Below are 57,144 nucleotides of genomic sequence, written 5' to 3' on the forward strand. Positions count from 1 at the left end.
GACTAACCATCACACATCACTAGAGTCTGGCGGGGCGGACAGGCTGCCGCTAGGGTCCTGCGCATGCGTGTCGCCCGCCCGCCGCTCCGCGCTCGATCGATCATGTTGGGCGCGATGCTCTGCGTGTCGCTGCCCGTGCATGCGCAGCCCACCCCGGCAGGGCCCGAGCCCGCAGAGCTGCCCGATCTGGACCCGTCGAGCGATATGGCGCCGCTGCCCGGTATGGAGGTCGACTGGCCCGAACCGGCTGACGGCAGCGATACCCCGCCCGCGGCCGCTGCCGGCGGGAACGGCACCGCCGCGCCCGGCGTCAGGCCGGCCGAGGCCGACGCCGCCGAGAGCCACAGCGATCGCCGCTATACCGTCGGCATCGAGGGCCTGTCCGGCGAGGAGGGGATACCGCTGGAGGTCGAGGTTGCGCTTCGGGCCAGGTTCAAGATGCTGTCGGCGCTCGAGGAAGGGAAGGGCGTCGGCAACACTGCCCAGATCGATCGTCGCGCGCGGCAGGACGAGGCGCTGCTGAAGCAATTGCTGCGCGCTGCCGGCTATTTCGATTCGGACGTGACCACCCGCATCGAGGATGAGCGTACCCAGCGGCTCGCGGTGACGCTCGTCGTGGCGCCGGGCGTCCTCTATACGCTTTCGTCGGTCCAGCTTGCGGGGATCGACGAGGCCGGCGACAGCAGCGGCGAGTTGCGCCGCGCGCTCGGGATCGAGGAGGGCCAGCCCGCGAGCGCCGACCGGATCGAGGCAGGCTTGATCGCGCTCAAGGCCGAGCTGGGACGCGAGGGCTTCGTCTTCGCCAAGGTCGGCGAGCCGAAATTGACCGTCGATCATGAGGAGCACAACGTCCAGCTCCTGCTCGATGTCGATCCCGGCCATGTCCAGCGGATCGGACGCGTCGTCATCGACGGCAAGCGGCTGTTCAGCGCCAAGCATCTTGGCCGTATCGCGCGCTTCCGGCCGGGCGACATCTATGACGCTGCCAAGATGGAGGATTTCCGCCGTGCGCTGATCCAGACCAGCCTTGTCTCGGCGGTGACGATCAAGCCCGTTCCCACCGCCGATCCTGCCGTGGTGGACATCGCGGTGAAGCTGGAGCCGGCGCCGCCTCGCACCGTTTCCGGCGCGGTCGGCTATGGTACGGGCGAGGGCTATCGGGTCGAGGCCAGCTGGCAGCACCGCAACCTTATCCGGCCAGAGGGCGCGGTGACCTTCCGCGGCGTGCTCGGTACCCAGGAACAGTCGCTCGGCGCGGTCCTGCGGCGCAACAACTACAAGGCGCGCGACCGGGTGCTGACCGGGCAGGTGTCGGTCAGCCATCTCGACGAGAATGCCTATGAGGCGCGCAAGATCACCCTGGCGGCGGGGCTGGAGCGGCAGACCAACATCATCTGGCAGAAGAAGTGGACATGGTCCTACGGCGTCGAACTGACTGCGTCGAAGGAGGACGACACCGTGAAGGCGACGGGTGTGCCCCGGCGGCGCCAATATCTGACCGGGGCGCTGCCCTCCAGCCTGTCCTATGACGGATCGGACGACCTGCTGAACCCGACCCGGGGCTACAGGCTGGCCGCCCGCGTCTCGCCCGAACTGTCGCTGCAGGGCAGTGCCTTCGGCTATGTGAAGGCGCAGATCGACGGCAGCACCTATCTGCCGATCGGCGGGCGCACGGTGATCGCCGGACGGGCCCGGCTCGGCTCCATCATCGGCGCGGCGGCCGAGCGGATCGCGCCGACCCGCCGCTTCTATGCGGGCGGCGGCGGATCGGTGCGCGGCTATGGCTATCAGAAGATCGGACCGGTCGACATCAATGGCGATCCGGCGGGCGGCCGCAGCCTTGCGGAATTCTCGATCGAGGCGCGGGTGCGCTTCGGCGATTTCGGGGTGGTGCCGTTCCTCGACGGCGGCAATCTCTATGCGGCGCGGCTGCCCACCTTCCGCAACATGCGCTACGGCGCGGGCCTCGGCGTGCGCTATTACACCAGCTTCGGTCCGATCCGCGTCGATGTCGGCACCCCGCTGAACCGGCGCAGGGGCGACAGCCGGATCGCGGTCTATGTTTCCCTGGGGCAGGCCTTCTGATGGCGATCGACCGCGCCGATGTGGAGGAGAGGGTCCATCGCTGGGGCGTGCGCAATCCGGTGCTGCGCATCGTCGCGATCGGGCTGTTGTCGATCCTGCTGTTGCTGTCTGTCGGCATCTGGATGCTCGACAGTGGCCCCGGCCACCGCCTGATCGTTGACCGCATCGGCGCGCTGCGGCCAAGCTCCGGCCTGCGCATCCGCATCGGCCGGATCGACGGATCGATCTGGAGCCGCGCCACGCTGCGCGACCTTCGCCTTTACGATACCAAGGGCCTGTTCCTGGAAGCGCCGGAGATCGAGCTCGACTGGCGGCCGGCGGCCTGGGTCGCCAACAAATTGTGGATCAGGAGCGCCGATACCGAACTGCTGATCCTCCACCGGCTGCCGGCGCTCAAGCCCTCGCCGAAGAAGGGGCCGCTGCTGCCCGGCTTCGACATCCATGTCGGTCGCCTCCATATCGGGCGGCTGCGGCTGGAACCGCCGGTCAGCGGAAAGAGGCAGGCGGCGCGGGTCGACGCCAGCGCCGATATCCATGACGGCCGCGTGCTGCTCAAGCTCGACGCGTCATCCTCCGCGCGCGACCGGCTCGCCCTCCAGCTCGATTCCGAACCGGATCGCGACCGCTTCGATATCGATGCCAAGATGACCGGCCCGGCCGATGGCGTGATCGCAGGCGTCACCGGCTGGAAAAAGCCGGTCGATGGCGTGATCTCGGGTACCGGCCGATGGACGCGCTGGAAGGGCAGGGCGACGCTCGACGTCGGCGATACGAGGCTGGTCGAACTGGCGTTGACCGCCGATAGCGGCAAATATGCGCTGGACGGCTTCCTCGCGCCCACGAGTTTCCTGAAGGGCAAGCTGCAGCGGCTGTCGGCGCCCATCATCCGGATCGACGGCGCGGCGACCCTTGTCGACCGGCGGCTGGGCGGCACGCTGGCACTCCGGACCGAAGCGATCGAGATTGCGACCGCGGGGACGCTCGATCTCGCCAACAGTGCATTCGAGGAGGTCATTGTCGATGCGCGGCTGCTCAGGCCGCCGGCCTTCTTCCCGAACATGACCGGGCGCAATATCCGGCTCCACGCCAGCTTCGACGGGCCGTTCGGTAGAGCCGACTATGGCTATGCGCTCACCGCGGATCACGTCGCCTTCGACCAGACGGGTTTCGACGTCGTCCGCGCCGAAGGGCGCGGCAAGCTGTCCGATCCGCCGGTCAAGCTGCCGGTGCGGCTGTCGGCGCGGCGGGTGACCGGGGTGGGCGATGTCGCCGGCGGCATCCTCGGCAATCTCAAGGTCGACGGCGTGCTGCTCGTGACCGCACAGAAGGTGACGGGCAACAAGCTCAAGCTCAGTTCGGACAAGCTGAGCGGCGATCTGTCACTGAGCCTCGATCTCAGGACCGGGGCCTATGATGTCGCGTTGAGCGGAAAACTGCTGCGCTACTTCATTCCCGGTATCGGCATCGTCGACGTCAATTCGGAGCTGAAGGTCGTGCCGGGTACCGCCGGCCGTGGCACGATGGTGGCGGGCCGTGGACGCGCCTGGGTACGGCGCTTCGACAACGCCTTCCTCCGTTCGCTGGCGGGGGGCCTGCCGTCGATCGACACGCGGCTGCGGCGCGGGCCCGACGGCATCCTCCATTTCGACCGGCTCATCCTCACCGGGCCCGATGTCCGCATCGGCGGCACCGGCTATCGCCGCCGCGACGGGACCTTCTATTTCAAGGGCAGCGGCCATCAGGACCGCTATGGCCCGCTCCAGATAACCCTCGACGGCAATATCAGCCGGCCCAGGATCGATTTGCTGCTAGCCAGCCCGCTCCCCGCGCTTGGCCTCTCCAATGTGACGGTGAAGCTCGATCCGACCGCGCAGGGCTTCGCCTACAGCGCCAGCGGCGGATCGCGGCTCGGCCCCTGGGGCAGCCGGGGCGCGATCCTGCTTCCCGCCGGCCAGCCCGCGACGATCGCGGTCGAGGCGGTGGCGGTGAGCGGTGCCAGGGGCAGCGGCAGCCTGCGCTCCGATCCGGGCGGCTTCACAGGGCGTATCGATCTCGCCGACGGCACGATCACCGGACCGATGCTGTTTTCGGTTGAGCGCGGCATGCAGAAGATCGAGGCGCATCTGCGCGCGCGCCGGGCGACGCTGGGCACCCCGCTCCCGGTCACGATCGGCCGGGGCCGGCTCGACGGGACGCTGCTGCTCGATCCTGCCGGGGTGGAGGCGAACGGCACCGTCGCGCTGTTCGGCACGACCATGAAGGGAGTGACCCTTGGGCGCGGCCGGGCGACGATCGCGCTCAAGGGCGGCAGCGGCTCGATCACCGCCAATCTGGCTGGGTCGCGCGGGCGCGGCTTCCAGCTCACCACCGTCGCGCGGATAACCCCGGACAGCTATGTGTTGACCGCCGAGGGCGCGATCGACCGCCGCCCGATCCGCATCGAAACTCCGGCGGTGCTCACCCGTGATGGCGACAGCTGGCGGCTCGACCCGACCACCCTGGCCTTCGTGGGGGGCAGGGCGACGCTCGCCGGGCGCTTCGGTGGCGCTGCGAACGAGATCAAGGCCGGCGTGCAGTCGATGCCATTGTCGGTGCTGGACATCTTCTATCCGGAACTCGGCCTTTCGGGGATCGCGACCGGCGACGTCGATTACCGGCTCCAGCGGGGCGCCCGCATCCCGACGGGGCGCGCCAACCTGAAGATCAGGGGGCTGTCGCGCTCCGGGCTGGTGCTCACCTCGCGCCCCGCCGATGTCGCGCTTGCGGCGGTCCTGACGGACAATGTCGCGGCCGGCCGTGCGATCGTGTCGAGCGGCGGCAAGGTGATCGGGCGAGCCCAGGCGCGCATCGCCAACCTGCCCGCGTCCGGGGACCTGCCCGACCGGCTGCTCGCCGGCAACCTGTTCGCCCAGCTTCGCTACGGCGGCCCGGCCGATACGCTGTGGCGGCTGTTCGGGATCGAGACCATCGACATCTCCGGACCGGTTTCGATCGGCGCCGACATCAGCGGGACCGGCGCCAACCCCATCATCCGGGGCTCGCTGCGCTCGACCCAGGCGCGGCTGGAGAGCGCGGTGACGGGCACGGTGATCAACAATATCGCCGCATCGGGCCGGTTCAACGGCTCGCGCCTCGTGATCGACAAGCTCAGCGGGCAGACGCGGGGCGGGGGAACGCTCAGCGGCCGTGCCGCCTTCGACTTCGCGGCCGAACAGGGGCTGGGCATGGATGTAGCCATCGATGCGCAGAACGCGCAGCTGCTCAGCCGCGACGATATCGGCGCCACCGTGACCGGCCCGCTGACGATCAAGTCGAACGGCAATGGCGGCACCATCGCCGGCGACGTGCGGTTGGCGCGGGGACGCTTCCAGCTTGGCCGGGCGGCAGCGGTGGCGGCGATCCCGCAGTTCGACACGGTCGAGTTGAACCGACCCGACGATGTCGATGAACCGCTCCGTCGCGCGCCCTGGCGGCTCGATATCAAGGTGGATTCGCGTAACCAGCTGATGGTGACGGGCCTTGGCCTCGACAGCGAATGGCGCGGCCGGCTGGACCTTGGTGGCACGATCGAGAATCCGGCGATCACGGGCCGGGTCGATCTGGTGCGCGGAGGCTATGAATTCGCTGGCCGCCGCTTCGACCTCGATCGTGGCTCGATCCGTTTCCTTGGCGAGACACCGCCCGACCCGTTGCTCGACATCACCGCGAAGGCCAATCTCAACGGGGTCAGCGCGACGATCGCGGTGGGCGGGACGGGACTGCGGCCCGAAATCCACTTCACCAGCATTCCCGCACTGCCCGAGGACGAACTGCTGTCGCGTCTGCTGTTCGGGACCTCGATCACCAACCTCTCGGCCCCCGAAGCGCTCCAGCTCGCCGCGGCGGTCGGATCGCTGCGCGGAGGCGGCGGCGGGCTCAACCCGATCAACGCGGTGCGCCGCGCTGCCGGGCTCGATCGGCTGCGCATCCTGCCGGCGGACCCGACGATCGGCACCGGCACCTCGATCGCGGCAGGCAAATATATCGGCCGGCGAACCTATGTGGAGGTAATCAGCGACGGCCAGGGCTATTCGGCGACGCGGATCGAGTTTCAGATCACCCGCTGGCTGTCGCTGCTCTCCAGCATCTCGACGATCGGACGACAGAGCGCGAGCGTCAGGGTATCGAAGGATTATTAGACCCGATCCGGTTCAGGACCGGATCGATTTCCTCAGTTTGCCGTGATTTCCGAGTCGTCAGTTGTTTTCACCCGACTGGAAACCAATCTAGCCGAAGCTGTGCTTCACCTTGATCGACGGCAGCACATGCCGGTTGCGGTGGCGCAGTTCCTGCTGATTGGGGGCCGGGTTGGTCCGGTCTGGCGCGTAGAAGGTGCGAAGGCGGCTGATCCGGGCCTGGAGGATGTTGTCGACCGCTACGCTCAGCGTCGTCCGTGCGCTGGGCCGATATTCGGCGAAGATGTCCAGGGTCGGATGTTCGGAGAAGCGATCGGTTTCGTTACGCCGAAAGTTGGTGGCGTGGGTGACGCCCTCGACGTCGAGCCCCCAGGCGAACTTGCCGAGATCCTGGCGGAAATTGGCTTCGTAAGCGAAGGCGCGGTTGTTCGAGAACGGGCGGCTGCGGAGCGTGTAGGGATCGACGACGCTGGTTCCCACATAGGAACCGTACAGCGTCAGCCGCCCGCCCTTGATGCCCAGGCCGCGCAGCGGCGCGTCGAGCTTGGCGCGCGCGATCCATTCCTTGCCGCTGCCGAGATTGCCCGGCGCGTCGAAACCCTCGGGGGTGGGGATACGATCCTGGACCTGGGAGATGCGGTTGTGGCCCAGTTCGAGCTTGATCAGCCCATCGCCCAGGATCGGGCGCTCGATCGTCGCCAGCAGTTCCCAGGCGCGCTGGGGCACCAGATTGGCGTTGCCGCCTTCCACCTGCTCGCTCGATAGGGTGACGCTGCTTATGAAATCCTCGAACTGCAGTTGGGCGACGGTACGGCTCAGCGACAGCTGCGCGTGCCAGCCGCCCTTGGGGCGCCAGTCGATGATCGTCTTGGGCTTGATGAAGCTCAGCGAGCGCTGCGCCTGCGCGTCGCCGCGCACGATCAGACGCGACGTCTCATAGTTCAGGCCGAGGTCGAGCCGCAGGCTTGAGCTCAGCGGCCGTCCGGCGTTGACGAAGGCTTCGGCGCGCTTCTCGCGGACCACCGCCTCATCGATCGGAAGCGGAATGCGGCTGCGCGTTCCATCCGGCGCGACGCTGAACACGCCGACATCGCTTTCCAGTCGGTTGAGCACGGCCTCTCCGCCGATCTCCACGGTCCAGCCGGCCAGATTGCTCCGGTTCCAGACGAGACGGGCCAGGCTCTCGGCCTTGCGATCGTCGAGGGTCTGTTCGGACCCGCCCAGGCTGGGCGCACCGATCGGACGTAGCAGCACCACGTCCCTGTTGTCGCGGGTCCGCCGCGTGATCAGGCCAATCAGCTTGATGCCGCCGCCAGCGAGGGGTCGGGTGACATCGCCGCCAATCTCGAAATCATGGCGGTGATTGCGCTGGAGCAGCCGGTCGTCTCGGGCCCCCGCGCCCACCGGAAACACATGGTTGGTTTGGGTCAGCGAGAAATCGAAGCGCGAATAGCGGCCGTTGACATGGGCGGTGCGGTTGGCACCGGCATCATAAGCCCAGGAGGCCGAGGCGGTGGCGAAGGGGGCCGTGGTCTTGTTCACCTTCTCGCGCCGCTCGCGCAGCGCTCCGCCGGGCAGGGCGGTGATCAGGTCGATGCCCTCATCGGTGCTCTGTTCATTGGTAAGCGACACCGCCAGATTGAAAGTCGATGGGCCGCGCTTCAGTAGCGCCGATGCGCTGCCGGTCGGAAAGACATGGCCGGTAAACTCGCGCTGCGCGCTAGCTTCCAGCGTGCCGGCGATCCCGCCGCTGTCACTCAGGATCAGGTTGAGCACCTGCGCCTTGGCCGAATAGTCGGAACCGAAGCGGTCACCCGAGCTGACCTCGACCCGCAGCACCCGATTGGCCGGAATGCGCGACAGGATCACATCGATCGTATCGGACTTGGAGCTTGGCCGCTGGCCGTTGATCACGACATTACCCGCCGCCTGGGCGAAGCCGCGTATCTCCTCGTCGACCTCCTCCAGCACGAAGCCGGGGACGCGCTTGACAATCTCCAGCGCATTGGCGGGGGAGAAGGTGGTGAAGAAGGCGGCCGGATAGACCAGCTGACTCTGGGTTTCGGCGGTCTGGGCGATGGCTGGCGCCCCCGCCGAGGCGAGCATCCCCGCCATCGCGAGGAGCGGTAGCCTGATCCTTATTATTGTCCGTGGCACCGCACCGTTTCTACGGCACATCCGACCGCGACAGCAGGGCGTTGGTCGACGGCTCAGGTCGTTCGTCGATCAGCGTCCGGAGGGCATCTCCAGGCCTGTCCACTTCGCCGCGAAGGCCCACATGTCGGCATATTCCTCGATCAGCTTGTCGGTGGGCTTGCCCGATCCGTGGCCGGCGCGGGTCTCGATCCGGGCGAGGTGCGGCCGGTCGCCGATATCGGCGGCCTGAAGGGCGGCGACATATTTGAAGCTGTGGCCGGGCACCACCCGATCGTCGGTGTCGGCCGTGGTGGTCAGGATCGCCGGATAGCGCCGGCCGCTGTCGATGTTGTGGTAGGGCGAATAGGCGCGCAGCACGCGGAAATCGGCTTCCTTCGCCGGATAACCATAGTCGTCGACCCAATAGCGCCCGGCGGTGAAGCGGTCGAAGCGGAGCATGTCCATCACCCCCACCTGAGGCAGTGCGGCGGCGAACAGATCGGGCCGCTGGTTGACGACCGCGCCGATCAGCAGGCCGCCATTGGAGCGCCCCTGAATCGCCAACTTGTCGCTGGTCGTGATCCCCTGCGCGATCAGATATTCGCCGGCGGCGATGAAGTCATCGAACACATTCTGCTTGGCCGCGAGGCGCCCGCCATCGTGCCAGGCCTCGCCATATTCGCTGCCGCCCCGGATATTGGCGAGTGCATAGACGCCGCCCATCTCCATCCAGGCGAGGTTCGCGGGGTTGAAGCCCGGCCGCTGGGCGAGGTTGAAGCCCCCGTAGGCATAGAGCAGGGTCGGCGCGCCGCCGCGATGATCGAGGCCCTTCTTGTGGACCACGAACATCGGCACGCGGGTGCCGTCCTTCGACGCGTAGAAGCGTTGCTCGACGACATAATCGCCGGGATCGAACGCCACCTTGGGCAGCGCGAAGGGCGTCACCTTTCCGCTGTCCGTATCGTAGCGATAGATCGAGTTCGGCAGATTGAAGCTGGCGAAGGAGAAGAAGGTCTCGGGATCGCCGGCCTCGCCCTCGAAGCCCTGCGCGGTGCCGATGCCGGGGAGGGGAACCTTGCCCCGTGCCGTGCCGTCCAGGCCGAAGCGGCGCACCTCGCTCTTGGCATCGACTAGATAGGCGACAAGGATCGAATCTCCGACCATGGTGGCGCCGTCGATCATCGAGGTCGACTGGGGCACGATATCGCGCATCGTCGCCGCGGCTTTGGGCGGATCCGCCATGTCGAAGGCCACCAGTTTCTGAAGCGGCGCATCCTTGTTGGTGATGAAGGTCAGCCGGTCGCCCTGCGATCCGACCGGCACCCAATTGTGGTCGAGCCCGCGTACCAGGACGAAGGGCTTCGCGTCGGGCTTGCGCAGGTCGAGCAGCACCAGCTCATAGCGTTCGTCCGTGCCCTCGGACGACCGGATCACCAGCCAGCCGCCGTCGTCGCTGACGGTGGCATCATGGTTCAGCTTGGGGCGGTCGGGGGTGGCGTAGACCAGCCGGTCGGCGCTCTGCGGGGTGCCGATCCTGTGGAAATAGACCTGCTGGTTCTCGTTGAGCGCCTGATAGACCTCCCCCGCGCGCGGCTCGGAGAAGCGGGAGTAGAAGATGCCCGATCCGTCATGCGCCCAGGAAATGGCGGTGAACTTGGCCCATTTGATCTCGTCTGGGAGCGGCTCACCCGTGGCGACATCGAGGATGCGGATCGTCCGCCAGTCGGTGCCGCCGTCCTGAACCGCATAGGCCAGCCGCTTGCCGTCCTTCGCGGGTACCCATTCGGCGAGCGCCGTCGCACCGTCCTTCGCCCAGAGATTGGGATCGATCAGCTGGCGCGGCGTGCCGTCCAGCCCTTTGCGCACGAACAGCACCGACTGATTCTGCAGGCCGCTGTTGCGCGTGTAGAAGTAATTCCCGCCCGCCTTTTCGGGGATGCCGAAGCGCTCATAATTCCAGAGCTGCGACAGGCGCGCCTTGATCCCGGCGCGGCCGGGCAGGGTATCGAGATAGGTGTTGGTCGCTTCGTTCTGCGCGGTCACCCAGGCGCGCACCCTGGGATCGACGCGGACGTCATTCTCCAGCCAGCGATAGGGGTCGGCGATCGTTTCGCCGAACTGCTGCTCGGCGACATCGGTCCGCTCGGTGGCGGGATAGGCGAGGGGGGCCGCCAGCGTGACAGTGGACGTGGCGACGCTCATGCCGAGGGCGAGGAGCATGGGGGAGCAGGCGAACAGGGGGCGCGGCATGGCCATATCCTCTCCGGAAACAAGGGTGATTCTCTCCAGCTTAGCGAATTTCCCGTCTGACGGAATCCGGGTGCTTGCCGGTTCAGGGCAGCGGCTGGACCGACGGGGCGTTGTGCGGCCGGAACAGCCGCCCGCGTTCCACAATCAGGACGATCGCCAGCGAAACGATCGTGCAGAGCAGGAAGCCCAGGGTGAGCGGGAGGGTGGAGCCCGCGAAGGATTGCCCGATCAACAATCCCACGGCGGTTCCCACGCCGTTGGAGAGGAAACCCTGTATCGACGAGGCTGTGCCGGCGATCCTGTCCATCGGCTCCATCGCCATGGCGCCGAAATTGGATCCGGTGAGGCCGAACAGGAACATGGTCAGCCCGTGCAGCGAGATGAAGACCCACAGTGTTTCGTGCCCCGACAGCAGGACGACAAGGCGAACCAGGCTCAGCACGATCATTCCCAGCAATGCTCCGTGCGAAACCGCCCTCATCCCCAGCCGTTCGACGATATGCGAATTGAGCAGGGCGGCGACCGCCATCGCTCCCGCCACCAGCGCGAAGCCGAGCGCGAAGAATTGCGGTGCGCCGAAGCTGTGGTCGAATATCTGCCGGCTGCTGGTGAGGAAGCCCATCATAGAGCCGTAGAGCAGGCCGCCGGCAAGCGTGTAGCCGAGCGAATAGCGGTCGGTCAGTGTCGAGGTCGCCGCACTGCCGATGTTGCGGGGGTGGATCGACTGCCGGCGGTCGGGAGGCAATGTCTCCGGAAGGCGCAGCCAGGCCCACAGTCCCACGAGCAGGCTGAAGGCGCCGAGCGCGTAGAATATCCAGTGCCATGGCGCGACCAGCAGCACCAGCTGGCCCAGGCTCGGCGCCGCCACCGGCACGATCAGGAAGGCCATGAAGGCCAGCGACATCACCCGCGCCATGCGTCGCCCCGAATAGCAGTCCCGGATGATCGAGATGCTGAGCACCCGGCTGGACGCCGCGGAGAAGCCCTGGCAGGCGCGCGCGGCCAGCAGCAGATCGAAGCTGGCGGCATGGGCCGCGATGAACGACATGATCGCGTAGATCGCCATGGCGGCGAGCAGCACCGGCCGTCGGCCGTACCGGTCCGCCAGCGGGCCGTAGAAGAGCTGGCCGATCCCGAAGCAGCCCACATAGGCGACGATGACGAGCTGCTGATGATTTTCGACCGACACGCCCAGATCGTTCCCGATCCGGCCAAGCGCGGGCAGCATGACGTCTATGCCGAGCGCGTTCACCGCCATCAGCGAGGCCATCAGCGCCACGAATTCGTGGAACGGCAGGCCATGCCCTCCGCGATCGGAAACTCTGGTGTCGGGCGCGTTCATCGCAGGTCCTGAAAAGGTCTCGGGCGGGGGCCGGCCCCGGAATCTTGCAACATGGCCGAACGCCCGCGGCTGTCGCCCCGGGCGGTGGATGGCGGATAGGCCGCGAGCGGCGGGCTGGCAACCAAAAGAGAAGGGCTCCGGAGCTTGCGCCCCGGAGCCCTTCTTCGAACCTCTGGCCCTGGGATCAGGACGAGAAGTACATGTCGAACTCGACGGGGCTCGGGGTCATCTCCCAGCGGGCGACTTCCGGCCACTTGAGCTCGATGTACGACTCGATCTGGTCGTCGGTGAACACGCCGCCCTTGGTCAGGAAGGCGTGATCGGCCTGGAGCGAGTTCAGCGCTTCGCGCAGCGAACCGCAGACGGTCGGAACCTCGGCCAGCTCTTCCGGGGGAAGGTCATAGAGGTTCTTGTCCATCGCCTCTCCCGGATGGATCTTGTTCTCGATCCCGTCGAGGCCGGCCATCAGCAGCGCCGCATAGCAGAGATACGGATTGGCCATCGCGTCGGGGAAGCGGAACTCGACGCGCTTCGCCTTCGCGCCCGTGCCGTACGGAATGCGGCACGAGGCCGAGCGGTTGCGTGCCGAATAGGCGAGCAGCACCGGCGCCTCATAGCCCGGCACCAGACGCTTGTAGCTGTTGGTGGTCGGGTTGGTGAAGGCGTTCAGCGCCTTGGCATGCTTGATCACGCCGCCGATGAAATACAGGCAGGTGTCCGACAGGCCCGCATAGCCGTTGCCCGCGAACAGCGGCTTGCCGCCGTCCCAGATCGACATGTGGGTGTGCATGCCCGAGCCGTTATCTTCCTTGATCGGCTTCGGCATGAAGGTAACGGTCTTGCCGTAGGCCTGAGCGACCTGCCAGCAGACATACTTATAGATCTGCATGCGGTCGGCGGTGGTGACCAGCGTGCCGAAGGTCAGGCCCAGCTCGTGCTGCGCGGCGGCCACCTCATGGTGGTGCTTGTCGCAGGGGAGGCCCATCTCCAGCATGGTCGAGACCATCTCGGCGCGGATGTCGACCGCGCTGTCGACCGGAGCGACCGGGAAATAGCCGCCCTTGGCGCGCGGACGGTGGCCGAGGTTGCCGCCCTCGAGCGGACGGCCGGTGTTGGTCGGCAGTTCGACGTCGTCGAGCTTGTAATAGCTCGAATTATAGGTGGTATCGAACTGGACGTCGTCGAACATGAAGAACTCGGCCTCGGGGCCGACATAGACGGTGTCGCCGATACCGATCGACTTCACATAGGCCTCGGCGCGCTTCGCGGTCGAGCGCGGATCGCGCGAGTAGAGCTCGCCGGTCGACGGCTCGACGATGTCGCAGACCAGGATCAGCATCGGGGTGGCCGAGAAGGGGTCGACCCAGATGGCGTCGAGATCCGGCTTCAGGATCATGTCGGACTCGTTGATGGCCTTCCAGCCCTCGATCGACGAACCGTCGAACATGAAGCCGTCGGTCAGTTCATCCTCGCCGACGACGCCGGCACACATCGTCAGATGCTGCCACTTGCCCTTCGGGTCGGTGAAACGAAGATCGACCCACTCGATCTCCTTGTCCTTGATAACCTTCAGAACGTCAGCGGGCTTGTTAGCCATGTCCTTGCCTTCCCCGTGAGAAAATACGTGAATGTTCGGGCGTCGTTACGCCCAGCGTTTTGGTGCGCCGCGCGATCAGATCGCGTCCGCGTCCCTCTCTCCTGTCCGGATGCGGACCGCACCCTCGACCGGCAGGATGAAGATCTTGCCGTCGCCGATACGACCCGTCTGCGCTGCGGAAGCGATCGCCTCGACCACCCGGTCGGCAAGGCTGTCCTCGACCACGACCTCAAGCTTCACCTTGGGCAGGAAATCGACGACATATTCCGCGCCGCGGTACAGCTCGGTATGACCCTTCTGACGGCCGAAACCCTTGGCTTCGGTCACCGTGATACCGGAAACGCCCACTTCGTGGAGGGCTTCCTTGACCTCATCCAGCTTGAACGGCTTGATGATCGCTTCGATTTTTTTCACCTGTGCCCTCCCCGGCCAGCGCGTTGCGGGCCTTCAATAAGCGTGCCAAAGCGCGAGTCGCAAGGACGCTGGGGAGCTTCTAGGCGATAATCTGCCGCAATGCCGCAAAAGAGGGCATCTATTGGCGAATTGCCTGAAAAATGGGCAATGCGTGCCCTGCAATTGATCGGGGCGAAATGCGGCGGCCCCGTAATGGCTTCACCCTCTCACATATAGGGGGGCTTGTGGAGCCCCTTCGGACTGGCGGTGAAGATCTCGCTGCCATCCTCGGTGATACCGATCGAATGCTCGAACTGGGCCGATAGCGAACGGTCGCGCGTTACCGCCGTCCAGCCGTCGTCGAGCAGCTTCACGTCGGGCCGGCCGATGTTGATCATCGGTTCGATCGTGAAGAACATGCCCGGCCGCAGTTCCGGACCGGTGCCGGGGCGGCCGACATGGACGACCTCCGGTGCGTCGTGGAACACCCGGCCCAGGCCATGGCCGCAGAAATCGCGCACCACCCCGTAGCGGTGCTTTTCCGCGTGGCGCTGGATGGCGAAGCCGATGTCGCCCAGCCGGTTGCCAGGTTTTGCCTGCTCGATCCCCAGCATCAGACATTCATAGGTGACCTCGACCAGGCGCCGCGCCTTGATGCCGACGTCGCCGACCAGGAACATGCGGCTGCTGTCGCCGTGCCAGCCGTCCAACAGCGGGGTAACGTCGATATTGACGATGTCACCATCCTTCAGCGTGCGATCACCCGGTATGCCGTGGCAGACGACATGGTTGATGCTGATGCAGCTGCTGTGGGTATAGCCGCGATAGTTCATCGTCGCCGGGACCGCGCCGCCGGCGATCGTCATGTCATAGACGATCCGGTCCAGTTCCTGGGTCTCCACGCCGGGCACCACATGTGGCGCCAGCGCGTCTAGGATCTCGGCGGCCAGACGGCCAGCTGCGCGCATCCCGGCAAAACCCTCGGAATCGTGGAGCTTGATCGCGCCGGTGCGCGGGTGGGAGGCGGTGGTGGCGTCGGCTTGGATATAGGTCGTCATGCGCTCCATATAGGAGAAAGCACCGGATTTTGCGAGCCCGCTTCCACCCCGCGCGATCACGCATTATGGACTCGGGCATGACCGCGCCCGAACGAGACGAAAAGATCTGGACCGCCGCACTGCTGATCATCGGCGACGAGATTCTTTCCGGCCGTACCCAGGACAAGAATATCGCGCAGGTGGCGCTCTGGCTGAATCTTCAGGGAATCAGACTGGGCGAGGTGCGGGTGGTTCCAGACAAGCTCGAATTGATCGGCGAGGCCGTGCTCCAGCTCAAGGCGCGCAACGACTATCTGTTCACCACGGGCGGGATCGGCCCGACCCATGACGACATCACCGTTGATGCGATCGCGGCGGCGCTGGGCGTGGACGTCGTCATCCATCCGCGGGCGCGCGCGGTTCTGGAGGAATATTATGTGACGCGCGGCGGGCTGACCGACGCGCGGCTGCGCATGGCGCGCGTGCCCGATGGCGCCGAACTGATCGAGAACCGCATGTCGGGCGCGCCCGGCATCCGCATGGGCAACATCTTCATCCTGGCCGGCGTGCCGCACATCGCGGGAATGATGCTGGAGGCGCTGACCAACCAGCTGGAGGGCGGGCTGCCGATGCTGTCGCGCACCTTGGGCTGCTGGGTGCCGGAGAGCGAGGTGGCCGATCTGCTGCGCGAGACCGAGAAGGCCCATGCCGGGTCGCAGATCGGCAGCTATCCCTTCTTCCGCGAAGGCAAGGTCGGCGCCAATTTCGTAGTGCGATCGACCGATCCCGACACGGTTGACCGTTGCATCGCTGCGATCGGCAGCGGGCTGGTCTCGCTGGGCTATGCGCCCGTCGCTGACGGAATCTGAGCAGACTTGCTTCCGTCATGCTGAACTTGGGCGTGTCATCAATTGATCCATTGCCGTCATTCCCGCGAAAGCGGGAATCCATGGACGGCGGTCCGCAGGAGGCTCCTGTCCCTCCTGACCGTGGATTCCCGCTTTCGCGGGAATGACGTGCCTGATTCAGGGCGCGCTCGCCTTTTAATCCCTTGCAACTGATGACACGCCCAAGTTCGGCATGATGAGGCGTTTCAGGCGGCGGCTCCCACATCCCGGATGCGCCGGGTAAGCGCCAGCGACAGGAACGCCGCGAAGGCGAAGGCCGAAGCGATCACGAAGGCGGCGCCCGGGAAGTGCACCGGCGCATTCGGCCCGGTGAAATAAGACAGCGTCGGGTTCAGCAGCAACGGCCCCGCGATCGCGCCGATCGCATTGAGGCTGCCGATGAAGCCCTGCATCTCGCCCTGCGCATCGGCGGGCGCGCGCTGGGACATCAGCGCGGTCAATGACGGCTGGATCAGCGCCTGGAGCGCTGTGACGACGATCATCGTCAGCCCGAACCAGGCATGGGGCACCAGCGCATAGCCGAGATAGCCCGCCGCCGCGACCGCGGTGCCGATCATCGCGGTGCGGCGTTCGCGCAATTTCCTGACGACCCGGCCCAGCACTGCGCCCTGGACCACCAGCATCGATCCGCCTGCCAGCGCCAGCGAAAGGCCGATCATCTGGTTCGACCATCCATATTGCGCGATGGAGAAGAAAGCCCAGGTCGCCGGATAGACCATTGAGGCGATGTTCCAGAGCAGCAGGATTCCGGCGAGGCCGAGGACGCCCTTCAGCTTGCGGGCGCTCAGCAGCGCGCCGATCGGGTTGGCGCGGGAAAGGCTGAACGGGCGGCGGCGTTCGGGCGGCAGCGTCTCGGGAAAGAAAAGCAGGCCGAACAGGAGATTGATCGCGCACAAGATGGCGGCTGCATAGAAAGGCACGCGGTGTCCGAACTCGCCAAGCAGGCCGCCGACCGCGGGGCCGATGATGAAACCAAGGCCGAAGGCGGCCCCGACGAGGCCGAAGCGCTTGGCGCGGTCCTCCGGCGCGGTGATGTCGGCAAGCGCGGCGGTGGCGGGGCTGAATGAGGCGCCGAACACCCCCGCGATCAGCCGCCCGGCGAACAGCCAGGCGAGGGTGGGGGCGAAGCCCATCAGCACATAGTCGATGCCGAGCCCGGCCAGAGCCAGCAGCAGCACCGGCCGCCGTCCGAAGCGATCGCCGAGATTGCCGGCAAGCGGGCCGCACAGGAACTGCATCAGCGCATAGGCGGTGGCGATCCAGCCGCCCATCCGCGTCGCCTCGGCCAGGTCGAGGCGGCCGACCTCCATCACCAGGCGCGGCAGCACCGGGATGATGATGCCGAAGCCGATCGCGTCGATCAGGATCGTCGCGACGATGAAGATGGTCGCGTTGCCCCGGCCCCGCTCTGAAACCGCCATATAGTCCGACTCTGGCCCCGAATCCGGAGCCCGATCGGCGCCGTGCCCGCTTCATCGTCGCTCAGGCTCCAAAAGACAAGGATGACGGCGGCGCCGGCTTCGTTCATGAAGAAGCCTGCCAAGCGGCCGAAGAGGGGGAGCCTGCATGACCCGGATCATCATCGCCTATGTCTCGACTTTGCTGGTGTTCGCCGCCGTTGATGCGGTGTGGCTGACCAACTCGGCCGACCTGCTCTATCGGCCGATTCTCGGTCCGATCCTGATCCCCGAGTTCCGGTTGGCGCCGGCGATCATCTTCTATCTGCTCTATATCGCGGGGCTGCTCTATTTCGCCGTGATGCCCGGCCTTGCCGACGGCCGATGGAAGACCGCGCTGGTCAAGGGCGGCCTGTTCGGCTTCTTCGCCTATGCGACCTACGACCTGACCAACCAGGCCACCCTGTTGCTCTGGTCCACGAAGATCACGGTCGCCGACATGATCTGGGGCACCTTCGTTTCCGGAGTGAGCTCGGCCGGCGGCTGCCTGATCACCGCCAGGCTCAGCAAGGGCGCCCAGGAGAAGATTGGCGCGTGAAGATAGAAGGCGGCTGCCATTGCGGGCTGGTACGGTTCGAGGCCGAGGTCGGCGACGAGCCGCTGGAGATACTCGACTGCAACTGCTCGATCTGTTCGATGACCGGCTATCTGCACCTGATCGTGCCCGATACGCGCTTCCGCCTGATCGACGGGCAGAAGGACACCACCACCTATCGCTTCGGCAGCGGCAAGGCGCGGCACATCTTCTGCTCGCAATGCGGGATCAAGAGCTTTTACCGGCCGCGCTCGCATCCGGACGGGATCAGCATCTCGCTGCGCTGTGTGGACGACTGGCAGGAGCTGGACGTGAAGATCGTGCCGTTCGAGGGGCGCGACTGGGGCAAGGGCGAGAATGTGCCGGGGGATTGAACCGTCGCCCCGGCGGAGGTGTATAGGCCGGGGAGACGATGCGCTTCAGACCCGTTCGAACGCCACCGTCCGGCGCACCACGTCCACCGCCGTCAGCCGCAGCTGTAGCGCCGCGCCCGGCTCGATGCCGCTCCCCGTCACCCGCGCAACCACCGCCATGTCGCATAGTTGCACCTTGGCGCCCTTGCCGTCGGCCTCGGTCGCGACGGCGTGGAAGGTCTGGCCGATCCGCTCCGACAGCAGCACGGCCTCGGCAAGGTCGACCACAGCGCGCTCGATCCGGCCGGCCAATGTATCGGCGCGCGCCATCACCGCCGGCAGCTTCTCGAATGCCTCGCCGACCGCGAGCGGCACCGGGTGGCCATTGGCGATCTCCAGCGCGGCGCGCACCACATAGCGGTCGGCCAGTCGGCGTAGCGGCGCGGTGGCATGGGCATAGGGGGCCGCTACCGCTGCATGCCAGGGGAGGGTCCCGTCGCGCCATGGCATATAGGCCGCGCCAGGCCCGGCGCGCCGGATCGCAAGCATGAACCGCGCCTCGGCTGGACGGGTGGGATCGAGCCGTCGTTCGAGCTGCTCGAGCGTCATCTCTGGCGGCCAGCCTATGCCGAGCGCGCCGGCGGTCAGGCGGAGCTTCGCCACGGCGCGTTCATCGGGCTCGGCCATCACCCGGAACAGGCCGGTGCGATGCGCGTGCAGCGCCGCCGCCACCGCGAGGTTGGTGGCCAACGACAGCGCGGCATTGTCCGCCTCGGACTTCAGGCGCGGGCGGAAGGCTAGATCGAAGCCATCCCCGGGCAGCAGTACGACCTCCTGCTCCGGCGGATCGACGCGGACCGCGCCGCGCGCCGCCTCGGCCGCCTGGGCGCGCCGGGCAAGCTCGACGAAATCGGGCGGCAGCTGATCGGGCGTCACATTGTCATAGGCCAGCTTGGCGCGGCTGCGGATGATCGCGCGCTCAGCGCCGTCCAAGGTCGCGAGGCCAGCCGGATCGATCCGGACGGTGAAGACCACCGCCGGGCGTGGCCCATCGGGCAGCAGGCTGGCCGCGCCCTCGCTCAGTTGTGGCGGATAAAGGCCGGCCTTGCCATCGGGCAGGTAGAGCGTCTCGCCGCGCCGCCATGCCTCCCTGTCGAGCGGGTCGCCGTCCGCGACGAACCAGCCGACATCGGCGATCGCATAATGGAGCAGCAGATCGGCGCCGGCGGGTTCGATCGCGAACGCCTGGTCGAGATCGGTCGAACTTGCCGGATCGAGCGTGACGAACGGACGGTCGGTGCGGTCCGCATGCTGGTCGGGCACCCGCCGCGCCGCCGTTTCGGCAGCCGCGATCACCTCTGGCGGGAAGCCGGGTGGAACCTGGAATTCTTCCCGGATCGCGCCGAGGCCGCGCGCCAGCGCCTTGCCGGGATCGGCGATCACCTTCATCGCCGCGGGCTTACACCGCCGGACAGAGCAGGATCAATCCTCAGGCGGCCTGCCGTGCGTCGAGCCGGCGGCCGAGGCCGTAATCGCCCATGATGGTCGTGCGTTGCATGACGCGGACCTCATCGGGTGCGGCGCCGGTGACGCAATGCGCCATCCGCCAATTGTCCCACAGCAGCATTTCGGAGGGCTGCCAGCGGTGGAAATAGCTGGGGCAGGCGGTGAGATGATCGACCAGCCGCCGCAGCAGCGCATGGCCGGCCTCGTCGTCGCGGCCGAGGATGTGGAGCGCGCCGAAGGGCGAGAGGTTGAGCACCTTGCGGCCGGTATCGGGCTGGATGAACACCAGCGGGTGGACGACCGGCGGGAAATCGCTGTCGAGGCGGGGGCCGACCGACTTCTCGAAATCGCTGGTGATGATCGTCCGCACGGTGGACTTCGTGCCGTAGCGCGAGCCCCCGGGATTGATGCAGAGCTGGTAGACGACCTCGAGCCCCTCGATCTCCGCCTTCAGATCGTCGGGGAGCAGTTCATAGGCCTGGACCTGGTCGATGAAACCGGTCTCGCCGCCCCAGCTCGATATCCTCTGCGCGGTCAGCAACCCGCCATGGTTGATCCGGTCGACGAAGATCAGGTCCGAATGCCAGGGCAAAAAGGCGACCGATTCGACGCCGTCGACCGCGAACAGCCCTTCCTTCTGCTTGTCGGAGACGAGGGTAATGAGTTCGTCATGCTCGGCCGAGCGCAGCTCGCGGATCGGGTGGATCTCCAGTTCCCCGAACACGCGGCTCAGCTCGATCTGGAACGCGGGTGTCACCTCGCTGCCCCGGAAGACTACCAGCCCGTCGCGGATCCAGTAGTCGCGCAGCTCGGCGCGCACCGCTTCGACATCAATGTCCTCGCGGCGCAGACCGATCACCTGCTTGCCGAAACCCAGGCCCTCGTGAAGCGCTTCGACCGAATATGCCATGTTCATTGCCTCTCCGTGGGTGACGCTCCCGCGCGTTCGGCAGACATTATCCGATGACGAGCCAGCGCATTAAGAGGCGCCACGGCCATATCGCCTATGCGATTTTGGGCCGCCACGCCGGCGCGGGACGGCACATCAGATGCGTTTCGTCTGACGGTAATCGATGCGGCCGTTCGACTGCACTTCGCCCCAGGCGAACCACACAGCCGGAGTGCGCCGTTCGCCTACCCTTTGCCAGCGCCCCTCATTCTGGGGCGTGATGCTCTGGATCTTGCCATACAGCAGGTCGGGCATTCGTCCCTTGGGGTCGGGCAGGAATTCCCATTTCTCCCCGTCGACGTCGAGTTGAATGGTCTCCGGCCAGATGTCGCCTGGAATGAGTTTCACGGACCCACTCACCTTGGTTGACAAGTTGGTTTCTCCCCGCTGGTTGGTGAAGAGCGCGAAGCCCACCCGCTCGGTTCCCAGAACGAAATGGCCCGAATCGTAACTTCCATCGGTGTAGCGGGTCGCCCAGGTGTACCAGCAGCGATGGTGCTGGTCGGCACGGAACAGCGGATCCTGCCCGCTGTACATCAGCATTCCCTGGGGCAGGTAGCTCTGGTCCAGCGCCAGGATACCGCGCACCTGCCGCCCCATCAGCGTGCCGGCCATTTCGTATATCTGCGAGACATAGAATTCGCTGCCGTCGCGATCGGCCACATGCCATTGGAGACCGGGCCCCAGCAGCCTGCCACGCACGTCCAGCACGTCGGTTTCCAGCCACGAGGCTTCGCTTCCATCGGCATTCATCGTGATGCGGAACGGCTTGCCCGGGGAGCTGGGCGCGCTGCTCCACACCGCCATGTCGCCTTCGAGCCGGCCCTTCGCTCCGTTGCTGGGAGCCGCCGCCGCGCCAATGGCCGGCAGCACGCGCAACATGCTTTGTCCTTCACTCGATTGTACGAAAAGCGTGTCGAGTCCGCCAAAGCCTTGGCCCGCGATGCCGCGTACGACCTCGTAGAGATTTCCTTCGGCATCCCGCAGATTTCCGTAGAAGAAGGTCCGTTCCCGGGGCAGGCCGAAATAGGTGCGGTCGTCGACCATGGCAGCGGCGCTGGACTGGTGAGCGCCGACGATGGCCTGGCCGCCGAAGCTGCCCCGCTCCGGCCAGGGCAGGGGCGAAGGGGGGGAGGCGCGGGGTTGCGGAGCAGCCGCGGCGTACCCCTGCGAGAGGAGCCCGGCGCCCATTGCTCCGATACCGGCCATCGAGATCAACCGGCGGCGGCTCATTCTCCCGAGCATGGACATATCTTCCATCTTCTCCTCTCCTCTCGCGTGGCCCGATGTTGGTACGATATCGTACCCATTGCGGTACAGTATCGTACCAAGCTATGCAAGCCCATGGCTGATGGGCATGAACCACCGATGACGGAGCGACTGGCCTATGCCGAACCGGTCCATGATGACCCTCGCGCGCGCATCATCGCGGCAGCTTCACAAAGCTTTCGCGCGATAGGTTTCCGGCGCAGTTCCATGGACGCCATCGCTACAGCCGCGCGGATGTCGAAACGCACGCTCTATGCATGCTTCAAGGACAAGCATGCCGTGCTGGCGGCGGTACTCGATGCCTTCATCGCCGAACGTTTTCACGCGATCGGCCAGTTGAGCGTCCGATCGCAAACTGGTCATGCGGCGCTCAGGACCATCGCGGAAGCCCTGCTGCGCGCGTCCGGCGACGATGCCAGCATTGCGATGTATCGCGTGCTGATCGCCGAGGCCGAACATCTGCCCCGATTGATCAGCGACGCCAATCAGTCAGGCGTCGAGCAGGTTATCGACCTGGTTCGCGAGCCGCTCAGGGAGCTTGGCGTCGCCGATCCCGCGACGGTCGCGCATATGCTATATGACCTGTTCGTACTGGCCCCGCTGCATCGCAGGTTGATGAACATGCCGCCCGGTTCGCCCGAAGTCGGACCGGTGATCGACCTGATCGCGCGGGGCGTTTCTACTGCCTGAAATTCAGGCCGGCTGACGATCGAAGGCGATCAGCCCGCCGGCTTCAGCCGGTAATGGCTCACTGCCCAGGGCACGCCGTCCTTGTGCCCGAACAGCCCGGCCGTCGCGAGAAAGAACAGGCGCCAGCGGCGTTCCCACAGCTTGCTGTCCTTGCCGTAGGTCTCCTGGAAGATCTTCGCGATCGCCGGCTGGTTGGCGTCGAAGCGGGCCAGCCAGTCGAAGGCGGTGCGGGCATAATGCTTGCCGTTCCAGCGCCATTCTTCTTCGACCGTGAACAGGTTCGGGAAGTGGCGGAGCAGGCCGTGGCTGGGCATGATCCCGCCGGTGAAGAAATGCTGCGCGATCCAGTCGGCCTTGTCGGCATGGTCGAAGCGGTAGCTCGCACGGTCATGGGTGAAGATGTGGATGAACAGATAGCCGTCGGGCTTCAGCCACGACTTCACCTTGGTCAGCAGCGCCTCCCAGTTCGACATATGCTCGAACATCTCGACCGAGACGACGCGATCGAAGCGCGCGTTCGCCTGGAAGTCGTTCATGTCACAGGTGATGACGGTCAGGTTGGTCAGCCCCTGCGCCGCCGCCAGCTTCTCGATATGCTGGCGCTGGCCGTGCGAGTTGGACACGGCGGTGATCCTCGATCCCGGATAACGCGCCGCCATGTAGAGGCTCAGTGAGCCCCAGCCGCAGCCCAGTTCCAATATCTCCTGCCCGTCGGCCAGCTTCGCATGGTCGACGGTCTGGGCGAGGGCGGCTTCCTCGGCCTCGGCGATCGTCGTGTTCGGGCCTTCATAATAGCAGCAGCTATATTTGCGGCGCGGTCCCAGGCAGAGATCGAAGAAGGAGGCCGGCACCTCATAATGCTGGGCATTGGCCTCGTCCGTATGCACGGCGATCGGGAAATCCTTCATCGTCCGCGCGAAGGCTTCGGTGTTCTCGGGCTCGCGGGCCAGCTTGCGGCCGGTGCGCCCGACAAGAAACTCGACCCCCGCCAGGGTCACGGCGTCGGGAAGCGGCAGCCGTTCGACGGCTGCGGTGGCGGCGGCGATGAGGTCCATCAATTTTTCCTGGGTGGGCGTGGGAAGAAGGCGCTGGTGCGCGCCATATAGGCCTTGAAGGCGTCGCCCCGGCTCTTGAGCATATGTGCTTCGAGCGGCGGGATGCCGGAAACGTGGACGAGCAGCCAGTACATCAGGACGGGCCCGATCAGCGTGAGCCAGCCCTGCCACCAGCTGCCGAACTGGATGAGGGTGGCGCCGGTTTCGGTGGTTCCGACGAACAGGCTGACCGCTATCACCGGATAGGCGAGCCAGCCCAGCCATTCGAAGAAATAGTTCGGGTGGCGCGACCAGGCCCACAGACCCTTGTCGCAGACCTTGCCGTGATTGCTCTTGTCGGCGGCGAAGCGACGCAGCTGCGCATCGGCGATACCTTCGCCGATGACCGAGACGATCAGCAGGCCGAGGCCCAGCCAGTCGGTGATCGCGAAGGCTTGGCCCGGCGCATGCGCGGCGGCATAGACGGTGACGACGAGGCCGACGCCGCACAGGGCCTGGATCTGGAGGAACAGGAACAGCCGCGCCTGGAACCGGCTGCCCCATTCCTTGCGCAGATCGGCGTAGCGCGGGTCTTCATAGGTGGCGGTGGCCGTCCGGGCGAGGATGTGGAAACCGAGCCGCATCGACCAGAACAGCACCATGCCGCCGACCAGCCAGCGGCGCTCCGCCGGGCCTTCGCCAATGGTGAAGAAAGTGACGATCAGCCCGCCGATCCCGATCGCGAACGACCAGAAACAGTCGGCCCAGCCGGATTGCCTGGTCGGGATCTGAACCGCCCAGGCGGCCATCATCATCAGCGACATGACGATCGACGCGACGATGATGCTGCAGATGGCGCTCATATACCCCCAAGACGATGTCCGGCCCCTGCCGTCTCCTAACCCTATACGGCAGCTCCAGCCAAGGCGTTGCGCAGAAAAATCGCCCTTCCGCCGTCGCCTTTGCCCGCATTCGGGCCGGAGCCGCAGCGATCAGGCCCTTGCTCTTTTGATAACGTGGGTTAGCAGGGGCGGGCAGGGCAAGGCGCGCAACCCGCTGGCCCCGGCTATCGTATCTTCAGCCGCGGCAGAACAGGGCGACGCTATGACAGGGAACAGGGGCATGACGAACATCCGCAAGGGGCAGCGGATCGCCGTGATCGGCAGCGGCATCACCGGCCTCTCGGCGGCCTGGCTGCTTTCGAAGCAGAACGACGTCGTGCTCTACGAGGCCGAGGCCCGGCCCGGCGGCCACACCCGCACCGTCGATGTGGAGATGGCCGATGGACGCCGGCTCGGCGTCGACACCGGCTTCATCGTGTACAACGATCGCACCTATCCGAACCTGATCGCGATGTTCGAGCATCTGGACGTAGCCTGCCGGGTGACGGACATGAGCTTCGCGGTGTCGCTGGACGACGGAAAGCTGGAATATGCCGCCGGGGACCGCATCTGGCAGCTGTTCGCGCAGCCTTCCAACCTGTTCTCGCGGCGCTTCTGGTCGATGTTGCGCAACCTCGTCCGCTTCTACCGTGAGGCGGCGGCGGGCATGGGCGGTTTCGGTGACATGACGCTGGGCCAGATGCTGGAGCAGGGGCGCTATGGCGATGCCTTTCGCGACGATCATCTGCTGCCGATGGCGGCGGCGATCTGGTCGGCGCCGGCGCAGCTGCTGCTCGATTATCCGGCCGAGGCGTTCATCCGCTTCTGCGACAATCACGGCCTGCTCAACCTGGGCACCCGCCCGAAATGGCGCACGGTGATTGGCGGCAGCCGAACCTATGTCGACAAGTTGCTGGCGGATTTCGCGGGCGAGCTGCGGCTGGGCACGCCGGTCGCCTCGATCGAGCGCAAGGCGGGCCAGGTGACGATCACCGACAAGGCCGGCAACCCCGACCGCTTCGACGAGGTGGTGATCGCGGCGCATGGCAACCAGGCGCTTGCGATGCTGGCCGACCCGGGGCCGATCGAGCGCGAGCTGCTCGGCGCCTTCCGCTACAGCAGCAATAGCGTGGTGCTGCACGACGATCCCGCGCTGATGCCAAAGCGCCGTTCGCTGTGGGGCGCATGGAATTATTTCGGCCGCCGCCATGCCAATGACGCGACCGGCGACCTGTGCGTCAGCTACTGGATGAACCGGCTGCAGGGCTTGGAGACGAAGCGCCCGCTGATCGTCACCCTCAATCCGAACCGGGCGATCGGCACGGGGCACGAGATCGATCGGACGACCTTCGAACATCCTATCTTCGACCATGCCGCGCTCGAAGCGCAACGCCGCATCTGGGCGATCCAGGGCCAGCGCAACACCTTCTATTGCGGCGCGCATCTGGGCGCGGGTTTCCATGAGGACGGGCTGCAATCGGGTCTTGCCGTGGCCGAACTCCTCGGCGCCAAGCGGCCGTGGACGGTGGCCGAGCCCAGCGGCCGGCTGGCGATGGACCTGGCCCCCGCGAGCCTGGCCGAGGCGCGGGAAGCGGCCGCGTGAAATCGGCGATCTACGCTGGCCAGGTCTTCCATCGCCGCTTCCGGCCGCGCGCGCACACCCTGCGCTACTCGATGTTCCAGTGCCTGTTCGACCTCGACGAGATCGATAGGATCGGCGAGCGTTGCCGGCTGTTCTCGCGCAACGGCTGGAACCTCTTCTCCTTCCATGATCGCGACTATGGCGACCGGTCCGGCGAACCGCTCAGGCCCCAGATCGAGGCGCTGATGCGCCGGACGGGGCAGGAACCCGATGGCGGGCCGATCCGTTTGCTGACGATGCCCCGTATGCTCGGCCATGTGTTCAACCCGCTTTCGGTCTGGTTCTGCCATCGCCGCGACGGGAGCCTCGCGACGATCATCTATGAGGTGACCAACACCTTCAAGGAACGGCACAGCTATGTGATCCCGGTCGCCGACGGCGATCGCGCCGCACCGCTGGTCCACCAGGCCTGCGACAAGGCCTTCTATGTCTCGCCCTTCATGGACATCGACATGCGCTACGACTTCACCGTGGAGCCGCCGATGGAGAAGACCCGAGTCGTCGTCGCCGGTGCGGACGGAGCGGGGCCGCTGATCATCGCCGCGTTCCACGGCGCGCGCCGGGAGGTGAGCGATGGCGCGCTGGCCGCCGCTTTCCTCCGCCATCCGCTGCTGACGTTGAAGGTGGTCGCGGGCATCCATGTCGAGGCGCTCTGGCTGTTCCTCAAACGGATCGGTATCCGCCGCCACAGGCCCGCGGGCGGCGACGGCAAGGATGGTTACTCGATCGTCGCGGTGCAGCAGGCGGTGGCGGCATGAGCGTCGCCTTCCGCCGGGAAAGCGACGACGAGCATCTCGAACCCAAATTCGAGCTGCCGATTCCGCCGGGTCCCAACCTCGTTACCGAGCGCGGCGCCAGGCTGATCGAGGCCAAGGTCGCCGAGTGGGAGGCGAAGATCGCCGCGGCCGAAGCCGAGGGGGCAGCGGAGGAGGTGATCAAGTCGCTGAAGCGCGACCTGCGTTACTGGAGGACCCGCCACGCAACGATGGAAATCCAGCCGCCCGCCGGCGGTGACGAGGCGGCGTTCGGCACCCGGGTCAGCTACCGCCTCAACGGAAAGGAGAATGAAGTCTCGATCGTCGGCGACGACGAAGCCGATCCCGGGGCAGGGCTGATCAGCTTTTCATCACCCCTGGCCCGCGCACTGATCGGGGCGGGCGAGGGTGACTTCGCGGATTTCGGCGGGAAGAGCGACGCGATCGAGCTGTTGGCGGTCGCGGCTATCTGACGACGGATGGGTCGGACGGCATTTCCCGCTCAGCGCTTGCGGACGAACTCCGCCCGCAGGACCAGGCCCTTTATTCCGTCATATTTGCAATCGATCTCCTGCGCGTCGCCCGTCAGGCGGATCGACTTGATCAGCGTACCCCGCTTGAGCGTCTGGCCCGCGCCCTTGACGTCGAGGTCCTTGATCAGGGTCACCTGATCGCCATCGGCGAGGAGGTTGCCGACGGCGTCACGCACCTCGACCTGTGAGGAAGCCTTGGTTCGGTCGGCCAGTTCGGCCGCCGGGACCCACTCGCCGCTTTCCTCATCATAGACATAGTCGTCGGACATGATCCGGCCTTGCTCCATTCTGTGTCCGGCCATCCACATGCGTGCGGCCGGCAGGCCGTCCATGGCAGATTTCACTGGCAAATCCAGCGGGCCGGAATAATGGCGGTCGATCGCGGGCCGAGCCTGCCGAAGCCGCGCCCTGTTCCAGGCGCGGCTTCGCTGTCACCTCACCCGCGCAGATCGAACCGATCGGCGTCCATCACCTTGGTCCATGCCGCTACGAAGTCCTTCACGAACTCTTCGTCGGCGTCGTCGGCGGCATAGACTTCGGACAGCGCCCGGAGCTGCGAGTTGGACCCGAAGACGAGATCGGTGCGGGTCGCTGTCCAGCGCTCCTCGCCTGTCGCCCGGTCAGTGCCGACATAGACCTCGTCACCGCGATCACTGACCTCCTTCCACGCCGTGCCCATGTCGAGCAGGTTGCGGAAGAAGGCGTTGTCCAGCCGGCCCGGCGTCCTGGTCAGCACGCCGTGCGGCCGATCGCCATGGTTGGCGCCGATGACGCGCAGGCCGCCGACCAGCACGGTCATCTCGGGCGCGCTGAGGCCCAGAAGCTGGGCACGATCGACCAGCAGCTCCTCGGTCGGGACGTTGAAGCGGACCGAGAGATAGTTGCGGAAGCCATCGGCCTTGGGTTCGAGCGGCTCGAAGCTGTGGGCGTCGGTCCATTCCTCGGTCGCGTCGCCGCGCCCGGTGGTGACGGGAACGCTGATCGCGTGGCCCGCCGCCCCGGCAGCCTGCTCGACGCCCAGCGCACCTCCGATCACGATCAGATCGGCGATGCTGACCTTGCCAGGGCCGCCGAAGCCGGCCTGGATATCCTCATAGGCCTTCAGCACCCTGGTGAGTTCGGCAGGCTCGTTGACGTCCCAGTCCCGCTGGGGGGCGAGGCGGATGCGCGCGCCGTTGGCGCCGCCGCGATTGTCCGATCCCCGGAAGGTGGAGGCCGAAGCCCAGGCGGTCTTGACCAGCTGGGCGACGCTCAGGCCGCTGTCCGCGATCCGGCTTTTCAGCGCGGCGACGTCGGCGTCGCCGAGCTTCGGGCCGGCGGGTATCGGATCCTGCCAGATCAGGTCCTCCGCGGGCACCTCGGGGCCGATATAATTGGCCTTGGGCCCCATGTCGCGATGGGTGAGCTTGAACCAGGCGCGCGCGAAGCTGTCGGCGAAATAGGCCGGGTCGGCCCGGAACCTTTCCATGATCTCGCGATATTTCGGGTCGACCTTCAGCGCCATGTCGGCGGTGGTCATCATCGTCGGCACACGCTTGCCGGGCGTGTGCGCGGCGGGGGCCTGTGTGTCCTCCGGATTGCCCTTCGGCTGCCACTGGTGCGCGCCCGCCGGGCTCTTCACCAGCTCATATTCATGATCGAGCAGCATGTCGAAATAGGACATGTCCCAGCTGGTCGGCGTTGGGGTCCAGGAACCCTCGATGCCGCTGGTGATGGTGTGATCGCCCATCCCGCTCTCATGGGTGGATATCCAGCCGAATCCCTGGGTGGCAATGTCGGCGCCCTCGGGCTCGACGCCGACCAGGCTGGCGTCGCCCGCGCCGTGCGCCTTGCCAAAGGTATGGCCGCCGGCGGTGAGCGCGGCGGTCTCCTCGTCGTTCATTGCCATGCGGGCGAAGGTCTCACGCATGTCCCGGGCCGAAGCCTGCGGCATCGGGCAGCCGCCCGGGCCTTCGGGATTGACGTAGATCAGGCCCATCTGGATCGCGGCAAGCGGATTTTCCAGCGCGCGGCCCGACTCCTCCTCGATCCGGGTGGTGCCGAGCCATTCCTCCTCGGTGCCCCAATAGATGTCCTTCCCGGGCTCGAACACATCCTCGCGGCCGCCGCCAAAGCCGAAGGTCGGGCCGCCCATCGACTCGATCGCGACATTCCCGGCCAGGATCATCAGGTCCGCCCAGCTGAGCTTGCGGCCATATTTCTGCTTGATCGGCCAGAGCAGGCGGCGGGCCTTGTCGAGATTGCCATTGTCGGGCCAGCTGTTGAGCGGGGCGAAGCGCTGGGAGCCGCTGCGCGCGCCGCCGCGCCCGTCGCCGGTGCGGTAGGTGCCGGCACTGTGCCAGGCCATGCGGATGAAGAAGGGGCCATAATGGCCGTAATCGGCGGGCCACCAGGGCTGGCTGTCGGTCATCAGCGCCCTCAGATCGGCCTTCAGCGCGGCATAGTCGATCGATGCGAATTCCTTCGCATAGTCGAAATCGTCGCCCATCGGATTCCCGCTGACGCCCCCCTGGTGGAGGATGTCCAGCGACAGCTGATTGGGCCACCAGTCGCGGTTGGTGCGGCCCAGCAGGGTGCGCAGCGCGGCGGGCTCCTTGCCCGGATCGCTCAGCGGGCTTCCACTTGTCTTCGCATCCATGGTTCGGCTCCTCTCATCGGTCATCCTCCCCCCGGAGCGCGAAGAATAGAAGCAGATTGTTATGTTTTGAAAACGATCTCTCCTCGTCAGCATGATGGAGAAAATCGATCAGATGACAGCCGCAGGCCGTGAAACGGAAAAGGCCGCGCTCCTCATCGGAACGCGGCCTCCCGCTTTTGCCCCCTGTAGCAAAACTCGATCAGAGCGATTTCGAGGCGGATGGCACATCCGCCGGCTCGGAAATCGCGGCAACGAAAGGGTTACGCCGCGACCTGGCCTTCTTCCGGATCGCGCAGCACATAGCCGCGGCCCCAGACGGTCTCGATATAATTGTCGCCGCCGCAGGCGAGGCTGAGCTTCTTGCGCAGCTTGCAGATGAAGACGTCGATGATCTTCAACTCGGGCTCGTCCATGCCGCCATAGAGGTGGTTGAGGAACATTTCCTTGGTCAGCGTGGTGCCCTTGCGCAGCGAGAGCAGCTCGAGCATCGCATATTCCTTGCCGGTCAGGTGCACGCGGGCACCATCGACCTCGACCGTCTTGGCGTCGAGGTTCACCGCCAGCTTGCCGGTGCGGATGACCGACTGGCTGTGGCCCTTCGAACGGCGCACGATCGCGTGGATGCGGGCGACCAGTTCCTCGCGGTGGAAGGGCTTGGTTACATAATCGTCGGCGCCGAAGCCGAGCGCGCGGACCTTGCTGTCCATCTCGCCGATGCCGGAGAGGATCATCACCGGGGTCTGCACCTTGGCGTTGCGCAGCTTCTTCAGCACGTCATAGCCGTGCATGTCGGGCAGGTTCAGGTCCAGCGCGATGATGTCATAATCATAGAGCTTGCCGAGATCGAGGCCTTCCTCGCCCAGATCGGTGGTATAGACGTTGAAGCCTTCCGCACCCAGCATCAGTTCGATCGACTTGGCGGTGGTGGGATCATCCTCGATCAGCAATACGCGCATGGGATTTCTCTTCCTGCCTGTTGTTCGGGGGAAAAGGCCTGCTCGGCTTCAACACCCGTGAACCTGTGTTAACCATGACGTTAATGAAGGTAAAAGGTTAACGCGCTCTTAAAACCATCCGGAATTTTTACTTAGGTAAAAAATCGGTATGCGCCCGTATCTTATCTGGCGACCTTCGCAGGAGCAGGGCCCGCGGGGGAGGGCGAGCGCCGTTTTCTGGGCGGCCAGACGCGCTGGATCGCGATTCCATCGGCCGCCAGTATGCGCTGCACGGAGACCGGCCCGGCCAGGTGGCCAGCGCCCACCGCCACAAAAACCGTGCCCGGGGTCGCGAGGCGAGTCTTAAGCCAATGTGCCCAATTGGCGTTGCGTTTCTTAAGAAGCACCTCGCGCAGATGCGGGGTCAGGTCTTCATCTTCCGCGAAGGCGCGGGCGATTTCCGTCTGGTCGCCGCTGGACCAGGCGCGCAGCAGCTTCGCATAATCCTTGCGCGCGCTGCCTTCGCCATCGGCGAAGCTCGCCAGCATCTCGCGCTGGTCAGCTTCGGGAAGGTTGGCGAACAGGCTGAGTTGTTCCGATGCCGTCTCCAGCGCCTCGATCTTCTTCGGGACGGCATCCTTCGCCTCCGGCGCGGGGGTGAAGCGGGGGACGATGCTGCCCTCTACGCCCGCGTCGCGGGCGACGCCAAGGTCCTTCATCATCGCGCCCATCAGCATGAAGCTGGCCTGCCAGGTCGGCATGCGGCTCAGCACCGCGGGATCGAGCTTTGCCCGGGCGAGCATCGCGGCAAAGGCCGGGCGGCTCTTCTCGGGCACCCGCTCGACGATCGGCGGCAGGCTGGGATCGGGCGGCGGGAAGAGGCGGGCGATCGCCTGTGGGTCCTTGTCGATCAGCGTCTCGATGACGAGCGTGTCCGCCGCGGCCATGGCCTTCCTTATGCGCGCGTCCTGCCAGCGATAGCCGGGGGGCAGTGCGTGGATCGTGCCGAACAGGTAGATGGTGGTGTCCGCATCGCCGAACTTCCACAGTGCGGGCGCGGCCGTGACGGGCGCGGCGAGGGTGAAGGCGAGGAGGGTGGCGAGGGCGCGGCGCAGGAAACGCATGGGCAAAGCCTATTGAATAAAAGGCCGTCATGCCAGCCCTTCGGCTGCCTGCAAGGCAGGCGCTCAGGATGAACTTCAGCCTGAAAGGCTGAAGGCTGGCATCCATGTCTGTTTTCTCCCCAAATGCCGTCTCGGATGGAAAGAGACATGGACCCCAGCCTTCGCTGGGGTGACGGGAAGGGGCAATTCCTTGACCCGTCGCGCTCCTCACGCCAAAGGGCGCTACGCATTTCGCAAGCCCGAAGGACCTCGTCTTGGCGACCAAGCCGCTCTCGTTCCAGCGCCTGATCCTGACGCTCCACGACTATTGGAGCGATCAGGGCTGCGTCATCCTCCAGCCCTATGACATGGAGATGGGCGCGGGGACCTTCCACCCGGCGACCACCCTGCGCGCGCTGGGCCCGAACCACTGGAAGGCGGCCTATGTCCAGCCGTCGCGTCGCCCCACCGACGGCCGCTATGGCGAGAACCCCAACCGGCTCGGCCATTATTACCAGTATCAGGTGATCCTGAAGCCGAGCCCGGCCAATCTTCAGGAACTCTATCTCGGCAGCCTGGAGCGGATCGGCATCGATCCGCTGGCGCATGACATCCGCTTCGTCGAGGACGACTGGGAAAGCCCGACGCTGGGTGCCTGGGGTCTTGGCTGGGAAGTCTGGTGCGACGGCATGGAGGTGACCCAGTTCACCTATTTCCAGCAGGTCGGCGGCTTCGACTGCAAGCCGGTCGCGGGCGAGCTGACCTATGGTCTGGAGCGGCTGGCGATGTACATCCAGGGCGTCGACCGGGTCTATGACCTCGCCTTCAACGATGAAGGCGTGACGTACGGCGACGTCTTCCTGGAGAATGAGCGCCAGTTCAGCGCCTATAATTTCGAGGCCGCCAACACCGAACTGCTGTTCCGCCAGTTCACCCAGGCCGCCGACGAGTGCAAGGCGCTGCTGGAGCGGGACAAGCCGCTGCCGCTGCCCGCCTATGACCAGGCGATCAAGGCCAGCCATATCTTCAACACGCTGCAGGCGCGCGGCGTGATCTCGGTCGCCGAGCGCCAGGCCTATATCGGCCGCGTCCGCGAACTGGCGAAGGGGGCCTGCGCCGCCTGGATGAGCCATAACGGGTGGGACCAATGATCCTCCCCGGCACGGGGAGGGGGACCGGCGAAGCCGGTGGAGGGGGCGGGAAGCAATTGCTTCGCCCCGAGGTAGTCACCGCGCGGAAACTGCGGCGGGCCATGAGCTTGCCTGAGGTCATGCTGTGGGAGTGTCTGCGCGGTGGCCGGGCAGGAGCAGGAGCGAAGTTCCGGCGACAGCATCCGATCGGACCGTATATCGTCGACTTCTATTGTTCGGCGGCCAAATCGGTGATCGAGGTTGATGGTGAAGCGCATGATCGCGGCGGAAAGCCCGAACATGATCGCCAGCGCGACGCCTTTCTGAAAGAGAATGGATATCAGGTGCTCAGAGTGTCTGCTGCGGAAGTGATGAAGGCCCCGGACGAGGTGGCCTCGGCGATCGTTGCGCGGGTGGCGGCCCCCCTCCACCGATACGCGGTCCCCCTCCCCGCAAGCGGGGAGGATGTTCGATGACCGATTTCCTGCTCGAACTCCTCTCCGAGGAAATCCCGGCGCGCATGCAGGAGAAGGCTTCGGCCGATCTCGCGAAGCTGTTCACCGAGGAACTGGCCAAGGCGGGTCTCAAGCCCGACGGCATCACCTCCTACGTCACGCCGCGCCGGCTCGCGCTGATCGCGCATGGCCTGCCGCTGGCGACAGCGGCGGTGTCGGAGGAGACCAAGGGGCCGAAGGTCGGAGCACCCCCGCAGGCGCTGGAAGGCTTCCTGCGCAAGACCGGGCTGACCCAGGATCAGCTCGTCGAGCGCGATGGCGTGCTGTTCGCGATCGTCGAGAAGCCGGGCCGCGAGACGGCGGCGGTGCTGGCCGAGGCGGTCCCCGCGATCGTCCGCGCCTTTCCCTGGCCCAAGTCGATGCGCTGGGGTTCCGGCTCGCTGCGCTGGGTGCGCCCGCTGCAGGGGATCGTCGCGCTGCTCGGCGAGGATATCGTACCGATCGAGGTCGATGGCGTCACCAGCGGTGCCGCGACCATCGGCCACCGCTTCCATCATCCCGGCATTATCACCATCGGCAGCGCCTCCGACTATGTCGAGAAGCTGCGCGCCTGCCACGTGATCGTCGACCATGCCGAGCGCCGCGACATCATCCGCGTCCGTTCGGCCGAACTGGCCGCCGAGGCCGGGCTGAGCGTGATCCCCGACGAGGGGCTGGTCGCCGAGAATGCCGGGCTCACCGAATGGCCGGTGCCGCTGCTAGGCCATTTCGACCCGGCCTTCCTGGAGGTGCCGCGCGAGGTGATCCAGCTGACGCTGCGCACCAATCAGAAATATTTCGTGCTGAACGACGCGGCGGGCAAGCTCGCCCCGGCCTTCATCTGCACCGCCAACATCACCGCGAAGGATGGCGGCACCGCGATTGTCGCGGGCAATGGCAAGGTGCTGGCGGCGCGGCTGTCGGATGCGAAATTCTTCTGGGAACAGGACCTGAAGGTCAAGCTGGAGGATTATCTTCCCAAGCTGGAGGCCATGCTCTTCTACGAGGGCATGGGCTCGTTGCGCGCCAAGGCCGATCGCGTCGCCGACCTCTCCGCCTGGATCGCCAGGGCCTATTTCCCTGAGCGCGATCCCGATACCGCGCGCCGCGCCGGCCTGCTCGCCAAGGCCGATCTTGCCACCGCCATGGTCGGCGAGTTTCCTGAATTGCAGGGCATCATGGGCGGCTATTATGCCGAGAAGGCGGGCGAAAAGCCGGGCACCGTTTCGGCCTTGCAGCAGCAATATGTGGCGGCCGTCGAAGGCTGCATACCGGCCTGCGTCGCGCTGGCTGATCGGGTAGACACGTTGGTCGCCTTCTTCGCGCGGGGCATCAAGCCGACCGGATCGAAGGACCCGTTCGCGCTTCGCCGCGCGGCCTTGCAGGTCATCCAGACCATTCTCGTTAACGGCACCCGGCTGAAACTGGGAGCGGTGATCGATCAGGCCAAGGCGGGGCTCGGTGCCGATCTGGACACCATCGAACTGCTCGACTTCTTCGCCGACCGCCTGAAGGTCCAGCAGCGTGAGGCGGGTGTCCGCCACGATCTGATCGATGCGGTGTTCGCGCTGGGTGGGGAGGACGATCTCGTCCGGTTACTCGCGCGGGTGAAGGCGTTGCAGGTGTTCGTCGAGACCGAGGACGGGGCGAACCTCCTCGCCGGCTACAAGCGGGCCGCCAATATCCTGAAGAAGGAGGGCGGGGTGCCCGAAGGTGCGTCTGCGGTGCCCGATTATCAGCCGGAGGCCGCGGAATCGGCACTGATCACCGCTTTGGACTCGGCCGAGCCGAAGGCCGCAAACGCCGTGCAGAATGAGGATTTCGCCGCCGCCATGTCCGCCCTGGCCAGCCTGCGCGGGCCGATCGATGCCTTTTTCGATCAGGTGACCGTCAACGACCCTTCGCCACAAAAAAGAAACACTAGACTCGCGCTGCTTGAAAAAATCCGTGTTGCGGTGCACAACGTCGCCGACTTCTCGAACATCGAGGGCTGATTCGATTGCCATGCTCCCTGCCGGGAGCGGGTCGTGATGGGGAGAGTGACGGGCGTATGACGACGCAATATGTCTATCGTTTCGGCGGCGGCGTGTCCGACGGCGGCAAGGGCGACAAGAATCTCCTGGGCGGCAAGGGCGCCAATCTGGCGGAGATGGCGTCGATCGGCTTGCCGGTGCCGCCGGGCTTCACCATCTCGACCGAGATGTGCCAGCGCTTCTACGACGAGGGCGAGCGCTTTCCCGAGAGCCTGAAGGCGGAAGTCGCCAACGGCATCGCGCATATCGAGGCGATCACGAACAAGAAGTTCGGCGTCGCGGCCGATCCGCTGCTGGTGTCGGTCCGCTCGGGCGCGCGCGCCTCGATGCCGGGTATGATGGACACCGTCCTGAACCTCGGCCTCAACGACGAGACGGTGCAAGGCCTGGCCAGGGTGTCGGGCGATGCCCGCTTCGCCTGGGACAGCTATCGCCGCTTCATCCAGATGTATTCGGACGTCGTCCTCGAACTCGATCATGGCGCCTTCGAGGAAGCGCTGGAGATCGCCAAGGAGGACAAGGGCTACAGTCTCGACACCGAGATGGGGGCCGAGGACTGGGAGGCGCTGGTCAAGCGCTACCAGGCGATCGTCGTCGAGCAGTGGGACAAGCCCTTTCCGCAGGACGTGCACGAGCAGCTCTGGGGAGCGATCGGCGCCGTCTTCAAGTCGTGGCAGTCGGAGCGGGCCAAGGTCTATCGCCGGCTCAACGACATCCCCGGCGAATGGGGCACGGCGGTCAACGTCCAGGCTATGGTGTTCGGCAATATGGGCGACACGTCGGCCACCGGCGTCGCCTTCACCCGCGATCCGTCGAAGGGCGACCGCGCCTATTATGGCGAGTTCCTGATCAACGCGCAGGGCGAGGACGTCGTCGCCGGCATCCGTACCCCGCAATATCTGACCCGTGAGGCCCGCGAGGCCGCCGGGGCGAAGCCCGCTTCGATGGAAGAGGCGCTGCCGACCGTCTATGGCGAACTCGCCAAGGTGTTCGACCTGCTCGAGACCCATTATCGGGACATGCAGGATATCGAGTTCACGGTGCAGCAGGGCAAGCTCTGGATGCTCCAGACCCGTTCGGGTAAGCGCACCGCCAAGGCGGCGCTCAAGATCGCGGTCGACATGGCGAACGAGGGGCTGATCACCCGCGAGGAGGCGATCGCCCGCGTTGATCCCGCCGCGCTCGACCAGCTGCTTCACCCGACGCTCGATCCCAAGGCACCGCGCGACGTGATCGCCAAGGGCCTGCCCGCATCGCCGGGTGCGGCCTCGGGCCTTGTCGTGTTCGATGCCGAGACCGCCGAGAAGCGCGCCGAAATGGGCGATGCCGTGATCCTGGTGCGGGTCGAGACATCGCCGGAGGACATCCACGGCATGCATGCGGCGCGGGGCATCCTGACCGCGCGGGGCGGCATGACCAGTCACGCGGCGGTCGTCGCGCGCGGCATGGGGCGCCCTTGCGTCTCTGGCGTGGGCACGCTGGCGATCGATGCGAAGGCCAAGGTCTTTCGCGTCGCCGGCCGCGAAGTGCGTGAGGGCGACGTCATCACCATCGACGGCGCCACCGGCGAGGTGATGCTGGGCGCGGTGCCGACCGTACAGCCCGAACTGGCCGGCGATTTCGGCATATTGATGGGCTGGGCCGACGAGGTCCGCCGTCTGAAGGTCCGCGCCAATGCGGAGACCCCGCTCGACTGCAAGACGGCGCGCATCTTCGGCGCCGAGGGCGTCGGCCTGTGCCGCACCGAGCATATGTTCTTCGACAGCAACCGCATCACGGCGGTGCGCCAGATGATCCTGGCCGAAGACGAGAAGGGCCGCCGGGTGGCGCTCGACAAGCTGCTGCCCGAGCAGCGCGCCGACTTCTCCGAGATCTTCGAGATCATGGCCGGTCTTCCGGTGACGATCCGCCTGCTCGATCCGCCGCTGCACGAATTCCTGCCCCATGAGGAGGAGGAATTCGCCGAGGTGGCATCGGCGACAGGGATCGGCGTCGAGGCGCTCAAGCGCCGCGCGGCCGAGCTGCACGAGTTCAACCCGATGCTGGGTCATCGCGGCTGCCGGCTGGGTGTGACCTATCCCGAAATCTACGAGATGCAGGCGCGCGCGATCTTCGAGGCGGCGTGCGACGTCGCGGCGAAATCGGGCAATGCACCGATCCCGGAAGTCATGGTGCCGCTGGTCGCGACCCGGCGCGAGCTGGAACTGATGAAGGCGGTGATCGACAAGGCGGCGAAGGCCGTCTTCGCCGAGAAGGGCGTCACCCTTGACTATCTGGTCGGCACGATGATCGAGCTGCCCCGCGCCGCGCTGAAGGCGGGCGAGATCGCCGAGGTGGGCGAGTTCTTCTCCTTTGGCACCAACGACTTGACCCAGACGACGCTGGGCGTCTCGCGCGACGACGCCGGCCGCTTCCTGACGACCTATGTCGACAAGGGCATCTATCCCAAGGACCCGTTCGTCAGCCTCGACGTCGAAGGCGTCGGCGAGCTGATCGAGCTGGCCGCCGAGCGCGGCCGCAAGACGCGGGGCGACATCAAGCTCGGCATCTGCGGCGAGCATGGCGGCGATCCGGCCTCGATCGCCTTCTGCGAAGGGATCGGGCTCGATTATGTCTCGGCCTCGCCCTATCGGGTGCCGATCGCCCGTCTCGCGGCGGCGCAGGCGGCGCTGAGGGCGAAGCAGGCCTGACCTTCTCCTTGGCCCTCTCCCATTTTCATGGGAGGGGGTTGGGTGAGGATCTTCTTCTTTTGCTCCCGCAGATATGGGTGAGTTGGTCGAAAAGACCCTAACCCCGAACCTCTCCCGTAAGGACGGGAGAGGGATGGTAGGGCTGGGATCGCGCGGACACCTCCGCTACGACGACCCCCCATGCCTCCCCTCGCACCCGCCGATCCAACCCGCCGCATCGTCTCGCTCGACGCGCTGCGCGGGATCGCGCTGTGCGGTATCCTCCTCATCAACATCTTCGACATGGGTGGGCCGGTCGCGATGGACCGGCCGATGGCACCGCCGTCGATCGCCGATCCGGACTGGCAGGTCTGGGGTTTCGCCCAGCTGTTCGTCACCGGCACGATGCGTGGCCTGTTTTCGATGCTGTTCGGGATCGGGCTGCTGCTGTTCGTCGGCGATGGCGACAGCGTCGATCGGCCGCGCCTGTATATGCGCCGGCTGATGCTGCTGTTCGCGTTCGGGGTGGTGGATTCGACCCTGCTGCTCTGGCCGGGCGACATATTGATCATCTACGCGTTCGCCGGGGCGCTGGCGCTGATCCTGCATGGGCTGAAGCCTTATCAGCTCTGTGCGGCGGCGGCGGTCATCCTGATCATGCTGTCGGGCTGGGCTGCGCATGAGGCCGGCGGCATCACGCCCGCCGACACCGTCTACAGCGCCAAGATGCTGGCCAGCGAAGGCGCAGCCCGGCTCGGCAGCTACGGCCAGACCTTCGATTATATGAGCTGGGTCGCCTGGCATTGGACCGTCAACGCGCTTACCTATCGCTGGGTCGCCGATGCGCTCGCCTTCATGCTGGTGGGCATGGCGCTCCATCGGATGGGTTTCTTCAGCGAAGGACGGAGCGAGGGGACCCTTCGCCGACTGATGGCGATCGGCTACGGCGTGGGCGTTGCGCTGCGGCTGATCCATCTGCTCGCGGTCTGGCACAATCAGGGCGCACCGACGATATTGTCCGGCCTGATCGACCAGCCGGGACGGCTGGCGATGACGCTGGGCCATGTCGGCCTGTTCCTGCTGCTGTGGCGGCGCGGCGCCTGGCCCCGGCTGATGGCCGCCTTCGCCCGGATGGGACGGATGGCGCTGACCCTCTATCTTGGCCAGAGCCTGATGGGCGCGGTCATCTTCTCGGGCTTCGGCTTGGGACTGTGGAATCGGCTCGGCGGGCCGGCGCTCTGGCTGGTGGCGCTGGCGATCCTGCTGGTCGAGGGGGTGTTCGCCTGGGCGTGGCTCAAGCGCTTCCGCTATGGGCCGGTGGAGTGGCTATGGCGCCGAGGAACCTACGGAAAGATGCCGGCCTGATGCTTCAGGCGAACCGCCGCGCGTGTTCGTCGGTGAACCCCTGGCGCAGCATCTCCGCCTGTTCGCGCCAGCGCTCGTCGGCGATGGTGCCTGGGGCGATGCCCATGCGCCCTTCCAGTTCGGCTTCATCCCTGGCCGAAAGCGTGCAAATCTCCGCATAGCGGTGGATGCCCAGCTCGTTGAGCCGCATCTCGCCGCCGCGGCCGACCCCGAAAATGCGGGATAGATCGTCCCGGCGGCCCGAAGCCGCGGCGGCCACGGTTCCCGCCGTGTCCGGATCGATTGCCGTGCGACGGCTTTCCAGCTGGGCTATGCGTTCGTTGGCGGCGGCGGCGCGGGCGACATGATCGTCGCGCTCCTTTTCCAGGGCGATCCGCCGGTCACGTTCACCCTCCAGTTCCGCGAGGCGGGTGGAGAGCCGGTCGACCTCGGCATCGGCCGCGATCCGTGCGAACCGCTCCAGCTCGAAACCCTTCTTCCACTTGCGCCCGCCCGACAGCGTGAACAGCCCCAGGAACCAGCCCAGTACCAGAACGAGAGCAAGGATAACCCATTGGTTCGTAGTGAAAGCCGGCATGCAGCCCTCCAGAAATAGCTGGAAGACTAAACCTATACCGCAGGCCACCGTTCCGTGGCTGGTACGGAAATCCGCTTATCAGCGCATCACATTGTCACTGATCGAGCAGGCCGCGGGCCCCAGGATCACGATGAACAGTACTGGCAGGATGAACATTATCAATGGCACGGTCATGATCGCGGGCAGCCGCGCGGCCTTTTCCTCGGCGCGCATCATCCGGTCGTGGCGGAACTCCGCCGAAAGCACGCGCAACGCGGCGGCGAGCGGCGTTCCGTATTTCTCGGTCTGGATCATCGTCGTGACGACGCCCCGGATGGAATCGAGGTTCACCCGCTGGGCGAGATTCTCGAAGGCCTGGCGCCGGTCGGTCAGGAAGCCCAGTTCGATCGCGGTGAGCGCGAATTCATCGCCCAGTTCGGGATAGGCCTTGGCCAGTTCGCGGGCGACGCGGTTGAAGGCGAGATCGACCGACAGGCCCGCCTCCGCGCAGATCACCAGCAGGTCCAGCGCGTCGGGCAGGGCCTTGCGGATCGCGGTCTGCCGCTTGGTGATGAGGTTCTTCACATAGATGTCGGGCGCCTTGTAGCTGGCGATCAGGGCGCCGGCGACGATCATGTATTTCTTGAAGGCGCTCGCATCGGGAAACCAGTTGAGCAGATAGACGCCGATCGCGGCGGTTCCGCCGATCATGATTGGCGCGACCAGCCGGAAGAAGATCACCGTAATCGCCGCGTCCTTGGTGCGGATGCCGGCGCGGGCGAGATTCAGCGAGGCGGCCTTGAGCTGGCTATCCTGCAGCATCTTCATGCTGCCGAGGATCGCCTTCATCCTGTCGACCGAGATGCTGGCCTTCTTCTCCATCTTCGCGCGGCGGCGCGTCTTGGAGGCGGCGACGCCGGCCTTGAGCTGCTCGCGACGATCGTTGAGCGCGCGCACGCGGCGCGCCATGGGATCGCGGGCCACCGACTTCACGACGCTGTGGCCGACGATCAGCATGACGATCGCGGTGGCGAGCGCGATACCGATCGACAGCAGGGTGCTGAAGAACTGGGGCGTGACGGCATGTTCCATCGCGTCCTCCTCAGATCTCGAAATTGATCATCTGGCGCATGATGTAGGCGCCGATCGACATCCAGATCAGCCCGCCCATGCCCGCGATCATCAGCCGCTGGTCGCTGAAGAAACCCGCCATATAGGTGGGGCTGATGAAGCTGATCAGTCCGAACACCACGAAGGGCAGCGCGCCGATGATGTAGGCCGAGGCCTTGGATTCCGACGACATGGCCGAAATCTTGAGCTTCATCTGCATGCGCTTGCGCAGCACGTCCGACAGGTTGGACAGCGTTTCGGCAAGGTTGCCGCCGGTCTCCCGCTGGATCGCCAGGGTGATGACGAAGAACTGGAACTCGGCGGTGCCCAGCCGGTCGGCGGTTTCCTGCAGCGCAGCCTCCAGCGTGCGGCCGATCCTCATCCGGTCGCTGACCGCCTGAAATTCGCTGCCCACCGGGCCTTCGATCTCGGAAGCGATGGCGCTCATCGTCTCGGCAATCGGCAGGCCGGCCCGCAGGCCCCGGACCAGCAGTTCGATCGCGTCGGGAAAGCGGGCCACGAACTGGGCGATGCGGCGCTTGCCCATGAAGTTGAGGAACAGGCGGGGCAGGGCAAGCGCCGCGGCAGTGGCGACGATCAGCGCCATCCACAGCGGCAGGCCGAGGATCGGCAGGATCAGGAAGGGCACCGCGAAGGTGATGCCCATGCCGATGAAATACTGCCGGACGGTCCACTTCTTGCCGGCCGCCTCGATCTTGCGGGTAATCTCGACCGGATCGGGCAGGAAGCGGCTGAACGCGGTTTCCTCGCGCTTCGCCAGGGTGGCGCGGCTGGCGAGCAGCTTGCGGACCTGGTCGCTGACCGCAGGTTCGCCGCTGACATTGTAGCGGCCGCGCACGCCGGCGAGCCGCTTGGTGAAGGCGCGCTGCGCGGGAGGACCGGCGGCCACGAAGAAGAACATGGTCATGAATGCGGCCATGACCATCATGAAGAGCATCGTCAGCATGGGAAGGGGCGCCCCCGGCCGTTCACCTGCCGGGGCTCACTTCTTCGCGATCTTGGACTTGGGCTGGAAGATGGCGGCCAGCTCGTCGAGCAGCGAGCCCTTCTTCTTGCCGTCGGCGGTGGGATCGTCATGAACCAGCGAGAGCAGCTTCTCGGCGATCGAAGCCAGGCCCTGGCCGAGCTTGGAGGTCTTGCCCGCCTCGGCGATGGGCTTGCCCAGCTTGGCGGCGTTCACCGCCTGCTTGTGATCATAGGGCAGCATGAAATCGATCTCGCGCTCGATCGAGTTCTCGAAATCCTTGCGGCTGATCTCGGTCAGGCTCGGATGGACGCGGTTGGCGACGATCAGCACGCCGGCCTGCGGCGCATTGTTCTTCAGCCAGGCGAGGATGCGGATCGTGTCGCGGGTCGCCGCCAGGGTCAGTTCGACCACCAGCACCACCGACTGGACATCATGGAACAGGTGCGGATGCTGCACCATCATCCCGCGCGGCACATCGACGACGGTGCATTCGAAGGCGCCCTTCATCTCCTCCTGCAGCTGGAAATAGGCGCCGCCATCGGTGATGATCGGGTGGTTGATCGGCGCCTCGGCCGACAGCACCGAAAGCTTGTCGTTCGCCTTGACCAAGGCGCGCTCCAGGAACAGCCCGTCGATGCGCGCCGGATTGTCGATCGCGTCGGTCAGGCCACGGCCCGGCTCCAGGTCGAGCGACAGGGCACCGGTGCCGAAATGGACGTCAAGGTCGAGCAGGGCGGTGCTGTGGCCGCCATTCTCGCCCATCAGCCAGGCGAGCGAGCTGGCGACGGTCGATGCGCCGACCCCGCCGCGAACGCCGATCACCGCGGTCATCATGTGGATCGCGTCCTCGGCCAGCACGCCGTGGCGCGGGCCCATCAGCATCATCTGCGCCTGGGCCAGCGCATCGCGGACCTGATCGGCGGTGAAGGGCTTGAGCAGATAATCCTGGATGCCGCTGTTCAGCAGTTCGCGGTAGAGCCGGACATCGTTGACCGCGCCGGCCGCAATCACGATCGTCCCCGGCTCGCACACTTCGGCCAGCGCGTTGACGTCGTTGAGCGGATCAGTCGATTCGGACAGGTCGATCAGCAGGATCGTCGGGCTCGCCGAGACCGAAAGCGACTGGACCGCCCCGCGCAGCCCACTCTTGACCACGGCCTCGACTGGCCAGCCCAGCTCGAACACCAGCGGCTTCAGCAGTTCAACGCTGGCATCGTCGCAGACGAAGGCGGCGAACGGATTGCGGGTCTGCTGGCCCTTGGGATTGAAGGGAGCGTTCATCAATTGCCTCCCTTGGTGGATTCGACCTTCAGCCCGTTGGTGGAGGTCGGATTGGCGTTGCGCCACACCCGGATCGCCTTGGCGGCGGTGTCGGCGCTCGAGCCCTGGGCGCGCTGGCCGCGCACAAGATCTTCGGGATTGGCCACCATCGCAGCCAAGGTCGAATTGATCCCGCAGCCATAGTTTGATGACGAAGCGCCGGTGAAATTGGGCTGCGACAACTGGCTGTAATCGGGGCAGCCGGGCACGCTGGCGGTCGAGCGGCTAACGACGATGCGGACCTGCCCGATGGCGATCGCCCCTTCGGTGACGGGGGCCCCGTCGCTGAGGAACAGGCCGTAGTCGCCGACGATCGCGGCGATGTCGCGATTCGATCCGGTGCCGCCCGCGCTCATGTCGACGCTGATGCGATCACCATAGTCGAGCCCGATCGCGTCGAACCACTGACGGACCCGCGTCGAGGCGACGGGATCGAGCCCGCTGCCGGACACGTCGAGCACATAGTCATGACGCTGGACGACCGGCTGGTGGACCGATTCGACGCCGCGATTGTAGCGGCCGGCCGGGGCCGCCGAGAGCGGCAGTGCGAGGGCGGCGAGGGCGAGGAGGCCAGAGAGGACGGAATTGCGGTTCATCATGTCCTCCAGCTCAGTTCAGGGCGAAGCCGGCATCGGGCACGGCGCCCTTGCCCTTGGCTGGTGCGGCCTTCGATACGCGGTCTCCCGCGGGCACCGTCTTCGGCGGCGCGGGGACTGGGGTCGGGCTCTGCTCGCCCGACTTGCCCATGAAGGTCTGGCCAGCGATCAGCCGTTCGGCATCGGTCGCGCTCTTGAGGCCGGCGGTCGGCAGCGCGATCTGCTGCGGCGAGACCGGCTTCACCAGATAGGGGGTGACGACGATCATCAGCTCGGTCTCGTTGCGCTTGAAGCCGTTCGAACGGAACAGCGCGCCCAGCACGGGCAGATCGGCGAGGAAGGGGGCCTTGTCGACATTGCTGTTCTGCCCGTTCGACAGCAGCCCGCCGATCATGAAGGCCTGGCCGGAGCCGAGCTCGACGGTCGTCTCTGCACGGCGGGTGGTGATGCCGGGGATGGTGAAGCCGTTGAGCTTCACTGAGCCCGCATCGGTAAGCTGCGACACTTCCGGGCGCACGCGGATCGAGATGCGGCCGTCGCTCAGCACCGTGGGGGTGAAGGACAGGCTGACGCCATATTGCTTGAATTCGACCGAGACGGCGCCCAGGCCCTGCGCCAGGGGGATCGGAATCTCGCCGCCCGCCAGAAAGCTCGCGGTCTCACCCGAGATCGCGGTCAGGTTGGGCTGGGCGAGGGTGGTGACGAGGCCGTCGGCCTCCGCCAGATCGATCGCGGCGGCAAGGTCCAGGCCGAAGATCTTGCCCATCAGCGCCAGCGACGTGCCCTTGCCCTGGCCCAGGTTCTTCAGATCATATTGCGTGCCCGGCGGCAGCAGGAACTGGTCGGTCGCGACATTGTACGGAAGCATCGTGCCGGCGGGAACGGGGAGGCGTCCAGACGCGTCGATCTTCGGAAAGGCAGAATAGTCAGCATTGCCGATCGTACCGAAGTTGCGGCCTTGGGCGATGCCGAACAGAAAGCCGCCGGTCGTATCCCGGTTGAGCAGGTTGACGCCGACCGACTTGGCGAACTCGCGGCTGACCTCGGCGATCTTGACCTGCAGGTTGACCTGCAGGGGCACCGCCGACCGCAGCCGGTTGACGACCTGTACGTCCTTGCCGGTGAACTGCTCGACCAGCTTCTGCGCTTCCTCGATGTCGCTCGGCGCCGCCACGGTGCCGGTCAGCAGGACGATGCCGTTCATCGTCGTCGCGGTGATCGCGGCCTCGGGCATGGCAAGCTTGAGCATCGTGTCGACGCTGGTGATGTTGCTGCCGACGCGGACGATCGAGGACCAGATGACCTTGCCGCTCTTGTCGGTGGCATAGACGGCGGTCTCGCCCGCGCCCTTGCCGAAGAGATAGAGCTGGCTGGCCGAGCGGACCTGGACGTCCGCGACCTTGTCGTCGGCGACGAAAAGGTCGGTCATTGCCGCAGGGAGGGCGATCATCTGCCCCTCGCCGATCGACAGGGTGGTCGTTTCGGTGGGTTTGCCGATCGTGGCGGTGCGGACCCCGTTGACGCGCGACGGCGCCGCGCTCGCCGCGCCGCCGACCGGGGCGAAGGCGACGGCCGCGAGCAGTGCGGTCGTGAACAGGGTCCGGACGCGTTGCCGCCGGTTGCGCTTACGCATACTCACTTCGCCCCAATCGTGCTGGAGGTGGTCGATCCGCCGCGCATGATCCGGATGACCGGGCCCTTGGGGGCCTCGGCGACCGGCCCGGTGGGGGCGGTGCTCGCCGGCTTGGCGGGCACGCTCGACCGTTGAAAACGCGATACGTCCGCGCCGACGGTGTAGGTCGGGTTGCTGTCGATCGGGCGCGAGGTAATCTCGAGCAGCATCTGCCGCTCGGCCTTGGGATCGGCATCGGCGGGGAGCTTCACGTCGCCATTGGCGATGCGCTCCTCCAACTCGGCCCGGTCCTCGGCGATCGAGCGCAGCGCCAGCGAAAGCTGGCCGATGGTCTGCGCGACCGCGATCTTCTCGGCGATCTTCGGCGTGGCTTCCAGCGTGACGTTCGAGGTGCCGGCGACGACGGTCTTGCCTTCCTCATCGACGGTCTTGTCGGTGCGCTGGTCGGCGGCGAGGACGCGCAGGTTGCGGATGATCGTCTCGGCGGCCTTGAGCGGGGCGCCATCGCCGCCGCCTGGCACCTCCTGGGTCAGCATCAGGTCCACCCGGTCGCCCGGGAAGACGAAGCCGGCGACGCCCGACTGGGCCGAAACCGAGATGGTGACGGCGCGCATGCCCGGCCCGAGCGCGGCGGCAAGGAAGCCGCGGTCGCCGGGCTTGACCAGCGCGCCCTGGGTCACCGGCGCGCCGGCCGTGATCGCATAGCGGACAACGGAGCCGTTGAGCTGGGTGAGATCGCCCTCGCCCTTGATGAAATAGGTCTTGCTGACCAGTTCGGCCGGCCAGCGCTGATAGCGGAAGCTTTCGGGGCCGATGATCGTGCCGACGGGGAGGGGACGGATCGCCACCGCGACTTCGGGGCCGGTCGGCTGAGGAGCGGCGGCGGCTACCGGCGCCGCCTCGGCCTCGCTATTCCCGCCGAACATGTTGCGGAAGACGACGGCGGAGATGCCCGCCATCACCAGCGCCATGATCAGCAGCAGCAATTTCCTCGCATCCATCGATCAGACCCAATCTCGCCCGACAGGGGCGCAAAAGCCGGGAGGTTCACGGGGAACCCCTCGCGCCGCTATGCAACAGACGTGGTTAACAAGCCGTTTGCGATGACCCACAGCCCGCCGATCGCGATGGCGACGCCATAGGGCACCTCCGGCCGCTCGGCGTTCGGGCGCCAGCGCTGGCGAATCAGCAGGAAGACGGTGATGGCCCCGCCGGCTAGCGCCATGACGATGAGCATCACCATCAGCGCCTGGAAGGGGAGCCAGAGGGCCAGCGCCGCGATCATCTTGACGTCGCCGCCGCCCATCATCTTGAGCATGAACAGGCCGGCGAAGACCGCGAACAGCAGCAGGGCAATGCCGATGCGGACCGCGATATCGGGCCAGAGCGCTTCTCCGGCAACCCACCAGAAGGCCACCGCCAGCAGCGCGATCGCCGCATTCAGCTCGTTCGAGATGGTCCGCGTCCTGATATCGGTCCATGCCGCCATGAGCAGCAAAACCGCCAGCAAAATGCCGAAAAGGTCCGGAAGTTGAATAGACATGGTTAAGCAGGCTAGAGGGCGGCTCTTACCAATTCCTAAATGCGTCCCATGAACGAAACGATCACCATTGCGGACATCGCGATCGTCGGTGCCGGCATGGCGGGCGCCAGCCTCGCCGCCGAGATCGGCGATGCCGCGCGGGTGGTGCTGATCGAGGGGGAGGCGCAGCCGGGCTACCACAGCACGGGCCGCTCCGCAGCCTTCTGGCAGGAGACCTATGGCGGGCCGGCGGTGCAGCCGCTGACAAGCGCCTCCTTCGCTTTTCTGGAGGCGCACGGCTTCCTCGGCGCGCGCGAGGCGGTGTACCTGGCCAGGCCCACCGGGCTGGCGGCGCTCGATCGCCTGAAGGCGGAACTGGGGAGCAAGGTCCACCTGGATCCGCTGACACCGCAGCAATTGGATGCCCGTATTCCCGGCCTGCGTTCCGGGCTGGCGGGGGGGCTTGCCGAGCCGAGCTGCCGCGATATCGACGTGGCCGGGCTGCACGCTCATTATCTCTCCCGCGCCAGACAAGCTGGTGCGATGCTGCTGGCGGATGCCCGTGTCGAGGCCATCACGCGCGAGGACGGGCGGTGGCGGATCGCGACGCGGGACGGTGAGGTGCGGGCGACGATCATCGTCGACGCCGCCGGAGCCTGGGCCGATCAGGTGGCTGCCATGGCGGGCGTGCGGCCGATCGGCATCGCGCCCTTTCGACGCACCATGGTCCAGTTGCAGGTCGATCCGGCCGCCCTGGCAGACCTGCCGCTGGTGATGGATGCTGAGCAGCGCTTTTACTTCAAGCCCGAAGCGGGCGGGCGGATATGGCTGTCGCCGCATGACGAGGCGCCGACTCCGCCGTGCGACGCAGCGCCGGAGGAAATCGACATCGCCGTCGCGATCGACAGGTTAGAGCGCGTCGTCGACTGGCGGATCGTCCGCCGCGAGCGCGCCTGGGCCGGCCTGCGCAGCTTCGCGCCCGACCGCGCGCCCGTCTATGGCTTCGACGTGCGGGCACCGGGTTTCTTCTGGTGCGCCGGGCAGGGCGGTTTCGGTATCCAGACCGCGCCCGCGGCGGCAAGCATCGCGGCGGCGCTATTGCTTGGCCGGTCCGCGCCGGCCGAGACGATCGATATTGACCGTTATGCGCCGCGCCGGTTTGGCTGACGGCAAAAAAGCGCTGCGCGACGCTCGGCTCCGAGCATCGCCGGGAAGATTGGACAAAGGTCGAAGCCGTTACGGTTTCGTAAAGGCATCCATCGTCCCTTCCGCATAAAATCGAGATAATTCCGTCAATTATACGAAGGTCTTACGCAATATACCTGTCATGGATTCCGGGTAGGGCAGCCATAGGAGGAGGGGGCTTTCGGGCAGATCGAGTCGGGGGTTTGTGCAATGGGGATCTATCTCAAAGGGCTGGAACTCTACCCCGCGCTGGTGCGGCGCGAGGGTGACTTCTACCAGGCGGATTTCGTTGATATTCCCGGTTGTCGCGCCTATGGCGCCTCGGCGGTCGAGGCCGAGATCAATGCCGGCGAGGCGCTTCATGAGCATGTCGCGACCCTGGGCCGTTATGGGCGGAGGCTTCCTGTGCCATCGGTCGTCGAGCAGCAGGATCGCGACGCGGATCGCTATGTCGCCTATATCACCGCGCCGCTGCCCTAAGTCCTAGAAGGCTACCAGCCTGTCGTCGCCGAGGCCCGTCATCACCGACACCGGACCCTGAGCCTCCAGGCGCGGGTCGAGCTTCTCCAGATCGAGGTCGTGCAGAGCCAGCCCGCTCTGGCACAGGCTGATCGCCACGCCGAGCCCCAGGGCTTCCTCCCACAATTCCCCCAGCTTGGGCAGTCCCGCCTTGTGCCGGGCCGGGTCGTTGGGCGCGCTCAGCGGTGCCGCGAGCAGGGCCACGGCGCCCTCGTGGAGATGCAGGCGTATCCTTGCTCCCGTCGCGGCGGTCGCGGCGGCAAAGCCCAGCGCGGTGTGGAGACGCTCGGCATCGCCGGTCGCGACGAGAATGGTCAGGCCACGCATAGGCAGCCGGGATCCTTGGGAACGCTGATCGTCCGGAAGCGGAAGGCAAGCGCGTCGACCAGCAGAAGCCGGCCGGCGGGATCGTCGCCATAGCCGGTCAGCGCGCGGATCGCCTCCATCGCGCCGAGGCTGCCCATCACCCCGGTCAGCGCGCCGAGCACGCCCTGATCGGCGCAGCTGATATCGGCCTGGCCGGGATCGTCGCCGACGAGGCAGCGATAGCAGGGCTTGTCCGCCTCCCAGCCGCGCCACACGCCCAATTGCCCGTCGAACTGGCCGACCGCCGCCGAGACGAGCGGAAGGCGCAGCCGTAGCGATGAATCGGAAATGGCCAGGCGCGTCCCGAAATTATCGCAGCCGTCCAGGATCAGATTGGCGCCCTCGAGCAGCTGGTCGGCGGTATCGGCATCGATCCGCACCGTCACCGGCTCGACCGCCACGTCCGGATTCATTGCGGCCACCCGCTCGGCTGCGACCTCGGCCTTGGGGCGGCCGATATCGGCGGTGCCGAACAGGGTCTGGCGCTGGAGGTTGGAAAGGTCGACGACGTCGTCGTCGATCACGCGAAGCCGGCCGACGCCCGCTGCCGCCAGATACTGGATCGCGGGCGATCCGATCCCGCCAGCGCCGATCACCGCCACCGTGGCGCCGAGCAGCGCCTGCTGCCCCGCGCCACCGATCTCCTTCAGGATGATGTGGCGGGCATAGCGATCGAGCTGCTGATCCGTAAGCGACATGCCCGCATTCTATCCTAGATCGTCATGTCAGCGAAGGCTGGCATCCATGTCTGCTTCCTTCTCAGATGCCACTGGGAAGGGGAGAGACATGGACCCCAGCCTTCGCTGGGGTGACGTTGAAAATCATCGCCCCGTCGAGCCGAAGCCACCTGACCCACGCACCGTCTCGTCCAGTTCCTCCACCTCGGCGAAGGCGGCGCGCTGGACGGCGGCGGGAACGAGCTGGGCGATGCGCTCGCCGCGTTTCACCTCGAACGGCTCGGAGCCGAGATTGGCGAGGATCACCTTCACCTCGCCGCGATAATCGGCATCGATCGTGCCGGGGGTGTTGAGGCAGGTGATGCCATTCTTCAGCGCAAGCCCCGAACGCGGGCGCACCTGCACCTCATAGCCCTCGGGGATCGCGATCGCGAAGCCCGTCGCCACCGCGTGGCGCGCGCCCGGCATCAGGGTCACGTCCTCGGCCGCGACCACGTCCATGCCGGCGGCGTGGGCGGTCGCATAGGCGGGAAGGGGGAGGCCGGCACCATGATCGAGTCGCTTCAGACGAATGGCAAGCTCAGGCGAACTCATCGGCGATCCTTGCGGCGAGGCGGTGGGCGACGTCGGCCTTGGGCATGGTTTCCCAGCTTTCGACCCCGTCGCGGGTGACGATATGGATGCTGTTGCTGTCCCCGCCCATCACGTCGCCCGAGACGTCATTGGCGACAATCCAGTCGGCATCCTTGCGGGCGCGCTTGGCGACGGCGTGGTCGACGACCTTCTCGGTCTCGGCGGCGAAACCGATCAGCAGGCGCGGGCGGCGGGCGTTCTGCGCCAAGCCGGCGAGGATGTCCGGATTCTCGGCAAGCGCCAGTGTCGGCGGGGCGCCCGATCCATCCTTCTTGATCTTCTGCCCGGCGGCCGTATCGGCGCGCCAGTCGGCCACCGCCGCGACCATCACCGCGACATCGGCGGGCAAGGCGGCATCGACCGCCGCCGCCATCTCGCGGGCGCTCTCGACGTCGATGCGGTGGACGCCGGCGGGCGTGGCGAGGCTGACCGGCCCGGACACTAGCGTCACCCGCGCGCCGAGCGCCGCCAGCGCCCCGGCGATCGCATAGCCCTGCTTGCCCGAGGAGCGGTTGGCGATGTAGCGGACCGGATCGATCGGCTCATGGGTGGGCCCCGCCGTCACCAGCACATGCCGCCCCGCCAACGCGCCGCCCTTGATGCCGGGCGCGGGTATGACGCGGGGCCGGTCGAGCAGCTTCTCGATCTCGCCCCAGATGAAGGGCGGCTCGGGCAGGCGCCCGGGGCCGAACTCGCCGCAGGCCATCGCCCCGTCATCGGGATCGAGCACCGTCACCCCGTCCGCCCGCAGGGTCGCGACATTGCGCTGGGTCGCGGCGTGGAGCCACATGCGGACGTTCATCGCCGGCACCGCCAGCACCGGCTTGTCGGTGGCGAGCAGCAGCGTGGTGGCGAGGTCGTCGGCGATGCCGACGGCCATCTTCGCCATGAGGTCGGCTGTCGCGGGGCAGACCACCACCAGATCGGCCTCGCGGCTGAGCTGGATATGGCCCATCTCGGTCTCGTTCTTGAGGTCCCACAGGCTGGTGTGGACCTCCTGCTCGCTGAGCGCGGCGAGGCTCATTGGCGTCACGAAATGCTGGGCGCCCTCGGTCAGCACGCAGCGCACGCTGCCGCCGCCCTTGCGGATCAGCCGCACCAGCTCGCACGCCTTGTAGGCGGCGATGCCACCGCCGACGATCAGCAATATGCGAGGCGCGATCATGGGGTCAGTTTAGGAGCAGTGCCGCCGCGATGCCAGCCGCAGCGGCAAGCACCGCGACCGCCGCGTAGCGCCAGCCCGAATTGATCCGGATCAGCGCCACTTCGGGTAGTGGGGGCGGGGGCGGGGCTGCGCCGGGGGCGGGGAACTGGGCCTCGATGCGACGGACCAGATCGGGGAGGCGGGCGATGGTGCGCAGGTCATCGACGATGCGGTCGGCCAGCCATGCCTCGGGTCCGAGTTCGGAACGCAGCCATTCCTTCACGAACGGGCCCGATGTCTCCCACATGTTGAGATCGGGATTGAGACCAGCGGCGACGCCTTCGACCATCACCATCGTCTTCTGGAGCAGCAGCAGGTGCGGCTGGGTTTGCATGTCGAAGTCGCGGGTGATGGCGAACAGGCCGTCGAGCATCTGGCCGATCGAGATGTCCTTAGCGGGCAGCCCCCGGATCGGCTCGCCCACGGCGCGCAGGGCGGTGGTGAACTCGCCCAGATTATGGTGCGGCGGCACATAGCCCGCCTCGAAATGGATTTCGGCGACGCGCCGGTAATTGCCGGTGATCAGGCCGTGCAGGATTTCGGCCAGCCAGAGGCGGGCGCGCCGGTCGATCCGGCCCATGATGCCGAAATCGATCGCGGCGATCCGGCCATCGGGCAGCGCGAAGAGATTGCCCTGGTGGAGATCGGCGTGGAAGAAGCCATCGGCGATCGCCTGACGCAGGAAGGCCTGGACGAGCAATGCGGCCAGCGCCTTGCTGTCGTGGCCGGCTTCGGCGATCGCCGCGCGGTCGGCCATCTTGACGCCGTCGATCCACTCCATCGTCATCACCCGGCGGGCGGTGCGCGACCAGTCGATCGCGGGGACGACGAAGCCGGGGACGGCGGCCATGTTCTCGGCCAGTTCGGACGCCGAGGCGGCCTCGCGCCGCAGGTCCAGTTCGCGCGCGGTCCACTGCTTGAAGGTGGCGATGACAAGGCGCGGGCGCAGCCGGGACAGTTCGCCGCCCATCAGTTCGGCATGGGCGGCGGCCCATTCATAGGTCTCTATCGCGCGGGCCAGTTCCTCCTCGATGCCGGGGCGCAGCACCTTGACCGCGACGGTCCTGCCATCGGTCGTCACCGCCCGATGCACCTGCGCGACCGAGGCCGCGCCGACCGGCTCCTCCTCGATCGACGCGAAAATCTCGCCGATCGGCTTTTCGAGACTCTGCTCGATGGTGGCGCGGATGGCGGGGAAGGGGGCGGGGGGCAGGGCGTCCTGGAGCCGGAACAGTTCGGCTGCCGCCTGTTCGCCGACGAGGTCTGGTCGGGTCGCCAGCGCCTGGCCCAGCTTAATCGCCGCCGGACCCAGCGCCTCGAATGCATCGGCATAGGCGGGCTGATCCGGCAGGCGCGCGCCGAAACGGAGCAGGCGGACGAACCGACGGATCGTCGGCGGGGTCAGGACGTCGCGCTCGATCCCGCGCAGCGCGCCGTGACGGGCAAGCGTGCGGCCCCAGCGGGCCAGCCGCCACAGATGGACGAAGCTTGGGGTCAAATCTTCCAGCCGCTATGAATGGCGACGAGCCCGCCCAGCATCGGTTCGACCTTGGCCTGGACGAAGCCGGCGGCGGCGATTTCGGCGCGGAACGCCTCCATTGTCGGAAAGCGGCGGATCGATTCGATCAGGTAGCGATAGCTTTCCTCGTCGCCGGCCAGCAACTTGCCGAGTTTCGGCACCAGCCGATGGGAATAGACGTCATAGGCTTCCTTGAAGCCAGGCCACAGCGTCGTGGAGAATTCCAGGCAGAAGAAGCGGCCGCCGCGCTTCAGAACGCGATGCGCCTCGGCCAGCGCCTGCTGGCGGTGGGTGACGTTGCGGATGCCGAAGGCGATCGTATAGGCGTCGAAGCTCCGGTCGGCGAAGCTTAGCGCCTCGGCATTCTGCTCGGACCAGGCGAGCCCCTCGACGTGCTTCTTCGCGGCGCGCTCCTTGCCGACTTCGAGCATAGCGGCGTTGATGTCCGATACCGTCACCTGTGCGCCGGAGCGGGCCAGCCGGAAGGCGATGTCGCCGGTGCCGCCGGCCATGTCGAGGATCGCTTCGCCGGCGCGGGGCCTCACCCGGCGCACGAAGCGGTCCTTCCACAGGCGGTGCATGCCGCCCGACATGGCATCGTTCATCAGGTCGTAGCGGCTCGCGACGTTGCGGAAGACCTCGCCCACCTTGGCGGTCTTCTCCTCTGGGGAGACGTCGGTATAGCCGAAGGATACGGTATCGCTCATGCGGGTCGCTCTAGCGGGAGGTTGTCCCCGCCGCAAACCCAACCTAACCTGTCCGCGTCGCCCCGGCGGAGGCCGGGGCCGCCAAAGGCTTGGCGTATCGAGGAGAGTGGCGGCCCCGGCCTCCGCCGGGGCGACGATCTCTCTTGGTCGAGTGTCCGATGCCCGAGCTTCCTGAAGTAGAAACCACCGTCCGTGGCCTGGAGACGCCATTGCTGGGCCATCGCCTGAAGCGGGTAGAGACGCGCCGGGCCGATCTGCGCCGGCCGTTCCCCGTGGATCTGCGCCAGCGGATGACGGGCGCCACCGTCACCGGCCTGGGCCGCCGCGCCAAATATGGGCTGATCGAAACCGATCGCGGCGACGTGATGATCTTCCATCTCGGCATGTCCGGCCGCTGGCGGATCGATCCGTCCGAGATCGGCATGCACGATCATCTGGTGCTGGAGACCGATGCGGGGCGGACGCTGGCGCTGTGCGACCCGCGCCGCTTCGGTTCGGTCGATCTGGTTCGCAAGGATGAACTGCCCGATTTCGCGCCCTTCAAGGCGCTCGGGCCCGAGCCGCTGGGGCCCGGGCTGACCGGCGCCTATCTGGCGGGCGCGTTGGAGGGCCGCGCCGCCCCGATCAAGGCGATGCTACTCGACCAGCGCATCGTCGCCGGTCTCGGCAATATCTATGTGTGCGAGGCGCTCCACATGACCGGGATCGCGCCGCCGACCCCGGCCGGGCGCATCGCGCGCAAGCGGCTCGACCGGCTGGTCGAATCGATCCGGGAGGTGTTGGGCGCGGCGATCGAGGCGGGGGGATCGACGCTGCGCGACTATGCGCGGCCAGACGGGGAGCTGGGTTATTTCGCCAAGCAATGGCTGGTCTATGGCCGAGAGGGCGAGGCCTGCCGCTGCGGGGCGCCGGTGCTGCGCCGGGTGGATGGTGGCCGTTCCACCTTCTACTGCGCGAAGTGCCAGAAATAGGGGCTTTTCACGGTTGACCCAAGGCCCCCCGCTGTGTATTGGGCCGCCTTCCCGGCGGGGGCATGATGTCCGCGCCGTTCCTGTCATCTAGCTAGGGTTTGAACGAGCATGGCGAATACGCCGCAGGCAAAGAAGCGCATCCGTCGCAACGACCGTCGCGCCGAGATCAACGGTGCACGGGTCAGCCGGATCCGCACCTTCGTGAAGAAGGTGGAAGCCGCGCTTGCCGCTGGCGACAAGACCGCCGCTGCCACCGCGCTCGCTGCCGCCCAGCCGGAGATGTACCGGGGCGTCTCGAAGGGCGTGCTCCACAAGAACACCGTCGCGCGCAAATTCTCGCGTCTCACCAAGCGCCTCGCCGCGCTGGGCTGACCGCAACGGATTGCATGACAAAAGGCCCGCCGGCTTGGTTGCCGGCGGGCCTTTTGTCATGTCCGCGTCATGGAACCGTAACTGTCGGATTTAACTTGATTCGTTGTCAACAAACGTTTCAAAGTTCTGAAAAATAAAGGAAAATTATTTTTTCCTACCGGAGGGCCGGCTTACCGCCTGTCAACCCCATATTGCGGCTCGATGACGAAATTGATGGTCTTGATCCCCGTCGCGGCTTCTCCATAGAGTGCGCTTCACGGTCGGTGCGCGATTCTGTCGCAACCGGCATCATGACGACTTTACAATGGGCGCTCCGGGAATAGCGGTTCCCGGAAGGGGGAGGGCTTTGCCCTCACATGGTTGATATTCGGGGGAGCGGACAGCGTCTGCTCGGGAAGGAAGCGGCGTGTCTGACAACTTGGGCGGGGCAGGGATGAGCGACGGCACCTCCATCAACGGGGGTATCGATGTGGCTCTCGCCCAGGCCTGGGAGACGATTCGCGCCGGGCTCCGCCGGAGCATCGGGGTCCGCACCTTCGACGGCTGGCTCAAGCCGCTGACGCTCGGCGATTGCGACCTCGGCGCAGGCACGCTGAAGCTGATCGCGCCCAGCGAGTTCATGGCCAATTGGGCGACCACCCATTTCGTCGACCATCTGCTCCAGGGCTGGCGCGCGCTGCTGCCGCAGATTCGCCATGTCGCGATCGTTGCGGCGAGCGGCACCGAGCGGCCCGCGATGTTCTCCCCCGCCGCGGAACCCGCGCGGGCGGAAGCGGCGCCGGTCGAGGCAGTTGCTCCCGTGGCCGATGTCGAGCCGCGCTGCGGCACCCCGCTCGAGGCGCGGTACACCTTCGACAGCTTCGTCGTCGGCAAGGCGAACGAGGTGGCCTACAACGCCGCCCGCACCCTGGCCGAGGGCGGCAAGCTCGTCTTCAACCCTCTGTTCCTTCATGGCGGCACGGGTCTCGGCAAGACCCACCTGATGCATGCCATCGGTCATGAATATCTGGCGAACCATCCGGGCGCCCGGGTCGTCTACATGTCGGCCGAGAAGTTCATGTTCGAGTTCGTCTCGGCAATGCGCGCCAAGGACACGTTCAGTTTCAAGCAGAAGCTGCGTGCGGCGGACGTGCTGATGATCGACGACGTGCAGTTCATCGCCGGCAAGGAATCGACCCAGGAAGAATTCTTCCACACGATGAACGAGTTGATCTCGGCGGGCCGCCGCCTCGTGATCAGCGCCGATCGCAGCCCCCAGGACCTTGACGGGATCGAAAGTCGCATCCTCTCGCGCCTCAGCTGGGGTCTCGTCGCCGATGTCAATCCGGCGGACTTCGAGCTGCGGCTCAACATCCTGATGCGCAAGCTGCAG

At 66.3% G+C, this 57,144-nt stretch carries 49 protein-coding genes (1 of these 49 running past the window's edge); 19 read left to right on the top strand and 30 right to left on the bottom strand.

What is annotated here, in order from left to right:
• The first annotated feature begins 63 nt into the window (after positions 1-63).
• Complete coding sequence (locus CMV14_RS10785) at positions 64-2,085, top strand: autotransporter assembly complex protein TamA (protein WP_066958909.1); 2,022 nt, start codon at positions 64-66, stop codon at positions 2,083-2,085.
• Positions 2,085-6,263: a translocation/assembly module TamB domain-containing protein gene (locus CMV14_RS10790; RefSeq protein ID WP_066958910.1), complete on the top strand. Its 4,179-nt coding sequence runs from the start codon at positions 2,085-2,087 to the stop codon at positions 6,261-6,263. Before CMV14_RS10785 ends, CMV14_RS10790 begins: the two co-directional genes overlap by 1 nt.
• A gap of 87 nt (positions 6,264-6,350) precedes the next feature.
• On the opposite strand, the gene CMV14_RS10795 is transcribed toward CMV14_RS10790, so the two are convergent.
• The 6 genes from CMV14_RS10795 to map all read right to left on the bottom strand — a co-directional run bounded on the left by CMV14_RS10795 (position 6,351) and on the right by map (position 15,045).
• On the bottom strand, positions 6,351-8,375 hold the full coding sequence (locus CMV14_RS10795) for a TonB-dependent receptor domain-containing protein (RefSeq protein ID WP_066958911.1): 2,025 nt from the start codon (positions 8,373-8,375) through the stop codon (positions 6,351-6,353).
• 111 nt (positions 8,376-8,486) lie between these two features.
• Positions 8,487-10,646 (bottom strand): prolyl oligopeptidase family serine peptidase, encoded by a 2,160-nt coding sequence (locus CMV14_RS10800; protein WP_083215663.1) that lies wholly within the window; start codon positions 10,644-10,646, stop codon positions 8,487-8,489.
• 82 nt (positions 10,647-10,728) lie between these two features.
• Positions 10,729-11,988, bottom strand: a complete 1,260-nt coding sequence (locus tag CMV14_RS10805; protein WP_066958912.1) for a multidrug effflux MFS transporter — start codon at positions 11,986-11,988, stop codon at positions 10,729-10,731.
• A gap of 184 nt (positions 11,989-12,172) precedes the next feature.
• Complete coding sequence (gene glnA / locus CMV14_RS10810) at positions 12,173-13,585, bottom strand: type I glutamate--ammonia ligase (RefSeq protein ID WP_066958913.1); 1,413 nt, start codon at positions 13,583-13,585, stop codon at positions 12,173-12,175.
• Between the two features lie 75 nt (positions 13,586-13,660).
• Complete coding sequence (locus tag CMV14_RS10815; protein WP_056378100.1) at positions 13,661-13,999, bottom strand: P-II family nitrogen regulator; 339 nt, start codon at positions 13,997-13,999, stop codon at positions 13,661-13,663.
• A gap of 206 nt (positions 14,000-14,205) precedes the next feature.
• Positions 14,206-15,045 (bottom strand): type I methionyl aminopeptidase, encoded by an 840-nt coding sequence (map, locus tag CMV14_RS10820; protein ID WP_083215635.1) that lies wholly within the window; start codon positions 15,043-15,045, stop codon positions 14,206-14,208.
• Between the two features lie 68 nt (positions 15,046-15,113).
• Between map and CMV14_RS10825 the strand changes: the two genes are divergently transcribed.
• Positions 15,114-15,884 (top strand): competence/damage-inducible protein A, encoded by a 771-nt coding sequence (locus CMV14_RS10825; protein WP_066959286.1) that lies wholly within the window; start codon positions 15,114-15,116, stop codon positions 15,882-15,884.
• A 224-nt stretch (positions 15,885-16,108) separates the two neighbouring features.
• Here the strand turns inward: CMV14_RS10825 and CMV14_RS10830 are convergent, their stop codons facing one another.
• Positions 16,109-17,344: a TCR/Tet family MFS transporter gene (locus CMV14_RS10830; protein ID WP_066958914.1), complete on the bottom strand. Its 1,236-nt coding sequence runs from the start codon at positions 17,342-17,344 to the stop codon at positions 16,109-16,111.
• A gap of 145 nt (positions 17,345-17,489) precedes the next feature.
• Here CMV14_RS10830 and CMV14_RS10835 point away from each other — a divergent pair, with 145 nt between their 5' ends.
• Both CMV14_RS10835 and CMV14_RS10840 read left to right on the top strand, forming a co-directional pair.
• The gene (locus tag CMV14_RS10835; RefSeq protein WP_066958915.1) at positions 17,490-17,918 is read left to right on the top strand and encodes a DUF2177 family protein; all 429 of its coding nucleotides are present in this window, start codon (positions 17,490-17,492) and stop codon (positions 17,916-17,918) included.
• Positions 17,915-18,289 (top strand): GFA family protein, encoded by a 375-nt coding sequence (locus CMV14_RS10840; RefSeq protein ID WP_066958916.1) that lies wholly within the window; start codon positions 17,915-17,917, stop codon positions 18,287-18,289. The genes CMV14_RS10835 and CMV14_RS10840 overlap by 4 nt, the downstream gene beginning before the upstream one ends.
• A gap of 45 nt (positions 18,290-18,334) precedes the next feature.
• Here the strand turns inward: CMV14_RS10840 and CMV14_RS10845 are convergent, their stop codons facing one another.
• From CMV14_RS10845 to CMV14_RS26720, 3 genes are all read right to left on the bottom strand, one after another.
• Positions 18,335-19,717, bottom strand: coding sequence for an RNB domain-containing ribonuclease (locus CMV14_RS10845; protein ID WP_066958917.1), 1,383 nt, complete (start codon positions 19,715-19,717; stop codon positions 18,335-18,337).
• 40 nt (positions 19,718-19,757) lie between these two features.
• Positions 19,758-20,690 (bottom strand): TauD/TfdA dioxygenase family protein, encoded by a 933-nt coding sequence (locus tag CMV14_RS10850; protein WP_238147262.1) that lies wholly within the window; start codon positions 20,688-20,690, stop codon positions 19,758-19,760.
• Between the two features lie 129 nt (positions 20,691-20,819).
• On the bottom strand, positions 20,820-21,956 hold the full coding sequence (locus CMV14_RS26720; RefSeq protein WP_192876315.1) for a hypothetical protein: 1,137 nt from the start codon (positions 21,954-21,956) through the stop codon (positions 20,820-20,822).
• A gap of 135 nt (positions 21,957-22,091) precedes the next feature.
• Between CMV14_RS26720 and CMV14_RS26725 the strand changes: the two genes are divergently transcribed.
• A complete protein-coding gene (locus tag CMV14_RS26725; protein ID WP_176488929.1) occupies positions 22,092-22,682 on the top strand; it encodes a TetR/AcrR family transcriptional regulator in 591 nt (196 codons plus the stop codon).
• A gap of 29 nt (positions 22,683-22,711) precedes the next feature.
• Here the strand turns inward: CMV14_RS26725 and CMV14_RS10865 are convergent, their stop codons facing one another.
• Complete coding sequence (locus CMV14_RS10865) at positions 22,712-23,737, bottom strand: SAM-dependent methyltransferase (protein ID WP_066958919.1); 1,026 nt, start codon at positions 23,735-23,737, stop codon at positions 22,712-22,714.
• Positions 23,737-24,579, bottom strand: coding sequence for a DUF1295 domain-containing protein (locus CMV14_RS10870; RefSeq protein WP_066958920.1), 843 nt, complete (start codon positions 24,577-24,579; stop codon positions 23,737-23,739). Before CMV14_RS10870 ends, CMV14_RS10865 begins: the two co-directional genes overlap by 1 nt.
• A 259-nt stretch (positions 24,580-24,838) precedes the next feature.
• Between CMV14_RS10870 and CMV14_RS10875 the strand changes: the two genes are divergently transcribed.
• Genes CMV14_RS10875 through CMV14_RS10885 form a run of 3 tightly spaced genes read left to right on the top strand, consistent with a single transcriptional unit; the run spans position 24,839 to position 27,467 of the window.
• Positions 24,839-26,200 carry an NAD(P)/FAD-dependent oxidoreductase gene (locus CMV14_RS10875; RefSeq protein WP_238147263.1) on the top strand — a complete coding sequence of 454 codons (1,362 nt, stop codon included), beginning with the start codon at positions 24,839-24,841 and terminating at the stop codon, positions 26,198-26,200.
• Positions 26,197-26,997, top strand: a complete 801-nt coding sequence (locus CMV14_RS10880; protein ID WP_066958922.1) for a DUF1365 domain-containing protein — start codon at positions 26,197-26,199, stop codon at positions 26,995-26,997. The genes CMV14_RS10875 and CMV14_RS10880 overlap by 4 nt, the downstream gene beginning before the upstream one ends.
• On the top strand, positions 26,994-27,467 hold the full coding sequence (locus CMV14_RS10885; protein WP_066958923.1) for a GreA/GreB family elongation factor: 474 nt from the start codon (positions 26,994-26,996) through the stop codon (positions 27,465-27,467). The genes CMV14_RS10880 and CMV14_RS10885 overlap by 4 nt, the downstream gene beginning before the upstream one ends.
• 29 nt (positions 27,468-27,496) lie before the next feature.
• Here CMV14_RS10885 and CMV14_RS10890 read toward each other — a convergent pair whose 3' ends face one another.
• From CMV14_RS10890 to CMV14_RS10905, 4 genes are all read right to left on the bottom strand, one after another.
• Positions 27,497-27,796, bottom strand: coding sequence for an alkylphosphonate utilization protein (locus CMV14_RS10890; RefSeq protein ID WP_066959289.1), 300 nt, complete (start codon positions 27,794-27,796; stop codon positions 27,497-27,499).
• Positions 27,797-27,963: 167 nt separating this feature from the next.
• Positions 27,964-30,165 carry a catalase/peroxidase HPI gene (gene katG, locus CMV14_RS10895; RefSeq protein WP_066958924.1) on the bottom strand — a complete coding sequence of 734 codons (2,202 nt, stop codon included), beginning with the start codon at positions 30,163-30,165 and terminating at the stop codon, positions 27,964-27,966.
• Positions 30,166-30,425: 260 nt separating this feature from the next.
• Positions 30,426-31,121: a response regulator transcription factor CtrA gene (ctrA, locus tag CMV14_RS10900; RefSeq protein ID WP_066958925.1), complete on the bottom strand. Its 696-nt coding sequence runs from the start codon at positions 31,119-31,121 to the stop codon at positions 30,426-30,428.
• A 161-nt stretch (positions 31,122-31,282) separates the two neighbouring features.
• On the bottom strand, positions 31,283-32,224 hold the full coding sequence (locus CMV14_RS10905) for a TraB/GumN family protein (protein ID WP_066958926.1): 942 nt from the start codon (positions 32,222-32,224) through the stop codon (positions 31,283-31,285).
• A 254-nt stretch (positions 32,225-32,478) separates the two neighbouring features.
• Here CMV14_RS10905 and CMV14_RS10910 point away from each other — a divergent pair, with 254 nt between their 5' ends.
• The 5 genes from CMV14_RS10910 (at position 32,479) to CMV14_RS10930 (ending at position 39,894) form a co-directional block, all read left to right on the top strand.
• Complete coding sequence (locus tag CMV14_RS10910) at positions 32,479-33,354, top strand: glycine--tRNA ligase subunit alpha (RefSeq protein WP_066958927.1); 876 nt, start codon at positions 32,479-32,481, stop codon at positions 33,352-33,354.
• The gene (locus CMV14_RS10915; protein WP_066958928.1) at positions 33,351-33,809 is read left to right on the top strand and encodes an endonuclease domain-containing protein; all 459 of its coding nucleotides are present in this window, start codon (positions 33,351-33,353) and stop codon (positions 33,807-33,809) included. Before CMV14_RS10910 ends, CMV14_RS10915 begins: the two co-directional genes overlap by 4 nt.
• Complete coding sequence (glyS, locus tag CMV14_RS10920; RefSeq protein WP_066958929.1) at positions 33,806-35,821, top strand: glycine--tRNA ligase subunit beta; 2,016 nt, start codon at positions 33,806-33,808, stop codon at positions 35,819-35,821. Before CMV14_RS10915 ends, glyS begins: the two co-directional genes overlap by 4 nt.
• Before the next feature lie 56 nt (positions 35,822-35,877).
• A complete protein-coding gene (gene ppdK / locus CMV14_RS10925; protein WP_066958930.1) occupies positions 35,878-38,550 on the top strand; it encodes a pyruvate, phosphate dikinase in 2,673 nt (890 codons plus the stop codon).
• Positions 38,551-38,730: 180 nt separating this feature from the next.
• Complete coding sequence (locus CMV14_RS10930) at positions 38,731-39,894, top strand: DUF418 domain-containing protein (protein WP_066958931.1); 1,164 nt, start codon at positions 38,731-38,733, stop codon at positions 39,892-39,894.
• 4 nt (positions 39,895-39,898) lie between these two features.
• Here the strand turns inward: CMV14_RS10930 and CMV14_RS10935 are convergent, their stop codons facing one another.
• From CMV14_RS10935 to CMV14_RS10970, 8 genes are all read right to left on the bottom strand, one after another.
• On the bottom strand, positions 39,899-40,471 hold the full coding sequence (locus tag CMV14_RS10935) for a helix-hairpin-helix domain-containing protein (RefSeq protein ID WP_066958932.1): 573 nt from the start codon (positions 40,469-40,471) through the stop codon (positions 39,899-39,901).
• A gap of 78 nt (positions 40,472-40,549) precedes the next feature.
• A complete protein-coding gene (locus CMV14_RS10940) occupies positions 40,550-41,542 on the bottom strand; it encodes a type II secretion system F family protein (RefSeq protein WP_066958933.1) in 993 nt (330 codons plus the stop codon).
• A gap of 10 nt (positions 41,543-41,552) precedes the next feature.
• Positions 41,553-42,527, bottom strand: a complete 975-nt coding sequence (locus CMV14_RS10945) for a type II secretion system F family protein (RefSeq protein ID WP_066958934.1) — start codon at positions 42,525-42,527, stop codon at positions 41,553-41,555.
• A 36-nt stretch (positions 42,528-42,563) separates the two neighbouring features.
• Positions 42,564-43,829, bottom strand: a complete 1,266-nt coding sequence (locus CMV14_RS10950; RefSeq protein WP_066958935.1) for a pilus assembly protein CpaE — start codon at positions 43,827-43,829, stop codon at positions 42,564-42,566.
• Positions 43,829-44,464, bottom strand: coding sequence for a CpaD family pilus assembly protein (locus CMV14_RS10955; protein ID WP_176488930.1), 636 nt, complete (start codon positions 44,462-44,464; stop codon positions 43,829-43,831). The genes CMV14_RS10950 and CMV14_RS10955 overlap by 1 nt, the downstream gene beginning before the upstream one ends.
• 13 nt (positions 44,465-44,477) lie before the next feature.
• The gene (locus CMV14_RS10960) at positions 44,478-46,097 is read right to left on the bottom strand and encodes a type II and III secretion system protein family protein (protein WP_066958937.1); all 1,620 of its coding nucleotides are present in this window, start codon (positions 46,095-46,097) and stop codon (positions 44,478-44,480) included.
• A gap of 2 nt (positions 46,098-46,099) precedes the next feature.
• Positions 46,100-47,098: a Flp pilus assembly protein CpaB gene (gene cpaB, locus CMV14_RS10965; protein ID WP_066958938.1), complete on the bottom strand. Its 999-nt coding sequence runs from the start codon at positions 47,096-47,098 to the stop codon at positions 46,100-46,102.
• Positions 47,099-47,166: 68 nt separating this feature from the next.
• Entirely contained in the window at positions 47,167-47,640 is a 474-nt protein-coding gene (locus CMV14_RS10970; RefSeq protein ID WP_066958939.1) for an A24 family peptidase, read from the bottom strand.
• A gap of 48 nt (positions 47,641-47,688) precedes the next feature.
• Between CMV14_RS10970 and CMV14_RS10975 the strand changes: the two genes are divergently transcribed.
• On the top strand, positions 47,689-48,786 hold the full coding sequence (locus tag CMV14_RS10975) for an NAD(P)/FAD-dependent oxidoreductase (protein ID WP_066958940.1): 1,098 nt from the start codon (positions 47,689-47,691) through the stop codon (positions 48,784-48,786).
• A gap of 228 nt (positions 48,787-49,014) precedes the next feature.
• On the top strand, positions 49,015-49,284 hold the full coding sequence (locus CMV14_RS10980) for a type II toxin-antitoxin system HicB family antitoxin (RefSeq protein ID WP_066958941.1): 270 nt from the start codon (positions 49,015-49,017) through the stop codon (positions 49,282-49,284).
• Between the two features lie 3 nt (positions 49,285-49,287).
• Here the strand turns inward: CMV14_RS10980 and CMV14_RS10985 are convergent, their stop codons facing one another.
• The 6 genes from CMV14_RS10985 to CMV14_RS11010 all read right to left on the bottom strand — a co-directional run bounded on the left by CMV14_RS10985 (position 49,288) and on the right by CMV14_RS11010 (position 54,429).
• Positions 49,288-49,650 carry a DsrE family protein gene (locus CMV14_RS10985; protein ID WP_066958942.1) on the bottom strand — a complete coding sequence of 121 codons (363 nt, stop codon included), beginning with the start codon at positions 49,648-49,650 and terminating at the stop codon, positions 49,288-49,290.
• Entirely contained in the window at positions 49,638-50,387 is a 750-nt protein-coding gene (locus CMV14_RS10990) for a HesA/MoeB/ThiF family protein (RefSeq protein WP_066958943.1), read from the bottom strand. The genes CMV14_RS10985 and CMV14_RS10990 overlap by 13 nt, the downstream gene beginning before the upstream one ends.
• Before the next feature lie 123 nt (positions 50,388-50,510).
• Complete coding sequence (gene dut, locus CMV14_RS10995) at positions 50,511-50,960, bottom strand: dUTP diphosphatase (RefSeq protein WP_066958944.1); 450 nt, start codon at positions 50,958-50,960, stop codon at positions 50,511-50,513.
• Positions 50,947-52,164, bottom strand: coding sequence for a bifunctional phosphopantothenoylcysteine decarboxylase/phosphopantothenate--cysteine ligase CoaBC (gene coaBC, locus CMV14_RS11000; protein WP_066958945.1), 1,218 nt, complete (start codon positions 52,162-52,164; stop codon positions 50,947-50,949). The genes dut and coaBC overlap by 14 nt, the downstream gene beginning before the upstream one ends.
• 4 nt (positions 52,165-52,168) lie before the next feature.
• A complete protein-coding gene (gene ubiB / locus CMV14_RS11005; RefSeq protein WP_066958946.1) occupies positions 52,169-53,701 on the bottom strand; it encodes a 2-polyprenylphenol 6-hydroxylase in 1,533 nt (510 codons plus the stop codon).
• Positions 53,698-54,429, bottom strand: a complete 732-nt coding sequence (locus CMV14_RS11010) for a class I SAM-dependent methyltransferase (protein ID WP_066958947.1) — start codon at positions 54,427-54,429, stop codon at positions 53,698-53,700. Before CMV14_RS11010 ends, ubiB begins: the two co-directional genes overlap by 4 nt.
• Positions 54,430-54,587: 158 nt before the next feature.
• Here CMV14_RS11010 and mutM point away from each other — a divergent pair, with 158 nt between their 5' ends.
• The 3 genes from mutM to dnaA all read left to right on the top strand — a co-directional run.
• The gene (mutM, locus tag CMV14_RS11015; protein WP_066958948.1) at positions 54,588-55,400 is read left to right on the top strand and encodes a bifunctional DNA-formamidopyrimidine glycosylase/DNA-(apurinic or apyrimidinic site) lyase; all 813 of its coding nucleotides are present in this window, start codon (positions 54,588-54,590) and stop codon (positions 55,398-55,400) included.
• Between the two features lie 108 nt (positions 55,401-55,508).
• Positions 55,509-55,772 carry a 30S ribosomal protein S20 gene (rpsT, locus tag CMV14_RS11020; protein ID WP_066958949.1) on the top strand — a complete coding sequence of 88 codons (264 nt, stop codon included), beginning with the start codon at positions 55,509-55,511 and terminating at the stop codon, positions 55,770-55,772.
• Between the two features lie 433 nt (positions 55,773-56,205).
• Positions 56,206-57,144, top strand: the 5' portion of a protein-coding gene (gene dnaA / locus CMV14_RS11025) for a chromosomal replication initiator protein DnaA (RefSeq protein ID WP_066958950.1). The gene runs 474 nt beyond the window's last position; only the first 939 of its 1,413 coding nucleotides appear in the window; the start codon lies at positions 56,206-56,208; the stop codon falls past the right edge of the window.

Source organism: Rhizorhabdus dicambivorans, assembly GCF_002355275.1.
GTDB lineage: Bacteria > Pseudomonadota > Alphaproteobacteria > Sphingomonadales > Sphingomonadaceae > Rhizorhabdus > Rhizorhabdus dicambivorans.

What these genes read in the sequence shown, in the direction of transcription:
- CMV14_RS10845 (WP_066958917.1), bottom strand. Translation starts at nt 19,717, where the DNA reads ATGAAGGTGATCGCCGATCCCGGCAAGGCGCTGGCGCGCGGCCTCGGC.
- CMV14_RS10955 (WP_176488930.1), bottom strand. Translation starts at nt 44,464, where the DNA reads ATGAACCGCAATTCCGTCCTCTCTGGCCTCCTCGCCCTCGCCGCCCTC.
- CMV14_RS26725 (WP_176488929.1), top strand. Translation starts at nt 22,092, where the DNA reads ATGACGGAGCGACTGGCCTATGCCGAACCGGTCCATGATGACCCTCGC.
- ctrA (WP_066958925.1), bottom strand. Translation starts at nt 31,121, where the DNA reads ATGCGCGTATTGCTGATCGAGGATGATCCCACCACCGCCAAGTCGATC.
- CMV14_RS10850 (WP_238147262.1), bottom strand. Translation starts at nt 20,690, where the DNA reads ATGAACATGGCATATTCGGTCGAAGCGCTTCACGAGGGCCTGGGTTTC.
- CMV14_RS10805 (WP_066958912.1), bottom strand. Translation starts at nt 11,988, where the DNA reads ATGAACGCGCCCGACACCAGAGTTTCCGATCGCGGAGGGCATGGCCTG.
- CMV14_RS10970 (WP_066958939.1), bottom strand. Translation starts at nt 47,640, where the DNA reads ATGTCTATTCAACTTCCGGACCTTTTCGGCATTTTGCTGGCGGTTTTG.
- CMV14_RS10885 (WP_066958923.1), top strand. Translation starts at nt 26,994, where the DNA reads ATGAGCGTCGCCTTCCGCCGGGAAAGCGACGACGAGCATCTCGAACCC.
- map (WP_083215635.1), bottom strand. Translation starts at nt 15,045, where the DNA reads ATGGAGCGCATGACGACCTATATCCAAGCCGACGCCACCACCGCCTCC.
- CMV14_RS10990 (WP_066958943.1), bottom strand. Translation starts at nt 50,387, where the DNA reads ATGTCGCTTACGGATCAGCAGCTCGATCGCTATGCCCGCCACATCATC.
- mutM (WP_066958948.1), top strand. Translation starts at nt 54,588, where the DNA reads ATGCCCGAGCTTCCTGAAGTAGAAACCACCGTCCGTGGCCTGGAGACG.
- CMV14_RS10915 (WP_066958928.1), top strand. Translation starts at nt 33,351, where the DNA reads ATGATCCTCCCCGGCACGGGGAGGGGGACCGGCGAAGCCGGTGGAGGG.
- CMV14_RS10825 (WP_066959286.1), top strand. Translation starts at nt 15,114, where the DNA reads ATGACCGCGCCCGAACGAGACGAAAAGATCTGGACCGCCGCACTGCTG.
- CMV14_RS11010 (WP_066958947.1), bottom strand. Translation starts at nt 54,429, where the DNA reads ATGAGCGATACCGTATCCTTCGGCTATACCGACGTCTCCCCAGAGGAG.
- CMV14_RS10870 (WP_066958920.1), bottom strand. Translation starts at nt 24,579, where the DNA reads ATGAGCGCCATCTGCAGCATCATCGTCGCGTCGATCGTCATGTCGCTG.
- CMV14_RS10960 (WP_066958937.1), bottom strand. Translation starts at nt 46,097, where the DNA reads ATGCGTAAGCGCAACCGGCGGCAACGCGTCCGGACCCTGTTCACGACC.
- CMV14_RS10795 (WP_066958911.1), bottom strand. Translation starts at nt 8,375, where the DNA reads ATGGCGGGGATGCTCGCCTCGGCGGGGGCGCCAGCCATCGCCCAGACC.
- CMV14_RS10930 (WP_066958931.1), top strand. Translation starts at nt 38,731, where the DNA reads ATGCCTCCCCTCGCACCCGCCGATCCAACCCGCCGCATCGTCTCGCTC.
- rpsT (WP_066958949.1), top strand. Translation starts at nt 55,509, where the DNA reads ATGGCGAATACGCCGCAGGCAAAGAAGCGCATCCGTCGCAACGACCGT.
- CMV14_RS10835 (WP_066958915.1), top strand. Translation starts at nt 17,490, where the DNA reads ATGACCCGGATCATCATCGCCTATGTCTCGACTTTGCTGGTGTTCGCC.
- CMV14_RS10985 (WP_066958942.1), bottom strand. Translation starts at nt 49,650, where the DNA reads ATGCGTGGCCTGACCATTCTCGTCGCGACCGGCGATGCCGAGCGTCTC.
- katG (WP_066958924.1), bottom strand. Translation starts at nt 30,165, where the DNA reads ATGGATGCGAAGACAAGTGGAAGCCCGCTGAGCGATCCGGGCAAGGAG.
- CMV14_RS10940 (WP_066958933.1), bottom strand. Translation starts at nt 41,542, where the DNA reads ATGGAACATGCCGTCACGCCCCAGTTCTTCAGCACCCTGCTGTCGATC.
- ppdK (WP_066958930.1), top strand. Translation starts at nt 35,878, where the DNA reads ATGACGACGCAATATGTCTATCGTTTCGGCGGCGGCGTGTCCGACGGC.
- CMV14_RS10790 (WP_066958910.1), top strand. Translation starts at nt 2,085, where the DNA reads ATGGCGATCGACCGCGCCGATGTGGAGGAGAGGGTCCATCGCTGGGGC.
- CMV14_RS10830 (WP_066958914.1), bottom strand. Translation starts at nt 17,344, where the DNA reads ATGGCGGTTTCAGAGCGGGGCCGGGGCAACGCGACCATCTTCATCGTC.
- glnA (WP_066958913.1), bottom strand. Translation starts at nt 13,585, where the DNA reads ATGGCTAACAAGCCCGCTGACGTTCTGAAGGTTATCAAGGACAAGGAG.
- dut (WP_066958944.1), bottom strand. Translation starts at nt 50,960, where the DNA reads ATGAGTTCGCCTGAGCTTGCCATTCGTCTGAAGCGACTCGATCATGGT.
- glyS (WP_066958929.1), top strand. Translation starts at nt 33,806, where the DNA reads ATGACCGATTTCCTGCTCGAACTCCTCTCCGAGGAAATCCCGGCGCGC.
- coaBC (WP_066958945.1), bottom strand. Translation starts at nt 52,164, where the DNA reads ATGATCGCGCCTCGCATATTGCTGATCGTCGGCGGTGGCATCGCCGCC.
- CMV14_RS10875 (WP_238147263.1), top strand. Translation starts at nt 24,839, where the DNA reads ATGACGAACATCCGCAAGGGGCAGCGGATCGCCGTGATCGGCAGCGGC.
- CMV14_RS10785 (WP_066958909.1), top strand. Translation starts at nt 64, where the DNA reads ATGCGTGTCGCCCGCCCGCCGCTCCGCGCTCGATCGATCATGTTGGGC.
- CMV14_RS10975 (WP_066958940.1), top strand. Translation starts at nt 47,689, where the DNA reads ATGAACGAAACGATCACCATTGCGGACATCGCGATCGTCGGTGCCGGC.
- CMV14_RS26720 (WP_192876315.1), bottom strand. Translation starts at nt 21,956, where the DNA reads ATGAGCCGCCGCCGGTTGATCTCGATGGCCGGTATCGGAGCAATGGGC.
- CMV14_RS10980 (WP_066958941.1), top strand. Translation starts at nt 49,015, where the DNA reads ATGGGGATCTATCTCAAAGGGCTGGAACTCTACCCCGCGCTGGTGCGG.
- CMV14_RS10950 (WP_066958935.1), bottom strand. Translation starts at nt 43,829, where the DNA reads ATGAACGCTCCCTTCAATCCCAAGGGCCAGCAGACCCGCAATCCGTTC.
- CMV14_RS10890 (WP_066959289.1), bottom strand. Translation starts at nt 27,796, where the DNA reads ATGTCCGACGACTATGTCTATGATGAGGAAAGCGGCGAGTGGGTCCCG.
- CMV14_RS10935 (WP_066958932.1), bottom strand. Translation starts at nt 40,471, where the DNA reads ATGCCGGCTTTCACTACGAACCAATGGGTTATCCTTGCTCTCGTTCTG.
- CMV14_RS10905 (WP_066958926.1), bottom strand. Translation starts at nt 32,224, where the DNA reads ATGCGTTTCCTGCGCCGCGCCCTCGCCACCCTCCTCGCCTTCACCCTC.
- CMV14_RS10945 (WP_066958934.1), bottom strand. Translation starts at nt 42,527, where the DNA reads ATGCTGACGATGCTCTTCATGATGGTCATGGCCGCATTCATGACCATG.
- CMV14_RS10865 (WP_066958919.1), bottom strand. Translation starts at nt 23,737, where the DNA reads ATGGACCTCATCGCCGCCGCCACCGCAGCCGTCGAACGGCTGCCGCTT.
- CMV14_RS10800 (WP_083215663.1), bottom strand. Translation starts at nt 10,646, where the DNA reads ATGCCGCGCCCCCTGTTCGCCTGCTCCCCCATGCTCCTCGCCCTCGGC.
- cpaB (WP_066958938.1), bottom strand. Translation starts at nt 47,098, where the DNA reads ATGGATGCGAGGAAATTGCTGCTGCTGATCATGGCGCTGGTGATGGCG.